This window comes from Haladaptatus marinus, from assembly GCF_051194195.1.
Genome location: NZ_JBLZNK010000007.1, coordinates 1 through 55,434, shown reverse-complemented (window position 1 = coordinate 55,434; position 55,434 = coordinate 1). Strand labels below are relative to the sequence as shown.

Sequence of the window (55,434 nt, the reverse complement as noted above, 5' to 3'; positions counted from 1 at the left end):
TTGCGTATCAGCTGGAATCTGATATCCATCGACGTTCACATCCCGCGTTGTTTGGCGAGGGATTGTGTGTACCGGCGGGTACATACGAAGTGTCTCGGTCACAATCCGCTGTGTGAGTTCCAAGTCGGTGATGTCCGCATGGGTCGGTGGGTCGCCGCCTAGTACCGCATCGAGTTCCTCGTGAAATGCCTGTTGAATCTCTGGATTTTGGGCCAATGCGTACCAGGCGAACCCAAGAGCGGCCGCAGTCGTTTCATAGCCTGCAAAGAGCATTGTGAGCAGTTGTCCTTCGACTTCCTCGGTACTCAGATGATCTTGACCGCTCGCTTCACGTGCCTCTGCAAGTTTTGACAAGAGTGTTTCTTGGTGGAGGCTGTCTGGCTGTGACCCCTCGCCGTGTTCAGTAAGCAGTCCGCGAATTTCCGATCGAAGACGCTCCTTTGACTCGGAAAAGTGGCGGCGTGATGGCGTCGGGATCCAATTCGGTAGCAACCAGGACGTTGGCGCGAACCAGCTATTGAGACCATCCGATGCGGCTCGAAGTTCACTACCCTCTCCTGGTGCTAGCTCGCGGCCGAAGAGTGTCGCAAAGAGAATTTCGAGGGTGAGATTTTGCATCTCTGACTCGATATCCCGAGTTTCGCCTGTCGACCACGTCTTGAGACGACGTTGTGTTGCCTCAACCATGTAGTCCCCATAGCCGGCAACCTCCTTTCGGTGAAACAGTGGTTGGAGGATATTCCGCTGTCGGCGCCATTGGTCGCCCTCAGTAGCGAGCACTCCTTGGCCGAATGCCATCTGGAAATCCTCTGTTTTGCCGAATGCCTCGACGTCGTCCACCAGTACTTGTCTGAAATAATCGGGATGAGCTAGAACATAGATCTCCTCGGTTGGGAGCACCAATCGATAGATATCTCCGCATTCGTCGATTGCATCATACGTAAACTCAAACGGATCTTGCGCAAATGCGAGAGTGTGACCGAGCACCGGGAGGCCCGACGGGGCCGGTGGTTGCCGCGGTTCTGAATCCATAGTCGCACAACACTCCAGCAGTTAGATAAACCCATTGTACCACAGACCTGGCTATGGGTATGGAGGAAACACTGAATTGCTCTAATAGGGACTATTCTAATATATTACTTTTCGTTTATTATAAATACAAATTTCCAACTAGATTACGAACGATATTCCAAAGCAAATAATATATTAGACTGAACGGCCGAATAGGCATTATCGATACCAAACCGTGACTGCTACTACTCGCGATGTACAGCATCCACTCATAGACGAAGCACTAACCATTCGCAGCGTTATCAACGAGATCGTAGATTCTGCGCGTCTTGCAGTGCTTCGTGCCCTTCGGGATTTAGCAACTCCGACTACTCAGACGGACATCGCGAACCATATTGATCTCTCTCGGCAGGCGGTTTCTCCATATCTCGCCGGCCTACAGAGTCATGGGTTTGTCCGTTGTTCTGAGTCAGGGGCCGAACTAACCGCTGGAGGAAAACTCCTTCTGGAAGGAATGGAGAAATGTCTATACTCAATCTCGACCGAACAGCTTTCCTCTTTAACGCGATCTGCCCATCCACTCATACTCTTGCAACAACTTACAAAGAGTCCCTATCGACTAAGGGACGTTCAGACGACAGCGAACAACTTGCCGTCGAAAGCAACCATCAGACGTACTCTCACCGAATTTGTGCAGTATGAATGGCTCGAGGACGACGCCGGACAATATCGAATTACAGCCGTTGGGTCAGATGTGTTGTAGGAATACAGTAAACTAGCTACTGTTGTTGAGCAGCTCATCGAGAAGATACCATGGCTACAGCGTCTACCGCTGGATGCTGCTACGGTTCCAGTAGAACCACTTGCTGAAGCCGATTTGTCCGTCTCGTATCCTCGCAGTCCTGCATCAGCTCTCTCGACTTGTCTTGATCTCTATGATCCTCACATCAGTCGGTTTCGATGTTTGTGTTCTGTGTATAATCCTGTCCTCTTCCACGCCTACCATGGATTGCTAAAACTGGGTATTGAATCGGAAGCTATCCTCGATTGGCCAACGTACGAGAAAGCCGCAAATAATTCAAGAACTCACTATGCAGTAGAATCCGACCGGTACGATCACTACTGGCCACTGGTCTTAGAAGAATCTCAGACAGTAGGGATTGGAATATATGACGATCGAAAAGTTGCTATTGCGGCGTACAACGAAGCTGGGGACGGTAACCATATTGCCATGATCCAGAGTTCGGACGATCGACTTGTCGACTGGGGTATTGAGTTATATGAATCATTTCGAACAAAAGCACGACCGACATCTGAGATCTGTTTTGAATGAGTACACACCCGTGAACCACTATTGAAGCGCACTACTCGATCAAAAAACACCGCTCAGAGATGTTAGCATAATTTTCAGTGTTTCATAAGTGTTTACACCGTAAAGGGCGGTGCAAATAATACACCTCGGTGAGAAGCGATAGCCACGCCGGAGGTCGTTTCCTGACCCGCTGGCCTAGACATCTCGTCACTTGATGCTATCCGGGCGACGAAAGCGAATCGCATGGCTCTCGGGTCGATATCACCAGTGCGCAAATCAGCGAACGTACGTGGGCTCTAATCACTCGTTCGCAGGCGCACCGGCCACCTCTGGCACAGAACACACCCAAGCATCACGCTTAGATTATGTCCCAGAGTACCCAAAGCTTCGAAACCACGTCTTGTAAAGGTTCCCCGCTACCGGACACGCAGTGCCGATTAGATCAGTGGATAGACACGATAGATGAGTGTACCTCGAGTTCGTCATCCGAACAACCATCCTCGATCTCTTTCAGCACTCATAAACCACGGTCCCAGCTGACGACTATCGAGGAACTCGACCGACACCCATATCGCGATCCAAATCAGCTTCGCGCTGCCTACGAGGATACCGGAACAATCGCGGGCACAGCCGCCCACTTCGACGTCTCAGAAACAACCGCCCGGATGTGGTTGATTCGCTACGAGATTTACGATCCCGACATCCAGGGGCTTTCAGCCCTTGCTGACCGACTGGAAGACCTGTTGCCCGAGGATCTTGGACTTTCCCCACTGGATGAGTACCGATGAAGACTCCTAATTTCGGGGGTGAGCACTGATGTCGATCGGACTGTCACCCGACGAAGTTGACGAGAACGCGGTATCAGACGACGACTTTGCCGCTGCGATGGGGATGGATGTGCCAGAGCCGGACACATCGAACGCGGTCACGGCAGAGCAGGAGCCCCCAAGCCGGGAAACGATGTGGGCACTGATCCAGCGGCAGACCGAGCAGATCGAATCACTCCAGCAGCGCATAGAGACGCTGGAACACGAACGTGAGAACACCGAGAAAGAACTGGCCGACGCACGGGATCGTGCCAACCGCTCCGAGGCTGTGGCCGACGCCGCGATTGCCCACATCCGGCAATTATGGATGTTCTCAGATACGCACGAAACGCGGGTAAACAACGTGACGACGCGCGTGTTCGAGAATCATGAACAACGACTCGTAGACATTGAACACGACCGAGTAGATGTGAGCGACCTGATCAACTCGGATGTGACCCACGATCTCGAAATTCAACGGAAGACGGCCGCACGACTGGCTGCTGAGCGGGAGGACGCCGATTCCCCTCTGTCGGGGAACAAGCATCGAATGACGTTCCTCTGGCGCGAGTTCATCGAATCAGCGCAGAAGACGAAAGGCGGAAAGCTGGAACTTGATTCGTCGGCGTGCCATCGTCGGTTGGAAAACCGCGCCGGGATTCACGATCCGAATACGAACACGGTGCAGCGGTCGATGAAAATGCTGGCGCGTCACACTCGGCGAGACGGTAGCGTGAGTGAGTCAGGCGGGTGGGACGACGATGACAACCTCGTTCGCTTCGAACCCGGCGAGCGGGGTGGACAGGCTGCCCGCTTGGTCGCTGATGCAGACGAGTTTGGTGAGTTTGCTGCCGAACAGTCACGGGCTGTACTCGAACAGGGAGGTGACGAGTAGCGCGAAGATTACACTGTCGTAATTATCCCCAGAACGCGGGGCGTAATCTTGCCCCGAAGCGGTTCCGGAGTACTCCTCCACAGATGACAAGGGGGGGGGCGCAATTTGCGCCCCCCCCTTTGATGCGGAACGAACGGTCGATTACTGTGGGGTGTAATTACTCTCACTTTTCTCACCGCGCTTGCGAGGCGGAAAACGATGGGAGAACAGATCTGGCGTGATTACGGTTCACTTTCGGGCGTTAATTACGACAGTGTAATCTTGGTTGGCGGTGTGCATCGGTGAGAACAACAATTGGGCCAGGGTGGTTTTGCCGTGTTCTTCGATGAGCATCGTCCAATTTGAATGGAATCACTGTGGGGTTATCGTCCAAGGAGATGTGCCAGCAGACCCCCCAAACCGGCCAATATGGTGTATCTGGATCAGCCGCTGTTCATGCTCGGTCACGGCGTCGAGGATCCAGCTGATGGTATTCACGGCGAACTCGTACCAGTCAGTGACGACGAGCGCACCGACTGTGCCATCGAGCACCTTGGATGCGACACGCGGGTTGCCCGGACAAGAGTCGAATCAGTCCGGTATCCATACCCTTTTCGTGAGGACTAGTCATAGCGCTACCCATGCGAGTCACCGTCATCGGAGCTACCGGACACATTGGCACCTACTTGGTGCCGCGACTGGTGCGGGCAGGCCATGAGGTCGTCGCAGTCAGCCGGGGAGAGCGCGATCCCTACCGAGACGATAGCGCGTGGACCAACGTCGAGTCAGTCGAGCTCGACCGCGAAACCGCTGAGGAACGCGGCGAGTTCGGTGAGGAGATTGCGGCTACCGACCCGGATGCCGTTGTCGACCTGATCTGCTTTGAGCCGGAGAGTGCCGAAGCGCTCGTCGCGTCGCTACGCGGGGAGGTCCAACACCTACTGCACTGTGGGACGATCTGGGTCCACGGTCCCAGCGCCGTCGTCCCCACGACCGAGGACACCCCGCGCACGCGTCGGCCGCTCGGCGAGTACGGACGAAAAAAAGCCGAGATTGAGGCGTACTTGCTTGATGAGACGCGCCGGAACGACTTCCCGGCGACCGTCCTCCACCCCGGACACATCGTGGGTCCCGGCTGGGAGCCTGTCAATCCGGCGGGCAACTTCGACACCGACGTGTTCTCGCGACTCGCGCGGGGTGAAGAAGTTGCGCTCCCCAACTTCGGGCTCGAAACCGTCCATCACGTCCATGCCGACGACGTAGCACAGGGCTTCCAGCGTGCGCTAGAGAACTGGTCAGCGGCCGTTGGCGAAAGCTTCCACGTCGTCTCGCCGCGAGCGCTCACCCTTCGCGGCTACGCCGAGGCCGTCGCCGGGTGGTTCGGACGAGACGCCAATCTCACGTACCTGCCGTTCGACAAGTGGGCCGATCGACCCGAATACGACGAAGAGGACGCCGAGATGACCGAGGAACACATCCGCTACAGCCCCAACGTGAGTATCGAGAAGGCGCGTGAGAAACTTGGATACGAACCGCGATACACCTCGCTCGAAGCGACTCGTGAGGCGGTCGAGGCCCTGAATGAGGTCGGCGAAGTCGACTCGAGCGAGTAGCGCACCCGCGCCTGAAAACCCCAGACTAGAGAGCGGTCACGACTGCTCAGACCACTCGCCGTCATCGGACTCACCGACAAATAGTGTATGAGCGCGGAAGTATGGTCGTCATTACCAACCCGTTCGAAGAGATGCCGCGACGTTCACTGGATTAGTAGCTGGCGTATCTCTCATCGATCGCTCTGATGAGGTCTTCAGCTCTCTGTGACCCTATGAGGATGGTTCGACCGTTCTTGCACTGGATCCACACGCCACGATTGCCACTCACGTTGTAGGCTATCTTCCCCGGCGCCCACCGGATGCCCCACCCGCCAAACTCGCGAATCGGATTGTATGTTTTCGCCTCGTATCGCTCGATCTCCGACCAGGAGATCCGACGGAATGTCTGATGAAGGGGCCACATTTTGACGTAGATTCCGTCGTTTCTGACTTCGGTTGTGAGACGAATGCTGTAGACAAACGCCGCGATAGCTCCAACGAGAGCGAGTCCGATTACTGAGACTGGCCCCAGAACAAGCATGAGCAGCGCAATACTCGTGAGGAGTGTCCAGATCCACCACTGGCGAAATCGTTGCACTTCGCGATATACTGGATCTGTGTCCATGAAATCGTCACTTCGTGTTACTCGGTATTACGATCATCGAATACCGGCAATGAGTCTCTTCTGTCGGTGTTCAATGTAGTAGCCCACATCTATTGGACTTTCAACTTGCAAGAAGGCTGCAAAGTATAGAGAGATGGCGTAGGAGGCACCCCTCATCTGTTCGCTTTGAGCAAAAGTTGAGACTGGGATTCTCAATGCATACGGTCCTCGAATCTCTTCGTGGTTGAGCATGATCTCCTCGTTGACTCACTCAGCAACATCGAATGCCCAAGATGGCGACTGAACGGAGTGAGTTACTGCTCTAATTCCGACCACACGTGCCGGAACTTCCCACTTCGTTCCTCTCGTTGTGGAGGCTCGGATGCCGCTTCGACAGTTATGCGGCTAATCCCGTGAGTACGAAGGAACGACTGGAGCTCCCGCTCGATATGCTTCCAGACCTCCTCCTTGGTCGCATCAGGAGTGACATCAAAGCGGACCTGAAGTGTTGTGGGAGCTGTGCGGATAATCTGGGTTCGATGGACACCCGGAACTTCTTCGACGACGCTTGAGAGTCCGAGTGGGAAAATCGGCACCTCCTCTCCCTCGTCGGTTTCGAACTGGAGGACGTCTCCTTGCCGTCCGCCGACCTCCATGATGGGGAATGCGCTCCCGCATGGACACCGTTCTTCGTACATCGTGATGCTATCCCCGAGATCGTACCGAACGAGCGGTTGCACTCGATTCGAGAGGCTCGTGATGAGGACGGTGTCCGACGGCGTCCCTGATTCGACCGGCTGATAGTCCTCGTCGACCGGTTCGAGTACGACCCAGTCGGTGTTGGCGTGGAGATTTCCGTGTTCGCACTCGACGGCAATCGGGACGAATTCCGTCGCCCCATAGAGTTCTCGGACCACACAATCGAAGGTGTCCCGGAGCATTCGCTTTTGGGTCTCAGAGATGGGTTCTGCCGTGGGGAGAACGAGTGCCGGGCTGATGTCGAGACGTCCGTCTTGCTGGGCTCGCGCCAGCTCGACGAAGACGGTCGAGTAGCCTTCGAGGATGGCGGGTTGGTACTGGTTCAGATCGGAGATCAGGTCGTCGATCGGGCTCTTCGGGGAAAAGAGTCGAAGGCGACGCTCTCCATAGACGGATTCTCGACGCATCATCTCGAGACCGGCCGCACCGGCGAAGTGACCGCCCGAAACCGCGACGAGTCCGATGCGGAGATTCTGTGTGAAAAGTCGGGACAGTGACGAAATTCCGGCCATTGCGGGCACGATCCACCGATCACCCAGCACGTCTGAAATGGTCCATGCGGTCTCATCCTGGACGAATACCCCCGGTTCCCCTGTCGTCCCAGATGTCGTCCAAACCGGATACGTGCCGAGGAAGCGCTCGCCGATCTTCGTCTCGTCGGCGACGAACGCGTCGATCTCGGCTTTGGTAATCGCCGTGTCTGTGACGAGGTCGTCGAAGTGTTCCATGAGCATCGACTTCGACACCGGCGGGTACTGTGTGAGGTCGGTACTGCCCTCGGGCACGTCGGCGTAGTGTCGCTTGTAGAACCGTGACTGTCGCCGGGCAAAGGAGAGCATCTCAGTGAGCCGTCGTCGCTGCCGAGCCTCTATCTCTGCACGGGTCGCTCTTCTGGCCCGCCATACGTCGAGCGTGATCTTTCCTCTCTCGATTGGATTCATCGGACTGGTGTTGGAACGCGGGGGAATTCTTCCGAGCCCCCTCTCGTGTTCCCATTAGACTTCGCGGCGAACGGACTTTGTTATTGTCCCGCCGAGCCAGCTGTTACCCGATGTTCCTCATGTGGCCCTCCCAGGGCTCACCATGTCCGGACAACAGTACGACCTCGCCACAGGAATCCAATTTCCGTATCGACGACCGCGCCTTCTCGGCGTCGTAGTGTATCGGTGGCAACAGCGCTGGTTCGGTGTGCCGGCCAGTTCGCACGTTGTACATCATCAGGGCGTCACCGCAGAAGAGCACATCTCGATCGGGGAGATAGAACGCGGAGGATCCGGCCGTATGCCCGGGGACATGGATTACCGTTGGATGCCCAGGGACGTCGAGTTCGTCGCCGTCCTCGAAGATTTCGAACGCCGTGAGTTGCGGCACCGATCCGACCCCTGAACGGACGACTTCGACGAAATACGAAAACACCGGGGGCTTCCAGAGTACCTTAACGAAGTCGAGCGGTGGGAGCGACCGGGACACCGTGTTTGCCCGCTGCACATCGGCCGGGTGGATCCACACCGGCGCGTCAGCGGCTACTCGAAGCCACTCGGCGAAGCCGAGATGGTCGAGGTCGCCATGGGTGATGAGAATCGCCGCAACGTCGGATATCGTGTATCCGAGTACCTCGACACCTTCGACGAGGAGGTTCCAGTGTCCGGGGAGGCCAGCGTCGACGACAGTGAGAGCATCGTCCTCCTCGACGATGTACCAGTTGATTCGGCGCGTCCCGAATCGATACACTCTGTCGGCGACCTCGACGCCACGAACGAATTCCATAGCGGACGTACGCACTCGACTGGGATATCCCTGCTAGCTGGTTTGAGCGGGTAAGCGCCTGCTTCCTGGATGCCGTGCCTTCTCCGACCACCCGCGTCGAAACCCGCCGTCAGCCAACGAGCGTCACCCCAATTACGCTCCCGACGCCGTAGGTGAGGACCGCAGCAGCGAGTCCAATTCCGACCTGACGCAGTCCAGAATAGAGAACAGACCGTCCCGTGAGAAGCGTGATGCCGGCGCCGATGACGAACAGCGCGACTGCACTCAGCACGAGACTCACGCCGACGGCGACCAGTCCGCTCAACACGAAGTACGGGAGGACGGGGACGATGGCTCCGAGCGCGAAGAGCACGAACGACGTCGCGGCCGCTTCCCATGCTGAGCCACCCAGTTCTTCAGGGTTGATGCCTAGTTCCTCGCGGGCGAGCGTGTCCAGTGCCATTTCCTCGTCGGCAATCAACTGCTCGGCAACCTCTCTGGCGCGTTCTTTCGAGAGCCCTTTCGCCTCGTAGATGAGGGCCAGTTCTTCTGCTTCTTCTTCGGGAACCTCGGCGAGTTCTTCGGCCTCAATGCCGATCTGGCGTTGATACAGTTCCCGAGAGCTTTGGACGGAGAGCCACTCGCCCATCGCCATCGACCCCGATCCAGCGAGGAGCCCGGCGAGACCCGTAATCAGAATCGCTGTCGAATCCAGTGCCGCACCGGCGACGCCCATCACAAGACTGAGATTGGACACGAGACCATCGTTTGCACCGAGAACTGCGGCCCGGAGTGCGTTGCCGCTGGTCGCCCGGTGGCGGCCTTCGAGCTGGGCGAGGACTTCTCCCCGTGCCCCCTGCCCGGGTGTTTCCGCGATCACCGTCAGGAGACGATCGTGCGAGCGTTCGTCGGCGGCCATCCCGGTTCCTGTGACCTCCGGTTGGGTCGCGTAGTCACTCCCACCGATGGCCTCCCCGGCTTGCATGGAGGAGATTACTAGTCCCGGCCCGAATCGACGAGCAAGCCACGCCAGCACCCTCGCTCTCCGAGACGGCTTGGCGTCTCCTGGGTCAGAACCGGCTTCTCGAATTTTCTCAGTCCAGAAGTCTGCATGGGTTCCCTCCGTCTCGGCCAGCCGACGGTACACGTCTGCGACCTGTGGTTGCGATTCCGCGTCAGCCATCGCCGTATAGACCGTCGCACTGTCGATTTCGTCTTGCCGATTGCGACGGTAGCGTTCGATATCTTCCGGAGTAGTCATATCTAGTGTAATTGCGACGCGAGGACTTAGTGGTGGATTCAGCGCATCACACGGTCGGCTTGACTGCTGCCTGCCCCCTCATCCAATACACGGTCAGTGGGAGTTGAGACCGTCGCTCTCAATGCATACGGTCTCAACTTCCCCGGGCTCACAGAAGTTGAGACCGGTACGTTCAATGCATACGCCCCGACTGCCGCTCACGCTGTAGGCTATTTCCCTCGGCGCTCGACGAATCTCAGCCGTCGAACTCGCGAAGTGGGTTACACCATCACAGTCAAATCATCGGGCAAACGATGAAGAGAGTTGCCATCAATATCTCACCAGAGATGTATGACCGTATCGTGATTGCTGTCGATGGGAGTGACGAAGCGAGGCGAGCAGCACGACGTGGTCTTCAACTCGCTCGAGCCTTCGACGCGACCGTTACCGTTCTTTCCGTCGTCGAACGGAAAGCACTTCGACTCACAGAAACACCCGACGAGAAAACACGGTTGCAAGAGAGTAGGGAAGAGGCTCTCACAGATATCGAGGAGCTTGCTTCAGAACTCGGCTATCCTGTTACCACGACACTGACCGAGGGTAAGCCCGCTACCCAAATCAGCGAGTATGCGGATGAGCAGGACGCAGACCTAATCGTTATCGGGAGACAGGGGATGACCGGACTCGGTCGGCGTCTCTTGGGTGGTGTGACCGAACACATCCTCCATCAAGGTGATATCCCCGTGCTCGTCGTCTCGGGCGAAAATCACAACGGTGAAACGGAGGACGACTATTCACGAATCCTTATCACGACGGACGGGAGCGAAAACGCCGAAATGGCGACTCCCCATGGAATAACGATCGCTCAACGCTTTGGCTCGGACGTTCACGTTTTGAACGTCGTGGATCTTCAGTCTGCAGGAGGCATGTTTGACGCGGGGGGTCTCGAAAAGGAGTTCATCGAACGGCTCGACACGGAAGGGCAGGAAGCCGTCGACAGCGTTGCAAACCAAATCGAGGAATCCGTCTCAGATCCGACTGTGAAGACTGCCGTCGAACGAACAACGTCGCTCGAAGGGGCCGCCGCCGGTGTCCGTGAGTATATCGAAGAAAACGAGATCGATCTCGTCGTGATGGGTTCTCTTGGACGGTCAAATCTCAAGCGTCAACTTCTCGGTAGTGTTGCTTCCTCCGTGCTTCGGACAGTTGACGTCCCTGTACTGATCGTAAAGTGATCCTCGTAATCCACTCGACTCGCACCTCGAAGAACTTCGTGCTGCGGTTCTTCTACTTCGCGTTTGCGTGTCTGTTGTCCTCGATCTAGCGAGCGGTCGATCTGCTCGTGTAAGTCGGGTTCCCCAGGGAGTACGAGCGATCACCGATTGTGACAGCAAACACAGTGCTCACGCTACTGAAACGGACTGGCATCGGCTAGGAAACCTGCTTTAGGGCCATGAACGCCGGGTGAGCAGCGGCAGCTCTGGTTCGAATTGTCGTTAAGTTGTCCAACGGTTAGAAGAGTGATTAGAGACGGCATCTGTGGGTCAGTTTGAGTCGCTTGCAGAGGGGTGAATTCCCCCCAAATCGTGCATTCTGGGACCTCTGTACCTACTGTAGTCTCATCTTCACGGGCTCAGCTTTGATGTAGCGACATATGATTTATGTGATTCTAAATAGCGGAATTTGCTGGTTAGAGGGCTTGTAACTTGCAATTGTGCTATAGGTGGTGTTGATTCGATCACTGCCGCATATATCTCTAAGCGGAAGTGCAACCACCCCGGGACCCCCAAATCAATCTGTGCATAGTTCGTAGTGTGGTTCGATCATCGACTAGACTCTCAACTGAGTCACCATTCCAACAGTAGTACGAACAAAACCCCTAGAAGACCTAACATAACGATATACATCGTTGCAAAAACAATACCACGTGAGAACGCCCAGTAGCTCCAAAATCCAACGACAGCGAATAAAGCGAGAGTAAAATTCTTATGTTGTCTACTTGGAAAGTAGCCATTATACTGCCGTTGTCCATATAGTGACATTGCACTATGTTTGTGCGTCTATCCCCTTATTTCCAACTTTCACAGATGATTATCCGTGATAAAACCCGACACCGAGTGTCTCCACACCCGCTTAGTGCACCATGGAGTAGTAAGACAACTGAACCATAGCCAATTCACTCTTCATGGGTGAGCAGGACAAATTTACTGTCCCCTCAAATCAGAAGTGGAAATGAAATGGGGCGGATCGCCACCCTCGGGGAAGCAAATTTCGTCGACCGTACAAATGGGAGATTTGCGGCCCAATCTCAGTTTCCGAAACTGAATGATTTGCATCTACTTCCCTCCTCGCCACCCATCACTTCTCTTTGACTACTATCCGTGATTCTGCTCCCTGTTGCTGTTCGTTGACGTAGTCGACAGGTACGTCTCAACCCGCATCAGATCACTTTTATCGAGGCCGAATGCCTTGATATCGTTGTGATCTGTAGTGTTCGTCATTTCCAGTGCCCGCGCCTGGTCGATACCAAACGGAATTGTCTGCAGCGGTTCGGCAGCAGACAGAGCTAACTCTACTAACTGCATCGGCACTGGGATAATGCGGACTGATTCCCCTGCAGCATGATAGAGCATGCGTGTGACCTCCCCAAACGTAAGTACCTCGGGACCTCCGAGATCGTACACCTGCCTCACGTGACGGTCTTGCTCGATTGCATCTGCGACGATTTGCGCGACATCCTCCACCCATATCGGCTGAAAACTCGGTTGATCTCCACCATCCGGGAGAAACGTGACGTACGGCGTTGTGTACTGTTTGATGAAGGCGAACGTTTCACTCCCTTTCCCGAAAATGAACGAGGGACGGAGAATCACCCAGTCCAGATCTGAATACTGAGCTACCAAATCACCGAGACCCTGCGTTCGCCAATAAGCAATCGGACTGTACGGATCTGCACCGAGTGAACTCATCTCGACATATCGTGATACATCGTGTTCCTGAGCGGCATGTACCGCATTCATCACGCCGCCGATGCAGACGGTGTCGTGGAATGTTCCCGGTCGTGGTTGATGAAGCGGTGGGAGTGCTGTGAGGTTTACTGCAGCGTCTTTTTCTTCGAATGCCGCTTCGATGGAGTCGTAGTCCGTGATATCGCCCGATACTAGTTCGACAGTATCCGGCAGAACCTCGGCATCCGGCGACCGAGAGAGCGACGTGACTGTGTGACCTCGGGTGACGAGTTCGGCACAGACGTTTCGGCCGACAAACCCGTCTCCCCCCGCGATGAGAACGTTCATACGCAGACTGGCACCGTTTTCGACTGTAAATATTCGTCTCAGTTTTCATTTTTATGGCGAATAAATGAATCCTCGCTCAAATCTGCACTATCTTATATATCGATTCCAGCTGCCGTACTGGTCACGAATACTTCCGCGAGGAACGCTGAAAACAACGATGAGGATACCGACAGCAACACTACTCCACATCGCGACTATTGAGGATCCTGTGAGAACCCACGGGGCTACGATGACCCATATCCCGAGAGGAATGTTCAGGAATCGGACGGTACGAACCGGTTCTCCCATCGCAATGACCGAAAACGTGACGACGAGTGCGCCAACGAGATGGCTACTGTCTGCGGCGGCACCAACCGTTCCGAGGAGGGCAGGCGACGACATTAACCAGAGACCTAACCCTGTTGTACCGAGAAGAGGCCAAGACACGGACATTCCCCAAAACATCGACCACCACGAGTCTGCATCCGAGCGTGTCTTTCCATCCACACCAGCATCCGAAGTTGAGAAGGAACCACCCATCCAAAAGACATGCCACAGTGAGACATCACCTCGCGTCTGTTGGTAGAGGAACTGTCCCATTGCGACGACCTCATCAACCGTCAGTGCAATCATGAACAGCATCGCGAGCGCGGAAAGCAAACAGAGCGTACACCACGTCCCGACGGCTAACGGCTGGAGGATAATGAGAACGATGCTAACGAAGCCGAGGGGGATGACCACGATACCAAATAGCGTCACCATCCACGGCATCGTTCGCCACCGGCGCTTATCACCCATGAACCCCATAAGAACCTCGACCGCGTATGCGACGGCACCGAGACCCGCATCAGAGGTCGGGAACATCCTCGAGACATCGGACGTGAGCACGTTCTCCGTTCCACGGCCGAAAAACGGGTCGAAGACGAAGTCGGTGTAGCCGAGCTGGAACGTGGCCATGTGGGTCGAGAAAAAGAAGCCGATAAGTCCGGCAATAATGATCGGTGCCCGTTGTGCTGCCGTCGATGGGTTGTACGTCCAACCTCTCGGGGTATCTGGCCCCGACATCTCCATTCGCATGACGACGAGCACAGCGAAGGTGATGACGAAAACACCGACGAGCGTGTCGTTCACGTAGGCATCGCTCGTCGGAGCCCAGAAGAATAACGGAGCAAGCAGCAACCAGACACCGACGAACCCGTTTACGTAATTCGCGATGCCGCTCCCGAGTAAAATCACAGCACCACTGAATACAATGAGGAGCACTCCGCTGACCGTGTCGCTGATGGTCATCGCGAGACTCTCGTACCCGAAGGTGAACGGACTCGCTATGAGCCAGAGTCCGAGGATAACGATAGGATACTGCGGCCAGATCTCCATCGTGGGATGTTTGAGCATCATCGTTCCCGGTGCTCGTGACTCCTGGTGTTGGTGGTCAGCCGTTCCATCGGATACCCTGTCCTGGTTCCCACTCACTGTTTCCCACCCGATGGTTCTCTTCGGCGGCATCGGCCAAAGAATCACTGGCAACACCTGTGGTGGAAGATTTTTGACTGCACTTTTCGGAAATACCGAGTCTGTTGAGTAGTTGTCTACCGCACCGATTGAGTGTTCTCAGCTTTTCGCATCTTTAGCGTACAGTCGTCAATACGCGGCAAACGCTCCAATACGAGTCTCTATATCTGGAAACTGACTACAACGCAACTGGGTCATTATAGATTGAACAGGCGCAATACCACGGTCTTTAGGCCGTGGATACGCGCCGTAAGCTTGGTTACACACCCGCCATCGATGGCTGGGCCGGATATTCTACGCCGAATCGGTAATATTATGTTTTCAGGGTTCATAACTGGTTATGAAGGCAAAATCCAATGCGAACCGTCCGAACATTCGAGGGCACAATCACAAACCAAAAACAAGTAAGTGACGACCTCGACCAACTCGGATGGGCCGCGTCCAAACTCTGGAACGTCGGTCGCTACTACGCACAAGAACGATGGGACATGACGGGCGAGATTCCCGATGACGGGGAACTCAAAGCCGAACTCAAAGGTCACGAACGCTATACGGACCTTCATTCTCAATCCAGTCAGCGCGTTCTCGAAGAACTCGCTGAAGCGTTCACCGGCTGGTTCGGTAAGCGTCGCAACGGCGATAGTCGTTGCCGACCGCCCGGATTCCGCAAAAACGGAGATTCACACCCACGTTCTACGGTGTCGTTCAAAGCGGCTGGCTTCAAGCATGATGCACAGTTTCAACGCGTCCGCCTCTCGAAAGGTCGCAACCTCAAAGAGCATCGCTCGGATTTCATCCTGTGCGAGTACCAGACTCGCCCAGATGTTGACCTGACCGAGTGGGACATCCAACAGGTTCGTGCCGTCTACAAGCGTGAGGAGTGGCGGCTTCAATTCGTCTGTCGAACCACCATCGACCCGGAACCACCGGGCGACGAAACAGCCGGGATTGACCTCGGTATCTGCAATTTCGTCGCTCTTTCATTTGGTGGCGAGTCGATTCTGTTCCCCGGCAACGTCTTGAAAGAGGACGAATACTACTTCGGGAAAGAGAAAGCGAAATGTGACGATTCCCGTTCTCGAAAGCGAATGCGGATTGACCGCAAACGCACTGACCGACGATCCCATTTCCTCCACACACTCACGAAACACATCGTTTCCGAATGTGTTGAGAGACGTGTCGGAACGATTGTTGTGGGTGACCTCGGTGGAATCCGTGACGGTGAGAACGGCGATTCACGAAATTGGGGAACACACGGCAATCTCGACTTGCACGGATGGGCGTTCGACCGATTCACCACGCTTCTTGACTACAAGGCCGAAGCCGAAGGTATCGAGGTTACACTGGTGTCGGAACGCGATACGTCGAAGTCGTGTTCGGTTTGTGCAACTGTAGATGGCGACCAGCGGGTTGAACGTGGGTTGTACGTCTGCGACGAATGCGAGATGGCGATGAACGCTGACGTGAACGGTGCTGAGAACATTAGACGAAAAGTAACTCCGAGTCTCGTCTGCGACGGAGGAGATAGGAGTACCGGCTGGTTGGCACAGCCAGCGGTTCACTTGTTCGACCGCAGTGCGGGCTGTTTCGCCCCACGAGAACAGGTTGTAAACCGCGAATCGTAATATCTCAACTGCGGTCGGGATTCCCGCGTCTTCAGGCGCGGGAGGATGTCAATATGATAACCAACGAAAAAATGGATCACATACCGATGAGTTTAGTAGTGCAGATTGTCCGGTGTATCTCAGGCGTGCGCGGTATATCCTGCATTCTCGACGGCTTGAACCAGAACCGTGACATCGGCATCTCCTTTGATACTCGCTTGTTCGGCTTCGTGGTTTGCAGTAGCATCAGTGATGCCGTCGATACTACGGAGGGCGTCTTCGACAGTCTGTTCGCAGTGTCCACACGACATTCCTTCGACAGTGATGGTCGTCGTCATACATCTCAGTGTATGGGTGCTTTCTTTTGTGGACTTCTCTTTAGATTGGTCGGTAGAAGCCGTCTAGAAACATTGGAAACGAAAGTCAAAAACACGCACGGCTTTTGGCTCTCGGTGACGTAGTGCTGTTATGCGCGATCTGGACGAAACCGACCTCGAAATCCTGGAGCTACTGATGTCGAACGCTCGTCGGCCCTACAGCGATGTGGCGGACGCTGTTGATTTGTCACCACCTGCCGTCTCGGATCGGGTCGCTCGACTACAGGAGCGGGGAATCATCCGTGGATTTACGCTCGATATCGACTCCTCACAACTTCGTAAAGGAATTCCTATTCTGGTAACACTTGACGTCGCGGCTGACAGTCGAGACATTCCGTCAGTCAAGGAGACACTCCTCGATACCGGCGAAGTCGAATACGTGTTTACTACTGCAGAAGCTGACCTCATTGCATACGTGCGGGTACCCGACAATGATGTCGCTGCGTGGCTTGACACTATCTTCGACCAAGGAACGATCGACGACTTCGAAGTGACACTGTTGTCAGGTGCGGATTGGTCTCCTGACCTTGGTGGGATGGAGTTCGCGTTGACCTGCGCGGAGTGTGGAAACACGGTCGATAGCGAAGGAACATCGACTCGCATTGATGGCGATCTCTATCAGTTCTGTTGTCCGTCGTGTGAAGCCCGTTTCGAGGAGAAATATGAACAACTCCAGCAAGGAGCGGACTGAGCAACGGTCAACGCGCCAGCGCTTTTGAATCGAAGCTTTTCGAGCTCCTTTTCCGAATAGATGAAAGGACAAATCGATTGAATAGCCAAGCCCTATGATAAAGTAATGAGCCAGCATCGAGTTCACATCGATATTCAGGGAATGAGCTGTGCGAACTGTTCCCAGACCATCGCCGATTCCGTCGATTCCCTTGATGGGGTGTCGGAAGCAAACATCAATTTTGCGACCGACGAAGGAACCATCGAGTACGACTCGGACGAGGTTTCGCCAAAGCAGATCTACGAAGCCATCGAGAGCGTCGGCTATACTCCTGTCACGGAGACGAAGACGATCGGCATCACGGATATGTCGTGTGCGAACTGCTCGGAGACGGTACAGAACGCGCTCGAGCGGACATCAGGCGTTATTGAAGCGGACGTCAACTTCGCTACTGACGAGGCACAGGTCAGATACAACCCTGCTGAAGCGACGCTCACGAACCTCTACGATGCTATCGAAGATGCCGGCTACGCACCCGTTCGCGCGGACGGCGAGTCCGGTGAATCTGCCACAGATCGCCGCGATGCCGCTCGGCAGGCCGAAATCAGTAAACAATTACGGCTCACTCTGTTCGGTGCCGTACTCTCTGCACCGCTCATTTTCTTCCTTGCTGAGAAATTCATTCTTGGCGGAGGGATTCTTCCGGAGACGGTATTTGGAATTGAGTTCGGCTGGGTCGAGTTCTTGCTCGCGACGCCGGTTCAAATCGTTCTTGGGTGGGAGTTCTACAAGAATTCCTACAAGGCCCTCGTGAAGAACAAGAGCGCCAACATGGATGTGCTCATCGCGTTGGGCTCGTCTACGGCGTATCTCTACAGTGTCGTCGTGCTGCTCGGACTGATCGCCGGAAGTCTCTACTTCGACACGGCCGCGCTCATCCTCGTGTTCATCACGCTCGGCAACTATCTCGAAGCGCGCTCGAAGGGGCAAGCGAGTGACGCGCTACGCAAGTTGTTGGAGATGGAAGCCGACACTGCAACCGTCGTTGATGAAGACGGTACCGAGCGCGAGGTACCCATCGAAGACGTGACGGTAGGCGACCGGATGAAGATCCGTCCCGGTGAGAAAATTCCCACTGACGGTGTCGTCGTGGATGGACAGAGTGCGGTTGACGAATCGATGGTTACCGGAGAATCGGTACCCGTAGAGAAAGAGGAGGGGGACGAGGTCGTCGGATCGACCATCAACGAAAATGGTGTCCTCGTCGTCGAAGCGACGAAGGTCGGGGAGGACACTGCACTCCAGCAGATCGTTCAGACAGTCAAAGAAGCACAGTCCCGTCAACCCGATATTCAGAATCTCGCCGACCGAATTTCAGCGTACTTCGTTCCCGTTGTCATCGTGAATGCCCTGTTTTGGGGGGCGATTTGGTATCTTTTCCCCGGAGCACTCGCTGGCTTCGTGGACGCACTCCCACTGTGGGGATTAGTTGGTGGTGGGCCGACTGCTCTCTCCACGTTCGAGTTCGCGGTCATCGTCTTTGCCAGCGCGGTACTCATCGCGTGCCCATGTGCGCTCGGGTTAGCAACGCCAGCAGCAACGATGGTTGGCACCACACTGGGTGCGCAGAACGGCGTCCTCTTCAAAGGTGGCGATGTTCTGGAACGGGCGAAAGACGTGGATACCGTCGTCTTCGACAAAACAGGTACGCTGACGAAAGGCGAAATGGAACTCACGGACGTCGTTGTCTTCGATGCCGATGGTCAGCCTCGTACGGATGGCGGAGACACAATTGCCAATGGTGGCCAACTGGCCACTCACGAACGTCTCACCGAGGCCGACGTGCTGCGCTTTGCCGCCAGTGCGGAGAGCGGGAGTGAACATCCACTCGCGCAAGCTATCGTCGAGGGAGCCAAAGAACGTGATATCGAGGTCATGGAACCTGACTCGTTCGAGAACGTTCCGGGGCACGGTATCCAGGCAACGCTCGGTGGAAGTGAGATTCTTGTGGGCAACCGCAAACTCCTGTCCGATAATGACGTCGCTCCGGATCCGGTCGAAGACACGATGCAGCGGCTCGAAAACGAAGGGAAAACGGCGATGCTCGTCGCGTACGAGGGCGAACTCATTGGGGTGGTCGCTGATGCCGATACGGTCAAAGAGAGCGCAAGAGATGCGGTAAGTGCGCTTCAGCGGCGTGGCATCGATGTGATGATGATTACCGGTGACAACGAGCGTACTGCCCGTGCTGTTGCCAAACAGGTGGGTATTGACTCCCAGAACGTCCGGGCTGGAGTCCTTCCCGAAGACAAATCCGATGCAGTCGAGACAATTCAGGACGAGGGACGGAAGGCGATGATGGTTGGTGACGGCGTTAACGACGCGCCGGCGCTCGCCGTCGCATATGTCGGAACTGCTATCGGGAGCGGAACCGACGTCGCCATTGAGGCAGCGGATGTAACGCTCATGCGAAATGATCCGCTCGACGTGGTGAAGGCGATCCGTATCTCGGATGCCACGCTCGCAAAGATCAAACAGAACCTCGTGTGGGCGCTGGGCTACAACACGGCGATGATCCCACTGGCGTCGCTCGGCCTACTTCAGCCGGTGCTGGCTGCGGGTGCAATGGCGTTCTCCAGCGTGTCGGTGCTCACGAACAGCTTGCTGTTCCGTCAATATACCCCGGATCACGATTACAAACTCTTCGGCAGACTGCGCTAACTATCCGTTTCACGCTTCACTAGTGGTGATTCAATTACTCCGAACGTGACTGCAGCTAACGTGTGCAGGACTACGGTTCACCGTCATCCGCCTGTTCCTCCAGATTCGTACCGAAGTGCGTGAGGGAGTTTTCAATCTTCAATTCGGATATCAAAATGGGTCGTGATCAGATTTCCATCCGGTTTGATCTGAAGGTACAGCCGATATCGACCTGGTGTCGGGAATGTTGTACCGAACTCGACGCGACCTGTTTGTGGCGTTGTGTTCTTCGGATGTATATGGAGATACGCGAGATCTCCCTCCCGAAGTGCCACGAGATGACCGCGTGCTCCGAGATAGTCCTGTAAGTCCGAAACACGCTCGTCGTCACGATGGATCTCGAATGATAGTTGCGTCTCTTCATTTGCATCTATATCGTCGGTGCGTCGTTCAACCGTATATTCGTCCGTCATCGCGTGTCGCGCTATCTCTGGGTTCGATTCAAACGTGGCTGAGCCGGGTACGAAGAGGTCAAATCCGAGTGTCATTGACCGACCTGCAATTGCGATGTCCACGAAAGCGCGATACACCCCCGGCTCGGGAAGTGTGAAGTCTTCGACGCGGCACGTACCTTTTGAGTCGATATCGGGATGTAAGTGCTGAAAGTGAGCCAAATCCCGGCGCACTACGATCAAGTGAAGGAGATCTCCGTGTGAATCTTCAAATTCAGTTACTGTATCTCCCTCATGAGTCACGACTTGAAACGACCAATCAGTCGGGACGCCGGGTTCAAATCGAGTTTCCGACGGCACCAGTCGAAATTCGTCACTGGCAACCGACAGTCCATCTACTGTCGTATGTCCACCCGAACTGGAACCAGATGTTTCGTCTTGAAACTCCGTTTTGTGACTCTCATGATCAGACTGCTCCCCCATAGAACAGAGTACCATTGCTACCCTCTTACTGGTTTCTGCGGTCGTTGAAAACTGGGTGATGCGTGGGGTATAAATACAAATTTCGGCTTAGTGTTTTGTTATCAGTTGTCCGTCCGGCCAACTGATCAATCCGAATGCATCGTGGATCGGCATCTCCGCAGATCGCCTTCTGTTCGATGAATTTTGATAGTCGATAACTCTCCAAAACCTTCCACACGCTAGTTTCATTTCCATCGATTCTCGAATCTCCTGACGAGTTTTAATATCACTTGGATTGGTACGCTATTCGATGCTCTCATCGACTCTAGTATCGAAATTGGACTCAAACGTAGTCAGATTGTGTGGCGTACCTTCGTCATGACTTTGGGTATCGGAACAGCTGAGGAAGTGAGGTTAACGAACAAATCTATCGACGCCTCCTCGCCGGTGGTCTGTTAGTCAAAACGCCATTAGTCGTAACTCCCTTATCGGTATATATGGAGAGAAAAGAGTACGCAATCCTCGCGATTATCGCTCTCTCGACGGTCGCCATCGGTGTATTCACGACCACAAAGCCGTTGGAAACGTTCTTCGTCGAAAGTGCGAAGCACGCCGCAACGACAACGGTTGCTATGGCATGGATCACGTGGTGGGCGCTGGTGATCGGATTTGCAATAGCCGGCGGCGTCGAAGCCTGGACGTCCAGTGAGGAAGTCGCGGATCTTCTGGAGGGACACGGAATCCGTGAAATCGGCTACGGATCACTGTTCGGGTTCGTTTCGTCGTCGTGTTCCTACAGCGCCATCGCGACGGCGAAGAATCTCTTCAAGAAGGGTGGCTCCGCGGCCGCAACCATCGGTGCGTTCATGTTCGCCTCGACCAACCTCGTCATCGAAATCGGCGCCGTCATCTGGATTCTACTCGGATGGCAGTTCCTCTTGGCGGACATCATCGGCGGATTCATCCTCATCGGGATGATGGCGCTCGGTTTCGTCTACGTTGTACCGGACGACGTCATCGAGCAAGCTCGGAAGAACGTTCGCGACGAGGGTGCACCGACGGTACAAGACCCTGTCTGCGGAATGGAGGTCAATCCTGAGGAGACAGAGTACTCGACTGAAAGCGATGGGGAAACCTACTACTTCTGTTCGCAATCCTGTAAGGAGAGTTTTGACCCTGAGGAAGCGAATACGACTATCCGAGAGCAAGCAACGTCGCTATCTGGCTGGAAGGCTCTGGCGGACAAGCAGTGGAAAGAATGGGGGATGCTCTGGGACGAAATCGCCATTGGCTTCATCTTCGCGGGTCTCATTGCCGGTTTCATCCCCAAACAGGTTTGGACGTCGGTGTTCTCTGGGCCTGTGTTCGGCGTGCCGGTGTACATCTTCTGGACAGCTGTAGTTGGTGCCGTTATCGGCGTCGTCACGTTTGTCTGTTCTGTCGGAAACGTTCCCTTCGGGACCGTTCTCTGGACGAACGGACTACCGTTCGGAAGCGTCCTTAGCTACATTTACGCGGATCTCATCGTTCCGCCCATCATGGACGCCTATCGAGAGTACTACGGTACGAAATTCGCTGCCATTCTCTCGGGAATGATCTTCCTTACCGCGGTCATCACCGGCTTCATCATCCATTTCCTCTTCCTCGGCGTTGGTTTCATCCCAGACCCTTCGACTGCGAAAATTGCGGAGGTAAAAATCGAGATGAATTATAAAATGGTGTTGAACGTGCTGGCAACGGGGTTCTTCCTATTCCTCTATTGGCTCCATCGGTCGGACTCGGTGGAGGAACAAAGCAAGCATCCCCATTCTGCTGACTAACTTCTGGAAATTCATTCCTCTGTGACGAACATCTCTTTAGTAAATCAAATCCCCGTCAGACGCTGCTAGTTGTTATATTTCCTATTTTATTTTCTAAATCAGGAAGCAACGAAGTACGTCGTTCGAATCAGCCACTTCTCTCCTTTGAACGTTTGCCGCCGCTGCATAGATTTGAACGGACTTTCTCGAATCCGAGATGTACTAATTAACCTTCTTATCCCGTTATCGATAATGGCCTTTATTTTGTTACTGCGACGAAAGATCGGAATATATCTCACTAAAACTCCTTTTACATCCTATTAGACTTAATTTCTAAGGAAATAGGATGTTTTTTGTAATTATCTTGTGCGAAAGTGCCTAATAAGATTCCTTCGTTGGTATTGGTGAATGACAACAACGCTCATTGTTGAAGGAATGACCTGCGGAGGTTGTGAACAGAACGTCATCGACGCGCTCGAAGCGGTGGACGGCGTTTCGGAGGCGAACGCGGACAGAGAAGCAAACACAGCGTCCGTCGAGGGTTCCGCGAAGACGGACGACCTTGTCGGTGCTGTCGAGGATATCGGGTACGACGCGAGTGCCTGACCGACCCGATACGGGACGAAACAATGACAAACAAAAACATCTCCCGGCGAAGCGCAGTACAAACGATCGGTGCGGGCAGTTTAATCGGCCTTGCTGGCTGTTCGAGTTCATCGGACTCCCCCAATCAATCGGATCCATACGGTTCGTCCACTTCGACCACGGGCGGAGACGATGGTGCCACAAGTGGTTCGAAGAGCGCGACGGTTGCCCTTGCGACAGACCTCACTGCGGGAACGTGGGGCGTGTACGGTGGCGTGATGCCGTACTATACGAACATCCTCGAACCACTCATCTGGGTTTCGAAGGATATGAAACTCGAACCGTGGCTCGCTACGGAGTGGAAAGCGACCGGTGAAACGACGTGGGAGTTCACGCTCCGCAAGGACGTCACGTTCCACAACGGCAAGCCGCTCACCGCCGAAGCGGTCGTTTTCTCGTTCCACCAACTCCTCGATGAGTGGTCGTGGGCACCTGGGTGGCTCCATGTCGAAAAAGATGGCGTGAAGGCACTCGATGAGACGACGGTTGAGTTTACGACGACCGACCCCTTCCCGACGTTTCCGGGAACCATCGCCCACAACATGGTTGCAATCCAGCACCCAGACCGTGATCGCAAGGCAGGCGAGGCTATCGGAACAGGACCGTTCAAGGTCGAGAACGTGAAGAAAGAACAGTTCGTCCAAACGACGGCGTTCAAAGACTACTGGAACGAACCGCCGAAACTGTCTGGTCTCAAGTTCCGCGTCATTACGGATGCAAATACGCGTGCACTGTCGCTGTCGGCTCATGAAACGGACGTTGCGTATCAGCCGCCTCGCAACAAGATCAACTCGATTCAGAAGGCTTCGAAGACGAACGTCGAGACACAAGGCTCGCCATCTGCGGGCTATCTCGGTATCAATCTCCATAAATCGCCGACCGACGACGTGAAATTTCGGAAAGCGCTGAACTACGCGGTCAACCAGAACGCTATCGTCGAATCCATCCTCAGCGGCGTTGGCAAACCGGCACGCGGTTCGATCGCCCCGAGCATCTACTGGTCGGCCCACGACCAACTTCCCGAGTATGGACCGAACAAGTCCAAAGCGAAGTCACTCGTAAAGTCCTCGAATTATGACGGTGAGGCGCTCAAACTCCTCGTCAGCACCGACATGACCGATGGGAAGCTTCTCGCACAGGCCGTTGCCCAACAAATGGAAGCGGTCGGTGTCACCATCAACATCCAGGTATTGGAGGATGCCGCGTTCAACGACGCCGAGCGCAATGGACAGGGCCACCTCGCACTGAGCGAGAAGGGCACGAACAGCGGCGCGGCGGACTATGTCATCTACGAGAGTTTCCACTCGGAAGGGGACATGAACGAGCGACTGTACGGCGACGAAGGAACTGGTCTCTACAACCTCGGTTCGAAGGTAGACTCACTTCTGGAGACCGGATTCCAAACGGGGAGCAAGGAGAAGAAGAAGGAGGTCTATCGAGAGGTTCAACGGATGATCGCTGAGAAGGCAGTCATCGTTCCGCTGTACTACAGCGAGTACGTCGTCGTGTCGTTCCGTGACGTAAACAATCTCGACCTTCGACCCATCCCCGAGATGGTTCGGTGGAATAGTCTGACGCATACGAACTGAGGGACAACAGAATGTGGAAATTCATCGTTCGCCGGACCGCAACCGCTCTGCTCGTCCTCGTCGGCGTTTCGATACTCACGTACGCTTTGATGTTCTTCACACCCGGCGATCCCGCGACGACGATACTTCGCAAGCAGATGGGAGGCCGAACACCATCAAGTATGGCCGTCCAACAGTTTCGCGTCCAGCACGGTCTCAACGACCCGATTCCGATTCAGTACGTGAACTGGGTCTGGGACATTCTCCACGGAAACCTTCGCCAATCGTATTACGAGAACACACCAGTGTCCGCGATGATTATGAACCGAGTGTGGCCCACGCTTGAACTCGCCGTCGCAGCGATGGCCGTGTCGTTGGCGATTTCGCTCCCTGCCGGCGTCTTCAGCGCGGTCCACAAAGGAAAGATGCCCGACTACCTCAGTCAGTTCGCTGCACTGCTCGGCGTATCGATGCCCAACTTCTGGCTGGGCTATCTACTCATCATCGTCTTCTCTCTCGAACTCGGCGTCCTTCCGGTGTCCGGCGTCGGGAGTTTCGAACGATTGATTCTCCCTGCCGTGACGCTTGGAACTGGGATGGCCGCTATCGTGACCCGACTTGTCCGGTCATCGATGCTCGAGGTGCTGGACGACGAATACATTCGGACGGCCCGCGCGAAGGGGCTAAGAGAACGCATCGTCGTCTACAAACACGCGCTTCGGAACGCACTCATCCCGGTCGTAACCATCGTTGGCCTTCAGTTCGGCTACCTGCTCAACGGGGCCGTCGTTGTGGAAATCGTCTTCCAACGACCCGGTCTCGGAAGCTTGCTCATCAACGCAATCTTCGCTCGAGACTACCCAGTTGTACAGGGATTGGTGTTGCTTATCGCGGCCATCTTCGTTCTGACGAATTTCGCGGTGGATATCGTCTATCGCTATATCGACCCACGAATCTCGTTCGAGGGGGCCAGCGCATGAGCGACTCGGAATCCGATGCGATGACGGACGGGGGCGTTGTTGACGAGACGCGGTTCCCTCGGTATCGATCTGCCGTCGAATCACGAGCGTTCCGCCAGTTCACCGCAAACAAGCTGAACATCATCGGACTCGTCATCGTCGTGACCGTGCTTTTCGGTGCAGTGTTCGCCCCAGTTCTCACAACGTATAATCCCGAGAAGGGAGACTTATTCGAGCGGTTGGAGCCTCCGTCGGAGGAACACCTCCTTGGAACCGACCAACTCGGTCGCGACGTTTTCTCCCGACTCCTCTATGGCGCGCGCATTTCGCTGGGAATCGCCATTACGGTGGTGGGAATTACGTTAGTCATCGGGACTGCTATCGGGGTGACTGCGGGATATGTGGGCGGATACGTGGACGAGGCGCTCATGCGCTTCGTGGATATCCTGCTCGCGTTTCCAGGAATCCTCCTTGCGCTCGTCATCGCGGGAATTCTCGGACCGAGTCTCACGAATATCATGATTGCTCTTGCCGTCGTCGGCTGGACGCAGTACGCGAGGGTTGTTCGCGGAAGCGTCCTCTCCGTGAAGGAAATGGAGTACGTTCGAGCGGCGCAGCTGATGGGCGTCTCACGACCTCGTATCGTTCTCAAGCATATCATTCCGAACGTCATCGCTCCGGTCGTCGTGCTCGGAACGATGGATATGGCCTACGTCATCCTCGGGACAGCGGGGCTGTCGTTCCTCGGTCTTGGCGCACAACCGCCGACGCCCGAATGGGGGACGATGTTGGCCTCTGGACGAAACTACCTGCAGGACGCATGGTGGGTCGTGAACTTCCCCGGACTGGCGATTATGCTCGTCGTCCTCGGGTTCAATCTCCTCGGAGATGGGCTTCGTGATATCCTCGACCCCAAGGATATGGGCAATATGGAGGACAAAGGATTATGAGCCAGCCGATACTGGAAGTCGACGACTTACACACGCGATTCAGCACGCACGAAGGGACAGTTCACGCGGTCAACGGCGTCTCGTTCACCATCGACCAAGGCGAAATCGTTGGTATCGTCGGGGAAAGCGGAAGCGGGAAATCCGTGACCGCACTCTCGCTCATGCGGCTCGAAAATCCAGGTCGTATCGTCGATGGCTCAATACGATTTCAGGGAACCGAGTTGACGACGGCGTCATCCCGAGAGATTCGACGTCTTCGCGGCGGCGGGATGTCGATGGTCTTCCAAGACCCGATGACGACGTTGAACCCCGTATTCACGGTGCGCGACCAAATCATCGAATCGCTCAAGATACATGAGAAACCGAACTCGCAGAGCCTCCTCGACTTTCTCAATGCACCGCTGTTCAGCAGTCGGTCGGAACAGAAGCGAAAAGGGGAACGTGCAGTCGAGTTGATGGAACAGGTTGGTATCCCTCACCCTGCGGAGCGCGCCGATGCGTATCCTCACGAATTTAGCGGTGGAATGCGCCAGCGTGCAATGCTCGCCATCGCACTCGCAAGCGAACCCGACCTTCTCATCGCCGACGAACCAACGACTGCGTTAGACGTGACCATTCAGGCACAGATTCTCCGAGAATTGAAAACACTCAACGAAACGCACGGAATGAGCATTCTGATGGTAACCCACGACCTCGGCGTCGTCTCCGAGGTGTGCGACCGCGTTATCGTCATGTACGGCGGTGAGGTGATGGAAACTGGTACGACAGACGAAGTACTCTCCGATCCGAAGCATCCCTATACGAAGGCACTTCTCGACTGTATGCCACAGAATACGAAGCGCAAGGAACCACTCAACGTCATCGAGGGGCAGGTACCGGACATGGTCGGCGGGACGACCGGGTGTCCGTTCGCAGACCGTTGTTCCCACACAACAAATGCCTGTACGAATGGCCCAATTGCGGAACACGACGTCGGTTCCGATCGCGTGGTGAAATGTGATGAAATCGAGTTCGTTGCCAATGCTGGTGTGGCGAGCAGTGGTGATGCCGAATGAGCCTTCAGCAACCCACGACGGGTTCGACGCCGGTCTTCGAAATTGAATCCGTCACGAAACGCTTCGCGCTCTCCGATTCGTTGCTCGACCGAGCCATCGGGACACGGGAGTTCGTCACCGCCGTCGACGATGTCTCCTTGACTATCCACGAGGGTGAAACGCTCGGTCTCGTCGGAGAGAGCGGGAGCGGTAAATCGACGCTTGCGAACCTAATTACCGGGCTGTACGAGCCAACCGAGGGCACGATTTCCTTTGACGGTGAGCCACTCGGTCACGTTTCCGCTCGACCGACCGACGTTCGCTCAGAAATTGGGATGGTCTTCCAGAATCCGAAGGCGAGTATCGACCCCCGAATGGCCATTCGGGACGCTATCGAGGAGCCGATGAAAGCACAGGGCTGGTCGCGCACTCGTCGCGAGGAGCGAATGGAAGAACTGCTCTCGCTGGTCAACTTGTCGGAGCATCACGCTGACCGCTACGCTCACGAACTCTCGGGCGGACAGGCACAACGAGTTGCTATAGCACGTGCGGTCGCACTCGAACCACGTGTGCTGGTGCTCGACGAACCCACATCGGCACTCGACGTGAGTGTTCAAGCGAAAATCACCAATCTACTGGTCGAACTGCAGGAGACACTCGGCCTCACGATGCTGTTCATCGCACACGACCTCAGTGTCGTCGAACACATCGCCGACCGTGTCGCCGTCATGTATCTTGGGCAGGTCATGGAAGTTGCCCCGACCGAACAACTGTTCGAACGACCAACGCACCCCTATACGAGTGCACTCCTTTCCGCGATTCCGGAGGTCGGGCCGGATGATGGCGAAACGGTGATTCTGGACGGAGATATTCCAAGCCCAGTGAATCCTCCGAGTGGCTGTGTTTTCCACACCCGGTGTCCGATTGCGCGACCGGAGTGTGCCGAAATCAACCCTCAGTACGAGGGTATTAGTCATGGACGGACAAAGTGTCTGTATCCTATAGATGATGAAATCGAATCGGAGGCAGAACAATGACTAACGACAATTCCAACACCTCCGTGCCGTCCGATACTGGGTCGGCGGAGACCAGCAAATCAACGGACTCTACTTCAATTGACCCGAGTGAAAACGCACTACCCGCAGAGGATCTTCAGTATCCGGAGTTTACGTTCGAGGACGGCTCCATTTCTCCGGATGGATCGTTCGACCTCGAACGAACGCTGAAGCGTGACGAGATGGGAAACTGGCTCTCCGACCTTGCCGGAGGGCTCACCAGCCACGACATCGCCGTTGAATCGTCCGACCGCCACGTCACGTTCGGTATCCGGCCCGATGCAGTATCGATGGCGTTTGAACCGGACGACGATCATCGTGGAAAACTCAAGGTGTCGTTCGAGTTGGACGCGAAAGTCATGCTCGCGCAGGATGCTGACAGTCCAAAGATCGGTGCCCGTGCCGGTCGTGGGTTCGTTCCCGTCGAGATGCTCACGACGGATCGGAAGCCGGAACATTTCCGGTGTTACAATTGGATCGAAAATCCCGTTGAAGAGGAGTAATCGCTGCTATTTTTCGAAGGGTTTGCTTTCGGTTTACACAATGGAAGCTTTTTCACCGGGCGAAAAAACCCACAATGCTTACTTATAGACGCACTCATCATCGACCGTGTGTGAGGATTGCCGTCCGCGCGAACTCCTCGCTCTCTTGGGAGATGAACACGTGCAAACCGTACTTTCCGCGACGAGTGATGGGCCACTGTCTGCGAACGAATTGAGCGATATTTGTGGGACATCATTGCCGACAGTGTATCGGCGCATCGAAGAGATGGTCGCCTGTCACCTCCTTGCTGAACGAAACGAGATCGACGCTAACGGCAATCATTACAAGACGTATGAGGCACTGCTTGAGCAAGCAACCGTTCAGTTGGACGACGGCGAATTTGTCGTTGATCTTGACACCGTTGAACGAGAAGATGCACCGGATCGGTTCATGCGAATGTGGAACAACATTCGGGAGGATGAGTCATAATGCATATCGGACTCGTCGTCGCCAAAATCGTCGTAGCGATACTCGGCCTACTCATTGCATTCCAGAGTTATCGCGCCTACGCTCGGTACGACAGCAGTCCAATGTTGTATCTTGCACTCGGTTTCTCCCTCATCAGTATTGGCTCAGTCATCGAAGGGGTTCTCTACGAAGTCGTGAAATTGTCTCTCTTCTACGCCGGAATGGTTCAGTCAATCGTCGTCGCACTCGGCATGGTCGCTGTTCTGTACTCTCTGTACGGTCGGGAGCGCTAACGCTTTCGAACTGCCCTTGCTGGCTGAATCTCCTCTTGCCGCGGTAGGAATTAGTCTCGTCCTATTTAAATGGTTCTGCCGATTAAATCCAGTGAAAATACGCCATTCGCTTTTGAGCCCTCTGTATGTAGAACCGTTCACCAATGTCCAGGGAAAATTCCAATCACCGACGAAAATTACTACGACTTGCAGTCGTCGTAGCGCTCTTGACTGCTGCTGTCGCTGGCGTTGCTGCAGACACAACGACGACGGAGGGCCACGGTCATGGCGATGACGACCACGGAGAAGCCGAAACTACTAGCGCCCACCAGGAAGAGACCAAAACTACGAGTGACCACCATGGGGGTGCCGAAACTACGAGTGGTCATCATTCGGATGGGGACAGTCACGATGAAGGAACCGAAACCACTGGTGGTCACCATTCCGATGGAAATAGCGATGACCATCATGCAGGCGAGAGCAGCGGTGACCAGCATAACCAAAGTTCGATGGCGTGGCTGGCCAGTATCGCTGGCTTGCTCGCGCTCTCTGCGGTTTCCGTTGGACCCGTCTACTGGTTTGGAAAACAACGAAATCGCATCTCGAATGTCGATGCTGCCCATGTTGCCGCAGTCGGACTTATTCTAGTGAGTGCAGCCGTTCACCTCTATCTATTCCTCCAGCACAGCGAACTCGAGATGCTCCTCGCTGGACTCGGATTTATCGGCGCAGTCGTCCTGTTTTTCCTCGGAATCAGCCGACGACTTCTCTACGCAGTCGGCATTCCGTACGTCGCAGCACAATTCGTTCTCTGGTGGATGAGTGACATGCCACACCTCCAGAGTTACGGCCTGCTCGACAAGGCCTCCCAAGCGTTGCTTGTCGTCGTCCTGACGTACCTCCTCATCGTGGAATAGCCCTCGCGACCGTGAAATACGAGACTATCTACCGATGCGCAGACAACCTCCATGGAGTGCAGGCCTTTCAAATCGAGATTCTCGTTGGTTGCTCGTTACCGGCAACCGGCTAGTCGTTGCTGCTGTGCTCCTCTCCAGCATACTGTTTCTGCTTGTTCTGTTCATGTCCGTCGGCGTTCTCTCCGGTCGGCCGTCGAGTCCAATGTACCTACTCTTCAGTGCGTTACTCGGCGGGAATTCCACGCTGATTTCTGTCGTGCTTTCGATCAACCAACTCGTTCTCTCGCGCGAGTTGGGCGCAACCGGTGAGTTCCATAGTTGGCTGTCCATCTTGCCTGATGAACCTTCGCACCCAAACTGCATCCTGACGGCGTTAGTTCGGGTTCCGGTGGTCATTTTGAAATAGTGGTGCAGAAACGAAACTCCGTATCGGGATGGTCTGTCGCTGTTGAATTTTGAAAGTAAAGGGTTGACCACCTAGTTGACGTGGTTGCGCGGGTGTTTCACTCATATCCTGTGATTTATAATGGATAATTGGGTTAAATCTCCATCGCTTTCTAGATACTATGGCAACTAAAACCACGGAAGACGAACTACTCCGAACCGCTCTTATCGTTCTGGGTGTCATCGTCCTGATTCCAGTGCTGTTGATGACCTTTGCGGTGCCGATGATGGGGATGATGGGTTGGTGGGGTGGTGGCATGTTCGGACGAGGAGTCTCGCCAGTATGGGGATTCGGCATGATGTTCGTGTGGCTCCTCGTTCTATTGGGCATCAGCTATGCCTTGTATCGTGGACTCGTCGGGCGCAGTGATAGCGCTCGTACTAATGACCCAGCGCTTGACGAACTCCGAACCGCATTTGCTCGCGGGGAAATTTCCGAAGAAGAGTTCGAGATGCGCCGGGAGAAACTTCGAACAGATAGGTAGAGTAACGACATTCCCGAAATCGGGTTACGATTGATCGGGGAAGCTCCCGGAGAAGTCGCCCGACTACGAGACTGTCATTGCGATCAACAGAAAAAGTCCTACTCTGTTAAATTGTATCACTGGGGTCGTGTTTGTCCGCCATTCGCTCGACTTCGGCCTCGTATCGGTTTTGGAGGCTCGAATCATCAACGGCTTCGAGATCGGCAGGTGGGACGTCTTTCGCAGCGGTCACCGAATCCATGTCGACCGCCTGTGCAGCGAGCTCTCGGCGATAGAGTCGCTTACCGTCTGGCGTTGCGTACTTAAGGATGATGAGATCACGATTGTTGTACCCACGCTCGACAAGCCACACACGGATATCCCCAGTTTCAGTAGCCATAGTGATAGTGACGGGAATCACGATGTTAGGCAGTTCGGTCTTCCTTCGCATTCGAAATCGGTGTCAGGAACGACTCGCATGTATAACTATCTGAGATATCACTCAGTTCGCAGATATCGAGAATGCCTGAATTCGAGAGAATAGCGATACTCGCAGTTGAGTCTGTAATGAGTCTCGGGATTCGATGCCGTCCAGTGAACTAGGTCGGTGACGTACATTGAACTGCGGCACTGTACAGTTCTACCGAGCGAGTGCATTATACAGCCACGCGAAGGCGTAGATGAAGATGAAACTGATGATCGCTGCTTCGATCATGCCTGCTACGGTTCCGACAATGGTCGGTTCGAAGAACAGGTGCCACTGTTCCATCATCTCGACTGCGCCTTCGTAGACGCCGACTGCTCCAAAGATTCCCAGAAGGAGCATGACGACGGCAGAAACGATTGCCGCGGCACTAGCGAATGCTAGTGCGTCGAGTTTCATCGTTTCGTGGGCAGTCTCCGATTCGTACTCTCTATGGCTAGTGGTCGTAGTACTCATACGTAGAGATACGTCGCGCTCGTTTAATCGGATTGCAGCTTATATTCGAAAGCACTCGTCGTTGCCCGATCCTTCGTGGCTTCATTTCGAACCAAAACGAAAGACTGGAGGAAGACATTGGGAAGAGTTCACAATGGGTGCTTCCGTATAAACGTCGTCGCGCTAAATGCAATAACAGTTTTAATCACCGTTTAGGAAATGTTCTGGTCGCTGACTCGCGGTATCCGATTTCCGTGCCAGACACTATCTTAGAAAGTGATTGTATGGATTGCCTATTTCTTCACATTTTTAAGGACAATTGGCAAGAGCGATGCGGGCCAAGTTTCATGTATGGAAACCACTGTCGTCAGCGGAATCCTCGAATCGCTACGAATCGGGGTCGGTTTCCTTTGGACCGCTGCATGGGCAATCACTATGGGGTTGATGATTACGAGTCTCGTGCAGGTCTACGTCTCGAAAGAACGGATGGCACGCCTGCTTGGAGACGACGATCTCAGTGAACTCGCGAAAGCAACCGTCTTCGGTGCTGCCAGTAGTGGTTGTAGCTTCGGTGCCGTCGCTATCGCAAAGGGGTTGTTCAAGAAGGGGGCCCACGTGGTCAACGTTCTTGCGTTCATGTTCGCCTCAACGAATCTCATCATCGAACTCGGCTTAATGATCTTGATACTCCTCGGCTGGGAGTTTCTCGTCGCCGAACTTCTCGGCGGACTCATTCTCATCGCGGTGATGGCTCTTATCGTCCACGTAACACTCCCGGAAAATCTCTTTGAAGACGTTCGGAAGGAACTGAATCAGCGAGATCACGACCACGGCGTCACCGAGGATCCGACGTGTGGAATGGAGGGAAAAGACGAGTATTCGCTCGTAACCGACGGCGGTGAAACGCTGGAGTTCTGTTCCGCTGGGTGTCTGGAAACTTACCAGCAGGAGGTTGCCAGCAGTGGCGACTGGCGGGACGAACTATTGACGTGGGGCGGCTGGTACAAACTCGGGAATCAGTACCGGAAAGAGTGGTCGATGATTTGGAAAGACGTTATCGCTGGTTTTCTTATCTCTGGCTTCGTCATCGTTTTCGTCCCGCAGTGGGTCTGGAACAGTCTCTTCCTTCAGGGAGATGGCCTGCTCGTAAGTGCCGAAAATGCGATCATGGGTGTGACGATTGCCGTCATCAGCTTCGTCGGAAGCATCGGCAATGTCCCGTTTGCGGTCGCACTCTGGGGAGGCGGCATCAGCTTCGCAGGGGTTATTGCATTCGTCTACGCCGACCTGATCACGATTCCGGTACTCAACGTTTACAGAAAATACTACGGCTGGACGGTGATGCTGTACATCTTCGGCGTGTTCTTCGTGACGATGGCGTTCACGGGGTTTCTCATGGAGGAGTTGTTCACCGCCCTGGGTATCGTGCCGAACCTCGCTGGCGGGGAGACGGCGACCGAACAGACGTATTTCGAACTCAACTACACGTTCTACCTCAACATCATCGCGTTCGCGCTCTCGGGGTTCCTCCTCTACGTCTACCGACGAGGACTCGGTGCGCCCGGTCAGTACCGCGATCCTGTATGTGGAATGCGAATCGACGACAGTGGCCCGAGCAGTACCCACGACGGAGAAACGTACTACTTCTGTTCGAATCGGTGCAAGCAGTCGTTCGAGAACAACCCAACCGAATTTTCACAGATACAGCCACAGATTTCTGGGACGGGAACTTCCCAAAGTCACGAGCATCATTGAATGACACATCCCGGTTGTCTCTACAGGCGGAGCAGGCCGAGTGCCTTGGCTGTGACCCCAAGGTGGTTCACACTGTGCGACGGTAGGGATACACCCCTTGCGAGACTACTGTACTCTGGAGAGGTTGCCAATGGTTGACACACAACCCCGATACAACGAGTTCCGATCCACGATTGGCGGCATTACCGTTGAAGGACGAGCCCACTCGCTGAGCGCGTGGTTCGTCCTCGCGCTCAGACTCGTCATCGGGTTCGCGTTCCTCTATACGGGCGTCGAGAAGATTATCAGCGGGTTCGACGCACGGGGCTACCTCGTGAACGTGGCCGCGACGAACGGGAACCCCCTCGAAGGGCTGTTCCTCTGGATGGGGCAGACGCCGTGGTTCGTCGAGTTCGTGAACGTCGCCGTTCCGTGGGGCGAAGCGGCCATCGGCCTCGGCTTGATGGTCGGGTTCATGACCCGTCTCGCGGCGTTCTTCGGTGCGTTCCTGATGCTCATGTTCTACTTCGGCAACTGGGACCTCGAACACGGGTTCATCAATGCTGATTTCATGTACCTGCTGGTGTTCCTCTCGGTCGCCGCGTTCGGTGCCGGTCGTATTCGCGGCCTTGACGCCATCGTCGAACAGTACGAAATCGACGGTCGGTCCCTCCTCGACCGATACCCTCCGTTGGAATACGTTCTCGGCTAAAACTCGTGCTCGACGCGAGAAAAACGGTGTTTGGGTTCGGGAGTTCGTCGTTCGGCTGGCTCCATGATTAGTGCATGCTGCGGCAGCTCTCGGCGCACTCGCTGAGAACGTCTGCACAGAGCTGGCAGTGGTCGTTGTCGTGTTGCTCGCATTCGTCGGCACACGCCTCACAGACGTCCGCACAGAGCTCGCCGAGCTGGTCGCTGTAGTCCGAGTCGCGGGCCATGAACCGCGCGTGCAGCGACGCGACGTCCGCGACGTCGCGGCAGAGACGGATGCACTCGGCCATGTCTTCGCCGTGGTCGGCGCACGCGTCGGCACACCACTCGCAGGCTTCGGCGGCCTCGGTACAGATTTCGATGCAGTCGCGCTGTTCCTCGCTCAGATGGTCGATCTCGGAGACGGTGTCTGAAAGCGACATTGCATCCAGTACTATGGGGTGCTGCTTTTCCCCGATTGTGGCTTCGATTGTAAAGGAGCAGCTACTGTCTTCCAGACCGGGAGCAGGTTCGTGGAGATGCTGTATACGCAACCGATGAGCGCCGAATCTCGAGATGGATCGTGAACCGTGGAACGAAACTCGCCTCGGTGGAGGACCTTCGTTCTTCGTGAAGTAAGTAGTCCGGCTGAAGGTTTACAAACCGAAATCCGCGAATAGATATTCGGCGGTTTGTTAACGGCGACGTTGATTCCATCGTTTCTATCGCGGTGGCTTACTTCGAAGTATGCATTGGCCATCTTCGGCGTCCTCGCGTTCCCGTTCGGAATTCCTGTCCTCTACGAAGCGTATCGCAGACAGACGTGCTGACGAGAAGGCGAACAGCATGAAGCTGTTACTCGTTGGCTGCCTCCTGCAGTGACTCGTACTGTTCGACGATTTCCTCGGCACAGGACGAGCAACAGACGTGATACGTGTCGCCGGAACCGACTTCGACCGTCTCGCCGTCGCCGTCGATGTGATTCCCGCATATCGTACACTGGATGCCGATATTGCCGCTTCGGAGTTGCGGTTGCCACGACGAGTGTAGCACCGATTCGACCTCGTAGTCTTCGATCGCCGCTTCGTCGAGGGTGTCCGTGATCAACTCGTGCACGTCCGACGCGTTGAGGAGCGCCTTGACCACGACACGGGATTCGACTGTCTGGAACACGTGTTCGACGCCGTCGACGGACGCCAATTGCGTTCTGATAGTTTCGGCGTTGCTGGGTTGAACGTCGAGAACGAGGAGTGTCTCGTCGGCCCTCGCGAGTTGCGTCTGGTCCAACTCGACGGTGAACCGACGCACGATGCCGAGGTCTTGGAGTCGCTCGACTCGGTTGGACACCGACGGTGGTGAGAGCCCGACAGCGTCGGCGATTTCGCGATAGGGACGTCGAGCGTCTTCGAGCAACAGTTGGAGAATCTCGATGTCGGTAGCGTCTAGCTCGGCCATCTGTGGAATTGATAGCAGAGTAGCGTACTACTGTCTGTCGTTTCTCTCGGAGATGGCGACGGTGCGAAAATCACGCCGAGCGTCGATAGAACGAGATGACTGGGGGCGTAGAGGCGGGTGCGTCTTCGTTTCGGGCACCGCTCCTTCGTACACGAACGAACGTTTGACTATGAGCGACTCCCCACGAGTGCTAGCGGCGTCACCGGCCGCTGGAACAATACCCTCGGTCGAAACAACAGGATGAGCTACGAGAGCTTCGCTCGCAGCCGGTCGAACTCTTCGTCGTCAATCTCACCGCGAGTGTACCGCTCGCGAAGCGCCGCCACGGCAGGGTTAGTCCCGCGCTCGGTATCGCGGCGCCTTGCGAACAAGTACACGAGAGCGAGGGGAACCGCAACGAGGAGGACCATCCAGAGAAGGCCCCAGAGACCCATCCATCCCGGACCGGTCATCCAGCCGTCACTCCACATGTGACCGCCCCCCGCGTGCGCACCGTCGGTGTGAGCGACCACCGTTCCGGTCGTCGTTGCGAGCAGCGTTGCCACGATAGCAACCGACGTCGCGATTCTCGTTTCGAGTCGGCGTGCGAGAGTCATGTGTAGTTCACCCTTACATTTACTACTACGATTTCTGGTGAATTATACAGCGTTGCTGGTTCTCATTGGCTGGGAACGCCACTTCGGTACGATATGGTGATTCAAACGACAGTAGCACCGACGCGTTAGAGCCGTGATTATTGCGCCTTAAACACTATACTGTTGGCGGTAGAACCGAGATGGTGGCTATGAGTTACACTATGACCCGCCGCGTCGATGGGCCGTTCCAGGACGTCGTCGATACCACGGTCGAGGCACTGGAAGCCGAAGAGTTCGGCGTGCTGAGCGACATCAACCTGCAGGCGAAACTAGAGGAGAAACTCGACCTCGAGGGGTATCCGGAGTATCGCATCCTCGGGGCGTGCAACCCACCGCTGGCCGAGCAGGGACTGGACGCCGAACGCGATCTCGGCACGCTGCTGCCGTGCAACGTCGTCGTCTACGAGGACGACGGCGACGTGGTGGTCAGCGCCGTCGACCCCGAAATGTTGCTGGGCATCGTCGATAATTCGGAGTTGGACAGTATCGGTGAGGATGTCCGTGAGCGGTTCGACCGCGTCCTCGATGATGTCGCCGCCGAGTACTGACGACTCGGTTACGCCAGTGAGAGTCTAAAAAAACATGGAATCGGCTATCGTGCGCCAGATAGCGCAGCTACGTACCGGAGTCACTGCGTCGGCCGTTCGAGAAGGTTCGATAGTATAAGAAGAAGACGGGAGCGACAGTACCAAGACATTGATGAATGCACCAAAGACGGCCACACTCCCGTATTACGGCGTCGTCTGAACGAACCATCGTCGACTCTTCATCTTTTGTAATATCCACAATACTGTACCTTATTACTCCACAGTGTGTATGGCCACTAATGGCGGATTTCAACTCGTCCCTCTCTCGACGTGCCCTCCTCCGTGGACTCGGTACTGCAGGAATCGGTGGTCTCGCTGGCTGTACCTCCAGCTTTATGTCGGATCTGGACGACGAGCAGACGGTCGCGCCGCGGACAACGGTGTCTGGCGACCCGGACGTACAGACGACGCTAACCGCTGCCCCTGGAGCGGTGTCACCGTCCGACACGTCGGCGCAGAACTGGCTGTACGACGGGTCGTTTCCCGGCAGCGAACTCCGCGCCATCGAAGGCGACGTCGTTCGCGTCAATCTGCGGAACCGACTCCCAACGGACACGACGATACATTGGCACGGTCTCCCCGTCACCAACGAGATGGACGGTGTGCCGGGGGTGACCCAACAGCCGGTTGGACCAGACGAGACGTTCACGTACAAGTTCCGAGCCAAACCGGCGGGAACGTACTTCTTCCACAGCCACGTCGGCCTCCAACTCGACCGCGGACTGTACACACCTCTCGTCATCGAAGAAAAATCGCCGCACGTCGAGTACGACCGAGAGTACACCGTCGTGTTCGACGACTACCTGACCCGCCCACCTGAACCGCTCGGGGAGTCGTCAGGGGGTGGCGGCGGAATGGGCGGTGGAGGAATGGGTGGTATGGGAGGTGGCGGACGCGACGGGATGATGGGCGACCTACGCCCACCGTACGCTGGTTTACTCGTAAACGGACACCTTCCGGCGGATCCAGCCACTTTCGACGTCAAACAAGGTGAACGAGCCCGCTTCCGGTTCATCAACGCGAGCAGCGCGACGGCGTTCCGCGTCGGCGTCGCCGGACACGAACTGCGGGTTTCACACGCCGACGGACAACCGGTCGAACCGGTGACGGTCGATTCGTTCGTCTTTGGGTCCGGGGAACGGTACGACGCTATCGTCGAGGCGACGAACCCCGGCGCGTGGGAGATTCGAGGACAGGCGGTCGACGGCGACGAACAGCCGGCCCGCGCGGTTCTCCGGTACGGGAACTCGTCGGGGTCACTAACTCCTCTCAACTCCTGGGGGCAAACGCTCCAGTACAGCGACCTACGAGGGAAGCAGATCCCACAGAAACTCCGTGGAAGCCCCGACCGAACGTTCGACTTGACGCTGTCGCCCGAGATGGGCGGGTCGTACGGCTGGCTCATCGACGGTCAGTCGTATCCGGACGCCGATCCGCTGCAGATTCGAGAAGGCGAGCACGTGCGCGTGAAGATGACGAATCGAAGTCCGGTGCTTCATCCGATGCACCTGCACGGACACTTCTTCCGGGTCGGCGACGCGATGAAGGACACGGTCATCGTGCCGGGTCACATGGGGTCGGTGACGTTCGACTTCCTCGCAGACAATCCCGGTGACTGGCTGTTCCACTGTCACAACCTCTATCACCTGGAGGCTGGGATGGCTCGCGTCGTCGAATATCTGTGACCATTCGGGAGGTGAATCGGGAATTACCGGTACGAACTAGTTGTCCTGATTACGGCTGCTGTGGGCGGATTCCGGAGTAGTCACGAATCATTCAGCCGTCACATGAAATCTATTATATATTGGACTAATAGGCACTGTCTAGATAAGGGAAACCAAGCGACAGCGGTACGGTTGTCGAGTTTTACGCACTATTCATAAGTGATAGATACTTGTGAGTGAGATCGACTGCGCCGTGAGAAGACAGAATTCGACTGCTTCACCGAAAACCCAGTCATGATGAGACGAAGAAATACGTTATCTACGTCCGGTAGAGTCCCTGAAACGCTACTCTACAACGGAATCTCTTAACTAGACAGTGCCGACTAATAGTAATCTAAACTATTCTGTCAATTAAATCCGGTGAATACTCATTCCCCCAACGCCACTGTCTGTGACGAGAGCAACGGGGTATCTTACCACGTGCGTGGGAAGTGTCCGTCACCCGTGTGCGTGGCTTCCCGTATTGTCACTCTCACCTTCGTCCCCGTGATTGCCATTATCACCATGTTGTCCACCGGAATTTCCTTGGTCGGGTCTCACAGTCACGTCACCAACCATCGTCGATGGATGCACGGTACAGATATACCGAGCAACGTCACGCGTCGCGACGAATGCGAGCATTTGTACTGCTCCTTTTTCGGCGACCTGCGGCGTAACTCGAATCGCGTCCTCGGGCGGTTCCCCTTCTCCTTGATGTTCGCCCATCATGGTACCATTCTGGCCGCCCATCATCGGGTCGCCTTGTCCCTCCAGCATCGTTCCGTTCTGCCCGCCCATCATGGTGCCATTCTCTCCCCCCATCATCGTTCCGTTCTGCATGGTCCGTACAGTCGGCAAGATTACGGGGATATTCTCGCCATTCGAGTCTCTCAGTGCGAACGTGTGCGGCTGCCCGTCGAGATTTTGCCACATGACTCTATACGTTCGTCCCGGTTCAAGCTGGAGTGTCGGGTTTTGTTGTCCAACAATCGACCGTGGCCCCTGCCCTTGCCAGCCGGAGACGCGGCCGCCGAAGCGGAAACAACACATGCCTCGCTGATGGTTACGAGATGTCGTTTCTTGTGCGCTCACACCGGACGCTAACCCAATTACAGTCCCTCCCATGGTCGCGATGAACCGTCTTCGTGTCTGTTCTGTTTGTCGCGGTTTCTCGGACATAGTATTCCCCCTCACGACCACGGCAGACGTGGCGATAAATCAAACGGCTCTGGTGAATCGCCATACAGCGGTTGATTTGGCTATGTTGCGGCACGCTTGATGTTATGAACGACACATTTCACGACGAGTTCACGAAATTCTCGGTACCAAGTTCGCGCACGCACGGCGACGCCGTGCGTGCGCTTAATCGCCGAGAAGACGGTCTCACACATTGATCGCTGGCGGTAGCGAGGCCCATCGACCCGCGCGTTATGCGCGTGGTCGATGGGCCGGAAGATGCGATGTTTAATCAGCGGTCTCACGTCCTCTTCACGGAGTTTCTCGCGTAACTCCATCCAATCGTAGCCTTTGTCAGCGGCGAGGCTGCGCAGGTCGCCTGCGTTGCGGCAGGCGACCTGCCAGCCGAGCTGTGTGTCATGCGGTTTCTCAGTCGTGCAATGAACGTCAAGGACAGCCTGCGTCTCTGTGTCGACGAGAGCGGTCGCTTTCAGTGTTTGAACGCGATAATTCGTCCGTCTACAGTAGTGCTTGCTGGCGTTTTCACGGTCGAAAAACGTGGCATCGATGGCGGTGTGACCCGGAAGGTCGTGCAGCTCCGACGAGAGTCGGAGCAGCACTCGCTAGACTTTCATCTCGAATCTATCAAACGCCTTCACTAACGTCGAGTGGTCAGGGAGATCGCCCTCTTCGAGGCCGATCTCCCCAAGAATATGCGGCATTTCGCTCAGCAAATCGAGTTCGTTACGGTACGATTCATCGAGGTAAACCCGCAGACAGTGCAGCGAGACGAGAGCGTAGTCGGCGAAGTCGCCGCCCTCACCAACAACATTTTTAGCCAACCGAACCACTTTGCTCGTGAAGCGGGAGATTTTCGACATAGAGCATCGGCGATTTCCCGCTTCAACTCCTTCGAAGTAACGGACGAATCCGACGCCGTCTAGTGATTCACCAGAGCCAATCAAACTAATATCGGACGTTAGTATCTAATTATAACATTCCACCCATATTTTTCACGAACGTTTCTACGAGAACGTCGAGTCGCGAACTTAGTTCGATGGCGATTCGGCGTGGATTACCTCGACGAGACTGTCGAGTTGTGCCGAGACGTGCGTGCATTCTCCCACCAGATGGAGAATGAGGTCATCGAACGCGATTATCTCGACGGCCTGGACGTCGTCAACGATTGGAATCCGACATGTGTGGGCGTCGTTCATCGTCCGCAAGACCCGCTGGATTTTTGCGTCTGCGTTGACAGACTGTGGGTTCACCGTCATCACGTCCCGTACGGTGAGCGTGTCGAGGTCGATGTCTCGGTTGGTGATGATGCCGACTAACTCATCGTTTTCGGTGACGAGGACGCTTCCGACCGAACGGTCGCGCATCGTCTGGACGGGTTCGGTGATGGGCGTATCCAGTGCAACGCCGACTACGCCCACTTGAGCACGTTTTCGGGCGGTCATCCCGAGGTCGCTTCGTTCGGGAACCACCTGTGGAAGTACGAGTGACCGCTTTATGCCGATTATCGCTACCGACTCAAATCCGCCTATACGTGAACAGCGAGGGCACCGTCTGTCGCTTTGAGGCAGAATTCTGTAGAGTGGTTCCGTTGCGGGATGGTTTGTCACCATCTTGTTTTGAAAATAAGAGAACCCCCAGACACACGTCGTTCAAATTTAGGTATTTCCCCTTATCGGCGAGGTTCATAATGGATAATTGGATTAAATCTGGAGCACTATCTAGATGCTATGACGATTGAAACTACGGAAGACAAACTACTCCGAACCGTCCTTATCGTTCTCGGTGTCATCGTTCTGTTTCCGCTGCTGCTGATGGCCTTCGCGATGCCCATGATGGGAATGATGGGCTGGTGGGGTACTGGCATGTTTGGACGTGGAATCTCACCACTGTGGGGATTCGGCATGATGCTCGTCTGGTTGCTCGTTCTGGTAGCTACCGGTTATTTCTTCTACCGTGGTCTTGTCGGCCGTGGTGATACCGCACGTACGGTCGACCCAGCGCTCGAAGAACTCCGGACGGCGTTCGCTCGCGGGGAAATCTCGGAGGAAGAATTCGAGGTGCGCCGTGAGAAACTCCGAAGTAGAGAGTAGAACGTCAAAAGACGTGGTACTCGTATTTTTGCGAAAGTTATAACTATACTTTGCGTACACCGGTCTGTGTTGATTCGACGCTTCGCGTTGAGTTAGGCGCTCATCATGTTGCGGCAGCTCTCCGCACACTCTCTGACGACGTCGGCACAGACCTGGCAGTGCTCGGCGTCGTGGCGCTCACACTCTTCGGCACACTCCTCGCACGCCCCTGCACAGAGTTCGGCGAGCTTGCTACTGTAGTTCGAATCCCGCACCATGAAGCGAGCGTGTAGCGACGCGACATCGGCCACGTCACGGCAGAGCCGCAGGCACTCGGCCATCTCCTCGCTACCAGCACACTCATCGGCACACCACTCACAGACTTCGCTTGCTTTGGTGCAGATCTCGATACACTCTCGTTGTTCCTCGCTCAGGTGGTCGATCTTGGACGTCGTTTCTGCAAGTGACATTGCACTCCGTACTACAGCAGATACGTTTTCCCCGTTTCTGGCTTCAGTTGTAAGGGACTATTCGGTAAGCGACGTTCTAAAAGAGACGTGTGAGACGGTCTAGTATCGAGGGAAAATATACCACGTAACGGTACTGTGCATCGTAAACTGAACGATATCTCTCTTCCCAATGATTTGGAAACAAAAATCGATTCTTCCACATTTTTATATATATATAGAATATATTTGATATAATCAATGAACGCGCTTCGTCGATCTAGAAACTAGACTCTCGACGGCAACGGGTTTAACGAACCAAAACATAGGACCTCTCTCGATTACACTCCGTTAGCCGAAACCCCGTAAGGCGTCTCTCCCATAAACCATAGACATGGATCGAAGAGAGTACGCAATCCTCGCACTCATCGCGCTCGCGACAGTTGGAATCGGCGTTTTCACCACGTCAAAGCCATTAGCGACGTTCTTCGTCGAGAGCACCCGCCAGTTCCTGTCCACGACGGCGGCGATGGCGTGGATTACGTGGTGGGCATTCGTCATCGGGTTTGCCATCGCGGGCGGCGTCGAAGCATGGACATCCAACGAGGAAGTTGCAGACCTCCTCGACGGCCACGGTGCACGTGAGATCGGGTACGGATCGTTGTTCGGATTCATCTCCTCGTCGTGTTCGTACAGCGCCATCGCCACCGCGAAGAACCTCTTCAAAAAGAGTGGGTCGGCAGCGGCGACCATCGGCGCGTTCATGTTCGCCTCAACCAACCTTGTCATCGAAATCGGCGCAGTTATCTGGATTCTACTCGGCTGGCAGTTCCTACTCGCGGACATCATCGGTGGGTTCATGCTCATCGGCATGATGGCGTTCGGCTTCGTCTACCTCGTCCCCGACGACGTCGTCGAACAGGCTCGCCAGAACGTCCTCGACGAAGGCACTCCAACAGTCCAGGACCCGGTTTGCGGGATGGAAGTGAACCCCGAGGAAGCTGATTATTCCACCGAACACGACGGCCAGACGTACTACTTCTGCTCGCAGTCCTGTAAGGAAAGCTTCGACCCTGAAGAAGCCATACGACGATCCGAGAACAAGCGACGTCGCTCTCGGGATGGAAGAAACTCGCCGACAAGCAGTGGAAAGAGTGGGGGATGCTCTGGGACGAGATCGCCACCGGATTCATTTTCGCTGGCCTCATCGCTGGCTTCATCCCCGAACAGGTGTGGACATCGGTGTTCTCGGGCGCGACGTTCGGTCTCCCAGTGTACGTCTTCTGGATCGCCGTCCTCGGTGCGGTCATCGGTGTGGCGACGTTCGTCTGCTCGGTCGGGAACGTTCCATTCGGCGCTGTTCTCTTCTCGAACGGTCTGCCGTTCGGGTCAGTGTTGAGCTACATTTACGCCGACCTCATCGTCCCGCCGATCATGGAGGCCTATCGGGAGTACTACGGGACGAAATTCGCGGCTATCCTCTCGGGGATGATCTTTGTCTCTGCAGTCCTTACGGGGTTCGTCATCCACTTCATCTTCGTCGGTGCCGGGGTCATTCCCCCCGCCTCGAGCGTGCAGATCGCGGAGGTGAAAATCGAGATGAACTACAAGATGGTGTTGAACGTGCTGGCGACTGTGTTTTTCCTGTTCCTTTACTGGCTGCACCGCTCGGAATCGGTTGCCGACGAAAGCGGTCACGACGAACATCCACAGACGGCGGACTGACCCCACAGATTCCTATTGAGAACGGTCGAAACTTCAGTCGATAGCCCACTTTCTATATCGTAATTGACTGTAATTTGGTAGACCATGGAAAGAGTATACTACTGGCTACGGTAGGAAACGGCAGTGTCTACTAAAATTATAAGCGGAAGTAAATACACCCCGGGAGCCCCGAATCAATCTATGCGCAGCACTTATTCAACCGTTAGCAGACGACTGCGGTTTGTGACCATATCCTACCAACGGTCGAATATTAGTATAATATACTAACTCAGGGGATTTGTGTGGGGAGTGTATTTCCACAACAAGAAAAAGAATCTCCTGAATTCTTTCTTGTTTATATTAGATGGGAACATTTTTACTGCCTTCTATCCATGAATATTCATGGACATCAAAGGAATTCTAATCATCTTTTTAAGTATACCATTGGTTTTTTCGGCACGAGAAATATTGCAGAGGATGAATACTCTATTCACCGATGAAAATACTACGTCGCCTCCATCGTTATTTATCACCTCTATTCGAATATTTGGAATTATATTACTATTATATGGGGGATACATATTCATATTCGGTTAGCTACGGTAGGACTCCTATGTCGAAATCCTTGATGCTGGCTTGAACGAGAGTACCAATGGCCGCTTCACCTGTCACCGAGATGAATGTTTGGTCGATTCTCGATGGGGCTTGTTCTTCAGCTTGCAACTGATTTAGCTCAAAAGCGGAAGTAGACTTCCTGAGCACCCTTGAGGTGATTACTGTGCATTTCGTAGTTCACATTTAACGTGCTAACTGTCGTTGATTTTGAGGTTCGAATTCGGCTGCTCCGAACAATCGGGGAGAAGTAGTCTGCGTTCTGGGATTTCGGCGCATTTTAAGATGCATGATTGGTTCTATAACCGAAGTAGAACGTGCGACGGCGGTAAGGTCGATCTCTCGAATTTGGCCGATTGACTTCCTGTGGGCAGTATAAGCAGAAGTGGATTTCAGTTAGTAGACAAAATTAGTATTACATACTAACTTCAAATGATTCTAATTGTCGTTCTCGGATGTCACCATCAGTGACCGCTTGCGGTGTACAGCGGTCATTGCGAGATTTCCCTGATCTCAATTCTATGTTCCAACACAGTTGCACAAGACACGAGGGTTTTGACGACACGATTCCTACCAGTTGCTAATGACAGGTGAGTCTCCAGACGATACGTTGGGACGCTCTGCAGCGAATGACGACTTTCCACCTAGAGAACCTCGCCTCAGACTCGAATTTTATTCTGATGATCTTGCAAAGCCATTTCGAGAAGCGTTCGATGAACCGGTGACAATCACAGTGAATTCGATCGTCCAACTAAACGATGGGACCCATCTCCAGTACTGGACAGTCACTCACACATCCCCCGATCGGCTTTGCACAACAGTCGTGAACTTCCCGACAACCCTCGATGCTCGACTCTTGAGTACAGTTGGCGATACCCACCGAATCGAGGTTCTCGGTGATACCTCGTCGTTATTTTCGACTTTCGATGCATTCGATGGTATCACTAGATCTGCCGTGTATGATGAGGATGGACTCCGTGTCGTCGCAGAATTCCCGTCGAGTGTCAAAACGGACTTGATTGTCGATGCTGTTCACGACATCTATCCGGATCTCGATCTCGTTTCCTCGCACACGATCCAAACAGTCCCCGTCTTTCAACACATCATCGAAATGATTTCCGCTGTGATATTGATACACACACCACGTACACCTACATAATGATCATTCGTATATTTTCATCAACCGCCAGAGCATGTTTATAACTACCGTCCGTAGCACAGATGAAGTTCTCACGAGGGGGTTCGAATGTGGGGCTTCAAAACGAGAGTGAGACACAATGGGAGAGAGCAATGCCAATACACCAGGCGGCAACCAAAGTAGAGCAACAAGGCCATCCATCACTGTCCGCATTCAGGAAGCGATTGCGGCACGAGAACAGTCTGAATGGAGTGACTGCCCGCCGCTGTACGACGTGGTTGACCCAGATGCACTCGAGAGATTGTTTGCACCCACACAAGCAGGTACCGAACGCCATGGAACTGTGACCTTTCAGTACTGTGGTTATCAGGTAACGATCAACAGCAACAGAACGGTTGATCTCAATCCAATCGACGCGAGTGACGGTTGATCTCGGAAAGCTATTTCTTAGTCTAAGGGTGGTTCTTTGCCCACTCTGAATTTTGTAGGTTTTAGTGCACCAGTTACAAGGACGCATTCTTCAAGACGCCCCGGCGATACCACAGTCGGATCAAACTCCATTCGACTCACGAGTTCGGCGACGCGGATCACGGCGCAACGTTCACCCGCTGGACGGACCGCCTCGACACCTCGCAGCACTGCGAACGCTTCACTACGCCCAAGTGGTGGCCTGTCTGTGAGGACTGTGACGGTCGGAGTGCCCGGCATCGACGCTCGAAGACAGTTCGCAACCCCGAACAGTACTGTTGTAGTAAGTGCGGTGGGTCGATTCACGTCGAAGATGGCCACTGACCGATTCTCGTTTAAGTAGTTCTCGCGATAAGGAATAGATACGAGGAAGATTTTCACGCGGTACCATTGGCTTGCAGAGTAACGCGCCGCTTTCTGAGGTTTACGTTTGATTGGTTAGTGTTAGTATCATATACTAACGTCTGCTTCTCGTACCGAGCTTTCTTTTCTTGTCTGTCGCGTGATTACGAACGGTCGTGACAGGCGTGGTTAGGATACCTTGTTTCGGAACACGGCCAGTTGATTCTTCAGACAGGTGGTCGTTAGCACTTCCCAGATGTCCCTGGTGTATCGACTCATACTCCCTGCCGAGGAGATCGATCTCGTCTATCCTCGCCTTCGTGAGGTAGATGCATTTCTCGAATTCGCCTCCCTTGGGACACCCGACACTGCTTTGCTCCCGCAATTCTGGGCGTATGGATCCGACCGAGAGGTACTCGCTGACCAACTCATCACCACGCCAGCACTCACTGCGATCTCTAAACGAGCTGTGTGTCCCGACCGCGTGCGTTATCGCTTAGACTGGAACACCACTACCACGGAAGTCACCAACCTTGAGCGTCTCAGAACCCTCCTTCGTGACCTCGAGGTCACTGTGTTGTTTGGCCGCGTAACACCCGCCAAATGGGTCCTCGTCTGCCAGTTTCCGACCCAGGAAACAGTGCTCCGCTGCTATACCGACTGTGAGTATCCCGAATGCCGACTGGCCCAACAGACCGATCTCGACCTCGAAAAGCACCATCCTGAAAACGAGTGACAAGAGACGCTGTTTTCTCTCATCCACTGAAAGTGCTCGTCAGTGTTCATTTCTACCGTGGTAGCGCCACATATCGATACTCTCATTGAGGGACACCATGATTGCTAGCATATGGCAGAGTTTGTGGTTCATTTGGACGAGCAGCCGGAACTTTAGCTTGACAATCTTGACGTCGGTGTCGAACAAGAAGTGATTGCCTTCGACATGACAGGCACGATTCGAGAGCTCGACGACAACCTCCTCGCTGAGCTAGCGAACAAAACACTCCGTCCAACCGAGATTCACTTCACGACAGACGAATAACGTCAGAATCGATTTCTACTTGTCGTCACTCAGCGAGCGCTCGCTGTCTGTCTCCGTCTCGGTACGGTGCAAACTAATCGTGCCACTGCTGTCGATCCTGACGTGATACGCGTCATACTCGAACACAACACGGCCGTCAGTGTCACGCGGTGTCTCATTGGGCCGCGGCCCAAACAGTGCATCAAGGGCTTCCGGGTCAATGAACTCCGAGAGAAGTGCTAATTCAGCAGGATCGGCATCATTGAGTGTTGCGACAGCTTTGATGAGTTCTTCGCTGACGTTGTCCGTGAGTGGATCAAACTCCGTTTGGTAGGCCTCATCGTCCGACTCATCACGATTCTCGTCGTTGGGGGGTGTATGATTCGTCATGGTGAGAGAGAAGTAGAAACTCTATGATGCGCCCCACACGTGTCATGTGAAACAGCCAGTGTAGACCTGAAAGGTTTGCTTCCGCCGCAAATGGAAACAGACACACAATGTCTTTGCTTCTTCGTCGGAGGGGACTACGTGCCAGTCACATAAACCTCTGGCTAAAAACTGGCTATTGATCCCTCTGAAATGCTGCGATTCTTTGCCTGCCTGGTTTTGGGTAGTCGACGGTCTTCGACTTCCACTTGATTTGGACAGAGTAGATTCCATTAGTCGGGAACCCCACCAGCCCGAAGCACATCTTGGTTCTCACTCAAAACGGTGAGCAGTGGCTCGATCTCATCAAATTTCGGGCCCTTCGTCACACGCTGAGTTTCTCGATCCCAGTCAATGAACCCATGATCTGCTAACTTCGGGAGATGGATGTGCCACATTGCAATTGTCTGGAGGTGATCTCCTCCGTCTGTCTCCACAGTAGCCGTGGAGTCGGTGGGTGTGGTTTGCCGCGCAGTGTCAACTAAGGCAAGCAGAACTTGCCGCCGGTGGTGATTCGAGAGTATCGAGAGTTGCTTGTCGAATGTCATAGTTCCTAAATTTGGTATCATCCCACATACGGTTAAACAACCCTCCTTTTACAGATTCACCCTCGTTTGAGGAACTGAGTGACCTATTTGTGACCGATTCGACGAAGAGGCATTCACTCACTTTCTCATACATTATTTACCTCACTACGTCGATTCTCACCTATGGGCCGAGGACTTGACAACGTGGATCGTGGCATCCTCTATCACCTCCAGAGAGATGCACGCAACACCACCACCCAAGAGATTGCTGAAACAGTGGGCGTTTCAGCGAGTACCGTCCGGAATCGGATCGAAGCCCTCGAAGACAATGGCATCATCAAGGGCTACCATCCCGAAATCGACTACGAAGCAGCAAATCTCCCGCTTCGTGTCTTGTTCGTCTGTACCGCGCCCGCAACCGAGCGCGCCGAGTACGTCCAGCAACTGCTCGAGATACAGGGTGTGGTCGATGTGCGTGAGATGCTGGTTGGCAAACGGAATCTCTACGTGGAAGTCGTGGGGACGAGTACGAAAGATATCACGCGCATTACGGACACATTGCACGAGGCAGGCGTCACGGTTGAGAGTTCCGAGATCATGCGCGAGCGACATATACAGCCATTCGACCATTTCCATTTTAGTGAAGAGACGGCAGAGGAGCGGCGTGAGAGCTGATTTTTTCAACCTCCAGATTGCGTATTTCACACTTTTGAAAACTCACAGTGCTGGAATCACACAATGACTCTGTTACAGAACGATAATTCGCGTCTCTCCGTGCGCATTCCACAATCAACCAATATAATTATAAATAATAGTTATATGTGTGGCCAATCGAGGGTCACGTATGGACGAGGATAGACACGCGATTGGCGATCGTCGCACCACAAAGGGGCAGCTTACCCTCTTATACAAGCTGCTTGCTGATCACCGGCGTCGGGTTCTCCTCCAGTGTCTTCGCGACACAGAGGCACCCATGCCGATCTCTGCGTTAGTGACGGAGCTTACACCTAGTGATGACCGGGAATCGTCGGAGAGGGATGTGGAGGCAGAGATTGCGGTGCATCATATCCACCTCCCAAAACTCGCTGATGCAGGGGTAATTGAGTATGACCAATCCGCTCAGCAAGCTGCTTATACTGCCCCACCGCAGGTCGACGCGCTGCTCGAAGATATGTTGGTGACGGTTTCGACTGTCGAACAAGAACCCTCACTCCAGGAATAATGCGGTTCGACGACTAGTTGATCAGCCCTCTCCACGCCGTCACCCTGCTGTTGAGTATACTGCACTGTCTGCGTGAAGAGCATCGACTTCGAGAATTCGGCACCTCTCGATCGGCTAGTAGAAGTAACGTCCTATGAATTCAGTTCAGACACAGTGACAGTTTGATCGGAGTGAATGGTAATGTGGTGGCCAGCATACTCAAAGCTCACTTCGGGCGAGGTGTGCTGATAGAGAGCTTCGAGTGCATCAGGATCGATAAATTGCAATCAGCTCAACTTTCGCAGCTCACTGCAGCCAGATCCCATATCCGTGATCTATTACAGGATAATAGGTATTAGGATGCCTCTATTTGCGAAATAGATATTCCTATAGGTTAAACCATAGCAGATGCTATAGAGATGAAAATAGATTTGGCTATATGTTTAGCCATATGTCTGACGCAGTTTTATGCCTATAGGATATGCAATAGGCATATAGTATGCCGAATACAATGCGTATTGCGTCGTTCCTTGACAAAGGGGGAGTCGGAAAGACGACCACTGTTGCTCATTTTGGTGTTGCTCTCGAAGAGGACGGGTTTGACGTCCTCCTTATCGATCTCGCCGGGAAACAGGGCGACCTTGCGAAGCACTTTGGCCTATGGGACGAGGTACAAGCGAACGAAGAGAATTGGCCGAACATCACAACAGTATTCCAGGATGAATGGAATATCATCGCCAAACAAATTGACGATGCTGTTGATCAGCTAGTTCTCGAAACTGGAGAGGGCCCTGATCTGATCCCGGCACACGAAGGACTTGATGGCCTAGATAGTATGCTCGGAAACATCGATGATACGCAAGAACGATACTCTCGCCTCAACACGTTCCTTACCGAGTTCATTGACGGCCAGTATGATATCGTGCTTCTCGATTTACCAGGAAGCACATCTAACATCACCTACAATGGACTGTGGGCCGCAAAGAACGTACTCGCACCTGTGAAAGCAGGACCGTTCGAAGAGGGCCAAGCGGCACAATTACGCGACGATCTAGACGAAATCCGAGAAGAGCAAGATACAGACATTCAGCTGACAATGCTCATTCTCAACGAACTTGATGAGCGTACGAACGCTGGCAAGCATTTCAAGCAGACGTTCACCGAGAACTATCCGGATGCGATTGCTCCTCGGCAGGTCAATTATTCGCAAGATATCGTGAATGCACAGATAGACGGCCAAACAGCGTTTGCACTCGAAGAACCATCAAAGACGGCCACTCGTGCGTTAGAAGCGTATCGAGAAAATGCAACTGAACTCGTCACTCGACTGGAGGAACAATGAGCGAAGACGTCGACCTTGAGGAGCTCAAACAAAAGACGCAGGTCGGGAATCGGAACCAAGAATCAGCGAAACAATCAGAATCAAAATCGTTCCGTGAAGATATTCTCGCAGTGCTCTCTGAGATTGAGAATGGAGATCGACAGAAGACAGTCTCGTTTTGGGATGGCGATACAGCAGCCCTTATTTCTGCACTCGAATCAAATCCAGAGATTCAACAGGCCGTCGGGTCACGATTGCAAGAAGAACTTGGACGGGAGGTCAATGAGGAAGCGGTTGATCGAAGTGAAGTGCTCCGACTAGCGATTCGAGCGGGGCTTCAACGAGCGGCGCCGGATGTTGTTGAAACGTGGTTAGATGCCAAAGCAGAGTCTGCACGTCGCCTATAGGAAGGACCATAGGAATTGCCATAGCCAATTCTATTGAATGAGGTTTAGCGATAGTAGTAGGTACAACTATAGAAAATGCTGTAGTTGGCCAACATTCGGGCGATGAAAAATAGAGGTTGTTACTGAGAAAACGATAGTAATCCGATATTGACTATAGGATATCCTATAGCCACATGAGGGGAAGAATGTTGCCTAAGACTCAACATTAGGATGACCAATAGAATCAACCATAGGTACGCATACTCGTTTGGTTATAGAATATGCTATAGTAATAGAGATAGAGAAGGCTATGGCTAAAGCAATAGGAACTCCTATAGGCAATCAGCGACCACTCAGCTAGCAAAAAGCCGGTCAAAAGTCAACGAGAGATCCAGAGGTTATAATATAATACTAACGATAATCTGGTCTATTCACGATAAACGATTTTCGTGATTGTGCGAAAAAGGCAGATTTCTGTTAACTAGATGAATTCTTTCCAGCGGAGTGATTCTCACTAGCCTATGGAGAATCCTATAGTTTAGCCATAGCCATTCCTATCGTCATTTCTATTGTGTATTTCTCGCGGGAATTCCACTACTATCCCTGCGACTGCGATCCGAAGAACAGATGGATACTATTGACCTCAAGCAGTCAGATTGAGGCTACTAATCGCCCATCGTCAGACACCACTATTGCAAGTGAAGATCATCCCTACGCGACGTCATTTTGCTGTGCACACGTTTCTAACTTCGTCAGCATTTCTTCTAAAGATAGCACATCAGAGAGCGCTGACAGCGCACTAGAGAAGGGAACATCTAGTGCATAGCTATAGTAATTTCCACGGGAGCCACTCCGATTCTCCTCGGCAGTCAGAATACCAAGCATTCGAAGATCGGATAGATGATTATGTACGGACCGCTGAGCGAGCGGATCGACGCCTGCAAACTGACAAAGGTCGGTATACTCCTCATAGATGCGTCGAGTACGACATGGTGTATCACCCCTTGCAGCCATTGAGACGACTGCTAAGAGAGCGAAATGACCGGATTCGCATATGCAAGCTCATCCGCGAATGTGGCCCAACCACGATCCAGTGCTAGATCGATCGGCTCATCTGCTGTTGTGTATCCATCTGGTCCACCACCTAACTCCTCGTATACTCGTTGTGGGATTGTGAACACGATGTTGTGTTCTTGGGCAATACGCTCTAGAAGCGCGAACCGGCCAGACTCAGGACGACCGAAGGCGATGAAGAGATTTGTATCGTCGATATGAGCCTCTGTGTCCGGAATAATTGAGAGAGGCATTTATTCGGAGTGCTCTGGGAGATCTTCGTCGTCGAGATTCACCTCTGCATCGATTGCATCGAGATCCAGATCGTCTTGGGCGTCCGGCTCTACATCGACAATGATCTCGCGGAGTTCTTGGAGGATGGTTTCAGCCTCGAGTACAGAGAGATCCAACTCACGAGCCATGATTCGTGACGTCATCTTGCCTTTGACGTACGCACGTGCATACTCAGTCGCAATTGCGAGACCTGCTGTGCCATGCCGATCACGGTAGAGTTCGAGATTTTGATTGTCCGTGCTGCGGGCAAGAGCGGCGATCAGTGTTGGTGTGATTTCGTACGAGCCCTCATCAGCCGCAACAGTGATCGAGAGATGCGGCGCTCGATAGCGATGGGGTTGTGTTTCAGTCACGCGTTCGAGCAAACCCATATCGGTGAGCCGATCCACATCCTCATAAATCGTTGTCGACGAACTGTCGAGGCCCGTTGCAAGTTCATCGACCGTTGCGGTATCACGTTCTCGGACACGTGTGTAGAGTTGGGCAAGCCGCGGGTGGGTAAGCACATCCGAAATCGCGAGCATCGTGTCGATCGGATGGATATTGCGTTTGGTTGCCGCCATACTTTCCACTTTCCGCGGAAAACGTATAGTTCTGTCGCAGCACCAAACGCGAGTACCTTGGGAGTCAAAGTAGATTGGAAGATCTTGATGATGATTCTCTCCTTGGGGTGTATGGCTTCGAAGATTCTACTCTATCATTGCTGATTCGATTATTGCCTCGACAACGTCTGCTCCTTGTTCGTCGTAGTAGTACTTGACCAGGTCGGATGTATTGAAAACGTAGGACGGCAGTACTTAGAATCGTTCGTCGCGGCCTTCAGAAACGAGATCAGAGACGGGTTTTCCTGCTGCCACTCGCTCTCGCACTTCCTTTAGATCATCGGGTGCCTGATGCTCGGCGAGAAATGCTTTCATCCGGGCTTCGAGCGGCGTGTGCTGCGACTGCTTGAGCAGTTCTCGGCCCATATTTTCCAGATTCTTTTTCGCAGCGTCACTCATACTCACTAGTCGTTTCTCAATCGGTATACCCGTTTACGTCTATTGCTCGGGAGGAGCACGGGAGCTCTCTCCGAGTTACTCCTGTGAACTTTATCTTTGGTGTGCTCTCGAGGATTGTTGTCTGTCGTACTCGAAGGGACGTGGTTACCATAATATACTCGCTACTACCCGTTCGCTCTCAGACCTGCTCACGCCGAATCGTCACGATATCTGCCGCCACACGTTCCGATCCTTTGGCTGCAATCACGAGCAAATTTGGCGCTGGTGTACAGGGTGCTTGATCGCCGACGTGAAATCCTGCATCTGCAGCACCCGGCAATTGCACTTGATAGCCATTCCCTGCGATTTGGAGTGAGGCGTTTGTAACACGGTGAATCGAGACGGTGTCGAGCGCGGCTGACGTTGCGAGTTCGACGATGTTCTCATCGGTGATGCGGTCGATGTCGACGACGAG

At 54.2% G+C, this 55,434-nt stretch carries 59 protein-coding genes and 4 pseudogenes (1 of these 63 only partly in view); 36 read left to right on the top strand and 27 right to left on the bottom strand.

Features of this window, described 5'->3' with window-relative positions:
* On the bottom strand, positions 1–1,032 hold the 5' portion of the coding sequence (locus ACN2TU_RS22195) for a cytochrome P450 (protein WP_435158517.1). The gene continues 306 nt to the left of window position 1, outside the view; the window shows 1,032 of its 1,338 coding nt (coding positions 1–1,032); the start codon lies at positions 1,030–1,032; its stop codon lies off the left edge, out of view.
* Between the two features lie 214 nt (positions 1,033–1,246).
* Between ACN2TU_RS22195 and ACN2TU_RS22190 the strand changes: the two genes are divergently transcribed.
* From ACN2TU_RS22190 to ACN2TU_RS22175, 5 genes are all read left to right on the top strand, one after another.
* A complete protein-coding gene (locus tag ACN2TU_RS22190; RefSeq protein WP_435158516.1) occupies positions 1,247–1,774 on the top strand; it encodes a helix-turn-helix domain-containing protein in 528 nt (175 codons plus the stop codon).
* Between the two features lie 114 nt (positions 1,775–1,888).
* On the top strand, positions 1,889–2,344 hold the full coding sequence (locus tag ACN2TU_RS27015) for a transcriptional regulator FilR1 domain-containing protein (protein ID WP_472850220.1): 456 nt from the start codon (positions 1,889–1,891) through the stop codon (positions 2,342–2,344).
* A 795-nt stretch (positions 2,345–3,139) separates the two neighbouring features.
* Positions 3,140–4,024 carry a hypothetical protein gene (locus ACN2TU_RS22185; protein WP_435158515.1) on the top strand — a complete coding sequence of 295 codons (885 nt, stop codon included), beginning with the start codon at positions 3,140–3,142 and terminating at the stop codon, positions 4,022–4,024.
* A gap of 408 nt (positions 4,025–4,432) precedes the next feature.
* Complete coding sequence (locus ACN2TU_RS22180) at positions 4,433–4,630, top strand: hypothetical protein (protein WP_435158980.1); 198 nt, start codon at positions 4,433–4,435, stop codon at positions 4,628–4,630.
* A 14-nt stretch (positions 4,631–4,644) separates the two neighbouring features.
* Entirely contained in the window at positions 4,645–5,616 is a 972-nt protein-coding gene (locus ACN2TU_RS22175) for an NAD-dependent epimerase/dehydratase family protein (protein ID WP_435158514.1), read from the top strand.
* 151 nt (positions 5,617–5,767) lie between these two features.
* Here the strand turns inward: ACN2TU_RS22175 and ACN2TU_RS22170 are convergent, their stop codons facing one another.
* From ACN2TU_RS22170 to ACN2TU_RS22150, 5 genes are all read right to left on the bottom strand, one after another.
* Positions 5,768–6,220 (bottom strand): DUF6141 family protein, encoded by a 453-nt coding sequence (locus ACN2TU_RS22170; protein ID WP_435158513.1) that lies wholly within the window; start codon positions 6,218–6,220, stop codon positions 5,768–5,770.
* A gap of 33 nt (positions 6,221–6,253) precedes the next feature.
* Positions 6,254–6,451 (bottom strand): hypothetical protein, encoded by a 198-nt coding sequence (locus ACN2TU_RS22165; RefSeq protein ID WP_435158512.1) that lies wholly within the window; start codon positions 6,449–6,451, stop codon positions 6,254–6,256.
* Positions 6,452–6,513: 62 nt separating this feature from the next.
* Positions 6,514–7,899 carry a phenylacetate--CoA ligase family protein gene (locus ACN2TU_RS22160; RefSeq protein WP_435158511.1) on the bottom strand — a complete coding sequence of 462 codons (1,386 nt, stop codon included), beginning with the start codon at positions 7,897–7,899 and terminating at the stop codon, positions 6,514–6,516.
* A 103-nt stretch (positions 7,900–8,002) separates the two neighbouring features.
* Positions 8,003–8,725 (bottom strand): MBL fold metallo-hydrolase, encoded by a 723-nt coding sequence (locus ACN2TU_RS22155; protein ID WP_435158510.1) that lies wholly within the window; start codon positions 8,723–8,725, stop codon positions 8,003–8,005.
* Between the two features lie 109 nt (positions 8,726–8,834).
* Positions 8,835–9,965 carry a VIT1/CCC1 transporter family protein gene (locus tag ACN2TU_RS22150; protein WP_435158509.1) on the bottom strand — a complete coding sequence of 377 codons (1,131 nt, stop codon included), beginning with the start codon at positions 9,963–9,965 and terminating at the stop codon, positions 8,835–8,837.
* Positions 9,966–10,291: 326 nt separating this feature from the next.
* Here ACN2TU_RS22150 and ACN2TU_RS22145 point away from each other — a divergent pair, with 326 nt between their 5' ends.
* Together ACN2TU_RS22145 and ACN2TU_RS22140 are read left to right on the top strand one after the other, a co-directional pair.
* Positions 10,292–11,179: a universal stress protein gene (locus ACN2TU_RS22145; protein WP_435158507.1), complete on the top strand. Its 888-nt coding sequence runs from the start codon at positions 10,292–10,294 to the stop codon at positions 11,177–11,179.
* 23 nt (positions 11,180–11,202) lie between these two features.
* Positions 11,203–11,379, top strand: a pseudogene (locus tag ACN2TU_RS22140) (transposase); the annotation flags it as partial.
* Positions 11,380–12,319: 940 nt separating this feature from the next.
* On the opposite strand, the gene ACN2TU_RS22135 reads toward ACN2TU_RS22140, so the two are convergent.
* Positions 12,320–13,240, bottom strand: a complete 921-nt coding sequence (locus ACN2TU_RS22135) for an NAD(P)H-binding protein (RefSeq protein ID WP_435158506.1) — start codon at positions 13,238–13,240, stop codon at positions 12,320–12,322.
* A gap of 87 nt (positions 13,241–13,327) precedes the next feature.
* A complete protein-coding gene (locus ACN2TU_RS22130) occupies positions 13,328–14,692 on the bottom strand; it encodes a vitamin K epoxide reductase family protein (protein ID WP_435158504.1) in 1,365 nt (454 codons plus the stop codon).
* Between the two features lie 395 nt (positions 14,693–15,087).
* Here ACN2TU_RS22130 and ACN2TU_RS22125 point away from each other — a divergent pair, with 395 nt between their 5' ends.
* On the top strand, positions 15,088–16,356 hold the full coding sequence (locus ACN2TU_RS22125; protein ID WP_435158503.1) for an RNA-guided endonuclease InsQ/TnpB family protein: 1,269 nt from the start codon (positions 15,088–15,090) through the stop codon (positions 16,354–16,356).
* A 119-nt stretch (positions 16,357–16,475) separates the two neighbouring features.
* Here the strand turns inward: ACN2TU_RS22125 and ACN2TU_RS22120 are convergent, their stop codons facing one another.
* The gene (locus ACN2TU_RS22120) at positions 16,476–16,673 is read right to left on the bottom strand and encodes a heavy-metal-associated domain-containing protein (protein ID WP_435158502.1); all 198 of its coding nucleotides are present in this window, start codon (positions 16,671–16,673) and stop codon (positions 16,476–16,478) included.
* Between the two features lie 130 nt (positions 16,674–16,803).
* On the opposite strand from ACN2TU_RS22120, the gene ACN2TU_RS22115 reads away from it, so the two are divergent.
* Both ACN2TU_RS22115 and ACN2TU_RS22110 read left to right on the top strand, forming a co-directional pair.
* Positions 16,804–17,403, top strand: coding sequence for a winged helix-turn-helix transcriptional regulator (locus tag ACN2TU_RS22115; RefSeq protein WP_435158501.1), 600 nt, complete (start codon positions 16,804–16,806; stop codon positions 17,401–17,403).
* 105 nt (positions 17,404–17,508) lie between these two features.
* Complete coding sequence (locus ACN2TU_RS22110) at positions 17,509–20,103, top strand: heavy metal translocating P-type ATPase (protein ID WP_435158499.1); 2,595 nt, start codon at positions 17,509–17,511, stop codon at positions 20,101–20,103.
* A 131-nt stretch (positions 20,104–20,234) separates the two neighbouring features.
* Here the strand turns inward: ACN2TU_RS22110 and ACN2TU_RS22105 are convergent, their stop codons facing one another.
* Positions 20,235–20,630, bottom strand: a complete 396-nt coding sequence (locus tag ACN2TU_RS22105; RefSeq protein WP_435158498.1) for a hypothetical protein — start codon at positions 20,628–20,630, stop codon at positions 20,235–20,237.
* 863 nt (positions 20,631–21,493) lie between these two features.
* Between ACN2TU_RS22105 and ACN2TU_RS22100 the strand changes: the two genes are divergently transcribed.
* The 13 genes from ACN2TU_RS22100 to ACN2TU_RS22045 all read left to right on the top strand — a co-directional run bounded on the left by ACN2TU_RS22100 (position 21,494) and on the right by ACN2TU_RS22045 (position 32,075).
* Positions 21,494–22,816 carry a permease gene (locus ACN2TU_RS22100; protein WP_435158497.1) on the top strand — a complete coding sequence of 441 codons (1,323 nt, stop codon included), beginning with the start codon at positions 21,494–21,496 and terminating at the stop codon, positions 22,814–22,816.
* A gap of 387 nt (positions 22,817–23,203) precedes the next feature.
* Complete coding sequence (locus ACN2TU_RS22095; protein WP_435158496.1) at positions 23,204–23,401, top strand: heavy-metal-associated domain-containing protein; 198 nt, start codon at positions 23,204–23,206, stop codon at positions 23,399–23,401.
* A gap of 23 nt (positions 23,402–23,424) precedes the next feature.
* Complete coding sequence (locus ACN2TU_RS22090) at positions 23,425–25,029, top strand: ABC transporter substrate-binding protein (protein ID WP_435158495.1); 1,605 nt, start codon at positions 23,425–23,427, stop codon at positions 25,027–25,029.
* 11 nt (positions 25,030–25,040) lie between these two features.
* A complete protein-coding gene (gene nikB / locus ACN2TU_RS22085) occupies positions 25,041–25,988 on the top strand; it encodes a nickel ABC transporter permease (protein WP_435158494.1) in 948 nt (315 codons plus the stop codon).
* A 20-nt stretch (positions 25,989–26,008) separates the two neighbouring features.
* Positions 26,009–26,917, top strand: coding sequence for a nickel transporter permease (gene nikC / locus ACN2TU_RS22080; protein WP_435158964.1), 909 nt, complete (start codon positions 26,009–26,011; stop codon positions 26,915–26,917).
* A complete protein-coding gene (locus tag ACN2TU_RS22075) occupies positions 26,914–27,972 on the top strand; it encodes an ABC transporter ATP-binding protein (protein ID WP_435158492.1) in 1,059 nt (352 codons plus the stop codon). Before nikC ends, ACN2TU_RS22075 begins: the two co-directional genes overlap by 4 nt.
* Complete coding sequence (locus ACN2TU_RS22070) at positions 27,969–28,988, top strand: ABC transporter ATP-binding protein (RefSeq protein ID WP_435158491.1); 1,020 nt, start codon at positions 27,969–27,971, stop codon at positions 28,986–28,988. Before ACN2TU_RS22075 ends, ACN2TU_RS22070 begins: the two co-directional genes overlap by 4 nt.
* Positions 28,985–29,509, top strand: coding sequence for a hypothetical protein (locus tag ACN2TU_RS22065; protein WP_435158489.1), 525 nt, complete (start codon positions 28,985–28,987; stop codon positions 29,507–29,509). Before ACN2TU_RS22070 ends, ACN2TU_RS22065 begins: the two co-directional genes overlap by 4 nt.
* A gap of 160 nt (positions 29,510–29,669) precedes the next feature.
* Positions 29,670–29,978: a helix-turn-helix domain-containing protein gene (locus tag ACN2TU_RS22060; RefSeq protein WP_435158488.1), complete on the top strand. Its 309-nt coding sequence runs from the start codon at positions 29,670–29,672 to the stop codon at positions 29,976–29,978.
* A complete protein-coding gene (locus ACN2TU_RS22055; RefSeq protein WP_049972725.1) occupies positions 29,978–30,250 on the top strand; it encodes a DUF7521 family protein in 273 nt (90 codons plus the stop codon). The genes ACN2TU_RS22060 and ACN2TU_RS22055 overlap by 1 nt, the downstream gene beginning before the upstream one ends.
* 143 nt (positions 30,251–30,393) lie before the next feature.
* The gene (locus ACN2TU_RS22050) at positions 30,394–31,146 is read left to right on the top strand and encodes a hypothetical protein (protein ID WP_435158487.1); all 753 of its coding nucleotides are present in this window, start codon (positions 30,394–30,396) and stop codon (positions 31,144–31,146) included.
* Positions 31,147–31,180: 34 nt separating this feature from the next.
* A complete protein-coding gene (locus tag ACN2TU_RS27010) occupies positions 31,181–31,552 on the top strand; it encodes a DUF7972 family membrane protein (protein ID WP_472850219.1) in 372 nt (123 codons plus the stop codon).
* 160 nt (positions 31,553–31,712) lie between these two features.
* Entirely contained in the window at positions 31,713–32,075 is a 363-nt protein-coding gene (locus ACN2TU_RS22045; protein ID WP_435158485.1) for an SHOCT domain-containing protein, read from the top strand.
* A 106-nt stretch (positions 32,076–32,181) separates the two neighbouring features.
* Here the strand turns inward: ACN2TU_RS22045 and ACN2TU_RS22040 are convergent, their stop codons facing one another.
* Positions 32,182–32,454, bottom strand: coding sequence for a DUF7967 family protein (locus tag ACN2TU_RS22040; protein ID WP_435158483.1), 273 nt, complete (start codon positions 32,452–32,454; stop codon positions 32,182–32,184).
* Between the two features lie 240 nt (positions 32,455–32,694).
* Positions 32,695–32,994 (bottom strand): hypothetical protein, encoded by a 300-nt coding sequence (locus ACN2TU_RS22035; protein ID WP_435158481.1) that lies wholly within the window; start codon positions 32,992–32,994, stop codon positions 32,695–32,697.
* 330 nt (positions 32,995–33,324) lie between these two features.
* Here ACN2TU_RS22035 and ACN2TU_RS22030 point away from each other — a divergent pair, with 330 nt between their 5' ends.
* Complete coding sequence (locus ACN2TU_RS22030) at positions 33,325–34,728, top strand: permease (RefSeq protein WP_435158479.1); 1,404 nt, start codon at positions 33,325–33,327, stop codon at positions 34,726–34,728.
* A gap of 130 nt (positions 34,729–34,858) precedes the next feature.
* Positions 34,859–35,419, top strand: coding sequence for a DoxX family protein (locus ACN2TU_RS22025; protein WP_435158477.1), 561 nt, complete (start codon positions 34,859–34,861; stop codon positions 35,417–35,419).
* Positions 35,420–35,486: 67 nt separating this feature from the next.
* On the opposite strand, the gene ACN2TU_RS22020 is transcribed toward ACN2TU_RS22025, so the two are convergent.
* From ACN2TU_RS22020 to ACN2TU_RS22010, 3 genes are all read right to left on the bottom strand, one after another.
* Complete coding sequence (locus ACN2TU_RS22020) at positions 35,487–35,840, bottom strand: four-helix bundle copper-binding protein (protein ID WP_435158475.1); 354 nt, start codon at positions 35,838–35,840, stop codon at positions 35,487–35,489.
* 412 nt (positions 35,841–36,252) lie between these two features.
* Positions 36,253–36,852: an AsnC family transcriptional regulator gene (locus ACN2TU_RS22015; RefSeq protein WP_435158473.1), complete on the bottom strand. Its 600-nt coding sequence runs from the start codon at positions 36,850–36,852 to the stop codon at positions 36,253–36,255.
* Between the two features lie 245 nt (positions 36,853–37,097).
* Positions 37,098–37,448 carry an SHOCT domain-containing protein gene (locus ACN2TU_RS22010; RefSeq protein ID WP_435158471.1) on the bottom strand — a complete coding sequence of 117 codons (351 nt, stop codon included), beginning with the start codon at positions 37,446–37,448 and terminating at the stop codon, positions 37,098–37,100.
* Positions 37,449–37,636: 188 nt separating this feature from the next.
* Between ACN2TU_RS22010 and ACN2TU_RS22005 the strand changes: the two genes are divergently transcribed.
* The gene (locus ACN2TU_RS22005) at positions 37,637–38,035 is read left to right on the top strand and encodes a DUF302 domain-containing protein (protein ID WP_435158470.1); all 399 of its coding nucleotides are present in this window, start codon (positions 37,637–37,639) and stop codon (positions 38,033–38,035) included.
* Between the two features lie 278 nt (positions 38,036–38,313).
* The gene (locus ACN2TU_RS22000) at positions 38,314–39,759 is read left to right on the top strand and encodes a multicopper oxidase family protein (RefSeq protein WP_435158469.1); all 1,446 of its coding nucleotides are present in this window, start codon (positions 38,314–38,316) and stop codon (positions 39,757–39,759) included.
* 477 nt (positions 39,760–40,236) lie between these two features.
* Here the strand turns inward: ACN2TU_RS22000 and ACN2TU_RS21995 are convergent, their stop codons facing one another.
* The 3 genes and pseudogenes from ACN2TU_RS21995 to ACN2TU_RS21985 form a co-directional block, all read right to left on the bottom strand.
* On the bottom strand, positions 40,237–40,617 hold the full coding sequence (locus ACN2TU_RS21995) for a hypothetical protein (RefSeq protein ID WP_435158467.1): 381 nt from the start codon (positions 40,615–40,617) through the stop codon (positions 40,237–40,239).
* Positions 40,618–41,036: 419 nt separating this feature from the next.
* Positions 41,037–41,834 (bottom strand): annotated as a pseudogene (locus ACN2TU_RS21990) (IS5 family transposase).
* Positions 41,835–42,002: 168 nt separating this feature from the next.
* A complete protein-coding gene (locus ACN2TU_RS21985) occupies positions 42,003–42,443 on the bottom strand; it encodes a CBS domain-containing protein (RefSeq protein WP_435158465.1) in 441 nt (146 codons plus the stop codon).
* Between the two features lie 258 nt (positions 42,444–42,701).
* On the opposite strand from ACN2TU_RS21985, the gene ACN2TU_RS21980 reads away from it, so the two are divergent.
* On the top strand, positions 42,702–43,064 hold the full coding sequence (locus ACN2TU_RS21980) for an SHOCT domain-containing protein (protein WP_435158463.1): 363 nt from the start codon (positions 42,702–42,704) through the stop codon (positions 43,062–43,064).
* A gap of 92 nt (positions 43,065–43,156) precedes the next feature.
* On the opposite strand, the gene ACN2TU_RS21975 is transcribed toward ACN2TU_RS21980, so the two are convergent.
* Positions 43,157–43,513, bottom strand: a complete 357-nt coding sequence (locus ACN2TU_RS21975) for a four-helix bundle copper-binding protein (RefSeq protein WP_435158462.1) — start codon at positions 43,511–43,513, stop codon at positions 43,157–43,159.
* A gap of 370 nt (positions 43,514–43,883) precedes the next feature.
* Here ACN2TU_RS21975 and ACN2TU_RS21970 point away from each other — a divergent pair.
* The 4 genes and pseudogenes from ACN2TU_RS21970 to ACN2TU_RS21955 all read left to right on the top strand — a co-directional run bounded on the left by ACN2TU_RS21970 (position 43,884) and on the right by ACN2TU_RS21955 (position 48,489).
* Positions 43,884–45,214: pseudogene (locus ACN2TU_RS21970) on the top strand (permease).
* A gap of 1,174 nt (positions 45,215–46,388) precedes the next feature.
* Positions 46,389–46,964 carry a bacterio-opsin activator domain-containing protein gene (locus tag ACN2TU_RS21965; protein ID WP_435158461.1) on the top strand — a complete coding sequence of 192 codons (576 nt, stop codon included), beginning with the start codon at positions 46,389–46,391 and terminating at the stop codon, positions 46,962–46,964.
* Between the two features lie 118 nt (positions 46,965–47,082).
* Positions 47,083–47,373, top strand: coding sequence for a HalOD1 output domain-containing protein (locus ACN2TU_RS21960; protein ID WP_435158459.1), 291 nt, complete (start codon positions 47,083–47,085; stop codon positions 47,371–47,373).
* A gap of 645 nt (positions 47,374–48,018) precedes the next feature.
* Positions 48,019–48,489, top strand: coding sequence for a hypothetical protein (locus tag ACN2TU_RS21955; protein ID WP_435158457.1), 471 nt, complete (start codon positions 48,019–48,021; stop codon positions 48,487–48,489).
* Between the two features lie 318 nt (positions 48,490–48,807).
* On the opposite strand, the gene ACN2TU_RS21950 is transcribed toward ACN2TU_RS21955, so the two are convergent.
* Together ACN2TU_RS21950 and ACN2TU_RS21945 are read right to left on the bottom strand one after the other, a co-directional pair.
* Positions 48,808–49,161, bottom strand: coding sequence for a HalOD1 output domain-containing protein (locus tag ACN2TU_RS21950; protein WP_435158456.1), 354 nt, complete (start codon positions 49,159–49,161; stop codon positions 48,808–48,810).
* A gap of 269 nt (positions 49,162–49,430) precedes the next feature.
* The gene (locus ACN2TU_RS21945; RefSeq protein ID WP_435158454.1) at positions 49,431–49,745 is read right to left on the bottom strand and encodes a DUF7344 domain-containing protein; all 315 of its coding nucleotides are present in this window, start codon (positions 49,743–49,745) and stop codon (positions 49,431–49,433) included.
* A 162-nt stretch (positions 49,746–49,907) separates the two neighbouring features.
* Between ACN2TU_RS21945 and ACN2TU_RS21940 the strand changes: the two genes are divergently transcribed.
* Both ACN2TU_RS21940 and ACN2TU_RS21935 read left to right on the top strand, forming a co-directional pair.
* Positions 49,908–50,399 (top strand): Lrp/AsnC family transcriptional regulator, encoded by a 492-nt coding sequence (locus ACN2TU_RS21940; protein WP_435158453.1) that lies wholly within the window; start codon positions 49,908–49,910, stop codon positions 50,397–50,399.
* 169 nt (positions 50,400–50,568) lie between these two features.
* Positions 50,569–50,946 carry a DUF7344 domain-containing protein gene (locus tag ACN2TU_RS21935; protein WP_435158452.1) on the top strand — a complete coding sequence of 126 codons (378 nt, stop codon included), beginning with the start codon at positions 50,569–50,571 and terminating at the stop codon, positions 50,944–50,946.
* A gap of 131 nt (positions 50,947–51,077) precedes the next feature.
* Here the strand turns inward: ACN2TU_RS21935 and ACN2TU_RS21930 are convergent, their stop codons facing one another.
* On the bottom strand, positions 51,078–51,212 hold the full coding sequence (locus tag ACN2TU_RS21930) for a HalOD1 output domain-containing protein (protein WP_435158451.1): 135 nt from the start codon (positions 51,210–51,212) through the stop codon (positions 51,078–51,080).
* Positions 51,213–51,424: 212 nt separating this feature from the next.
* Between ACN2TU_RS21930 and ACN2TU_RS21925 the strand changes: the two genes are divergently transcribed.
* Together ACN2TU_RS21925 and ACN2TU_RS21920 are read left to right on the top strand one after the other, a co-directional pair.
* A complete protein-coding gene (locus ACN2TU_RS21925; RefSeq protein ID WP_435158450.1) occupies positions 51,425–52,267 on the top strand; it encodes a ParA family protein in 843 nt (280 codons plus the stop codon).
* Complete coding sequence (locus ACN2TU_RS21920; protein ID WP_435158449.1) at positions 52,264–52,653, top strand: DUF8115 family protein; 390 nt, start codon at positions 52,264–52,266, stop codon at positions 52,651–52,653. The genes ACN2TU_RS21925 and ACN2TU_RS21920 overlap by 4 nt, the downstream gene beginning before the upstream one ends.
* A 690-nt stretch (positions 52,654–53,343) precedes the next feature.
* Here ACN2TU_RS21920 and ACN2TU_RS21915 read toward each other — a convergent pair.
* The 5 genes and pseudogenes from ACN2TU_RS21915 to ACN2TU_RS21900 form a co-directional block, all read right to left on the bottom strand.
* A pseudogene (locus tag ACN2TU_RS21915) lies at positions 53,344–53,688 on the bottom strand (cell division control protein Cdc6); the annotation flags it as partial.
* Positions 53,658–53,939 carry a PIN domain-containing protein gene (locus tag ACN2TU_RS27005; protein WP_472850218.1) on the bottom strand — a complete coding sequence of 94 codons (282 nt, stop codon included), beginning with the start codon at positions 53,937–53,939 and terminating at the stop codon, positions 53,658–53,660. The gene ACN2TU_RS27005 and the pseudogene ACN2TU_RS21915, both read right to left, overlap by 31 nt.
* Positions 53,940–54,542, bottom strand: coding sequence for a DUF7437 domain-containing protein (locus tag ACN2TU_RS21910; RefSeq protein WP_435158447.1), 603 nt, complete (start codon positions 54,540–54,542; stop codon positions 53,940–53,942). It lies immediately after the preceding gene.
* A gap of 234 nt (positions 54,543–54,776) precedes the next feature.
* Positions 54,777–54,980 carry a hypothetical protein gene (locus ACN2TU_RS21905; RefSeq protein ID WP_435158445.1) on the bottom strand — a complete coding sequence of 68 codons (204 nt, stop codon included), beginning with the start codon at positions 54,978–54,980 and terminating at the stop codon, positions 54,777–54,779.
* Between the two features lie 178 nt (positions 54,981–55,158).
* Positions 55,159–55,434 (bottom strand): hypothetical protein (locus tag ACN2TU_RS21900; protein WP_435158443.1); only part of this gene is annotated, 276 nt, incomplete at its 5' end.

Bases quoted from the DNA above. Each gene is read 5' to 3' on its own strand.
- ACN2TU_RS22100 (WP_435158497.1), top strand. From the start codon at position 21,494: ATGGAGAGAAAAGAGTACGCAATCCTCGCGATTATCGCTCTCTCGACG.
- ACN2TU_RS22175 (WP_435158514.1), top strand. From the start codon at position 4,645: ATGCGAGTCACCGTCATCGGAGCTACCGGACACATTGGCACCTACTTG.
- ACN2TU_RS21940 (WP_435158453.1), top strand. From the start codon at position 49,908: ATGGGCCGAGGACTTGACAACGTGGATCGTGGCATCCTCTATCACCTC.
- ACN2TU_RS22180 (WP_435158980.1), top strand. From the start codon at position 4,433: ATGGTGTATCTGGATCAGCCGCTGTTCATGCTCGGTCACGGCGTCGAG.
- ACN2TU_RS22070 (WP_435158491.1), top strand. From the start codon at position 27,969: ATGAGCCTTCAGCAACCCACGACGGGTTCGACGCCGGTCTTCGAAATT.
- ACN2TU_RS21975 (WP_435158462.1), bottom strand. From the start codon at position 43,513: ATGTCACTTGCAGAAACGACGTCCAAGATCGACCACCTGAGCGAGGAA.
- ACN2TU_RS22030 (WP_435158479.1), top strand. From the start codon at position 33,325: ATGGAAACCACTGTCGTCAGCGGAATCCTCGAATCGCTACGAATCGGG.
- ACN2TU_RS22110 (WP_435158499.1), top strand. From the start codon at position 17,509: ATGAGCCAGCATCGAGTTCACATCGATATTCAGGGAATGAGCTGTGCG.
- ACN2TU_RS22135 (WP_435158506.1), bottom strand. From the start codon at position 13,240: ATGAACGTTCTCATCGCGGGGGGAGACGGGTTTGTCGGCCGAAACGTC.
- ACN2TU_RS22145 (WP_435158507.1), top strand. From the start codon at position 10,292: ATGTATGACCGTATCGTGATTGCTGTCGATGGGAGTGACGAAGCGAGG.
- ACN2TU_RS21935 (WP_435158452.1), top strand. From the start codon at position 50,569: ATGGACGAGGATAGACACGCGATTGGCGATCGTCGCACCACAAAGGGG.
- ACN2TU_RS22160 (WP_435158511.1), bottom strand. From the start codon at position 7,899: ATGAATCCAATCGAGAGAGGAAAGATCACGCTCGACGTATGGCGGGCC.
- ACN2TU_RS22000 (WP_435158469.1), top strand. From the start codon at position 38,314: ATGGCGGATTTCAACTCGTCCCTCTCTCGACGTGCCCTCCTCCGTGGA.
- nikB (WP_435158494.1), top strand. From the start codon at position 25,041: ATGTGGAAATTCATCGTTCGCCGGACCGCAACCGCTCTGCTCGTCCTC.
- ACN2TU_RS21950 (WP_435158456.1), bottom strand. From the start codon at position 49,161: ATGACGAATCATACACCCCCCAACGACGAGAATCGTGATGAGTCGGAC.
- ACN2TU_RS22170 (WP_435158513.1), bottom strand. From the start codon at position 6,220: ATGGACACAGATCCAGTATATCGCGAAGTGCAACGATTTCGCCAGTGG.
- ACN2TU_RS21925 (WP_435158450.1), top strand. From the start codon at position 51,425: ATGCCGAATACAATGCGTATTGCGTCGTTCCTTGACAAAGGGGGAGTC.
- ACN2TU_RS21910 (WP_435158447.1), bottom strand. From the start codon at position 54,542: ATGGCGGCAACCAAACGCAATATCCATCCGATCGACACGATGCTCGCG.
- ACN2TU_RS22150 (WP_435158509.1), bottom strand. From the start codon at position 9,965: ATGACTACTCCGGAAGATATCGAACGCTACCGTCGCAATCGGCAAGAC.
- ACN2TU_RS22185 (WP_435158515.1), top strand. From the start codon at position 3,140: ATGTCGATCGGACTGTCACCCGACGAAGTTGACGAGAACGCGGTATCA.
- ACN2TU_RS22115 (WP_435158501.1), top strand. From the start codon at position 16,804: ATGCGCGATCTGGACGAAACCGACCTCGAAATCCTGGAGCTACTGATG.
- ACN2TU_RS21965 (WP_435158461.1), top strand. From the start codon at position 46,389: ATGACAGGTGAGTCTCCAGACGATACGTTGGGACGCTCTGCAGCGAAT.
- ACN2TU_RS21920 (WP_435158449.1), top strand. From the start codon at position 52,264: ATGAGCGAAGACGTCGACCTTGAGGAGCTCAAACAAAAGACGCAGGTC.
- ACN2TU_RS22050 (WP_435158487.1), top strand. From the start codon at position 30,394: ATGTCCAGGGAAAATTCCAATCACCGACGAAAATTACTACGACTTGCA.
- ACN2TU_RS21945 (WP_435158454.1), bottom strand. From the start codon at position 49,745: ATGACATTCGACAAGCAACTCTCGATACTCTCGAATCACCACCGGCGG.
- ACN2TU_RS21960 (WP_435158459.1), top strand. From the start codon at position 47,083: ATGGGAGAGAGCAATGCCAATACACCAGGCGGCAACCAAAGTAGAGCA.
- ACN2TU_RS22055 (WP_049972725.1), top strand. From the start codon at position 29,978: ATGCATATCGGACTCGTCGTCGCCAAAATCGTCGTAGCGATACTCGGC.
- nikC (WP_435158964.1), top strand. From the start codon at position 26,009: ATGACGGACGGGGGCGTTGTTGACGAGACGCGGTTCCCTCGGTATCGA.
- ACN2TU_RS22005 (WP_435158470.1), top strand. From the start codon at position 37,637: ATGAGTTACACTATGACCCGCCGCGTCGATGGGCCGTTCCAGGACGTC.
- ACN2TU_RS22165 (WP_435158512.1), bottom strand. From the start codon at position 6,451: ATGCTCAACCACGAAGAGATTCGAGGACCGTATGCATTGAGAATCCCA.
- ACN2TU_RS22105 (WP_435158498.1), bottom strand. From the start codon at position 20,630: ATGACACTCGGATTTGACCTCTTCGTACCCGGCTCAGCCACGTTTGAA.
- ACN2TU_RS22035 (WP_435158481.1), bottom strand. From the start codon at position 32,994: ATGAGTACTACGACCACTAGCCATAGAGAGTACGAATCGGAGACTGCC.
- ACN2TU_RS27005 (WP_472850218.1), bottom strand. From the start codon at position 53,939: ATGCCTCTCTCAATTATTCCGGACACAGAGGCTCATATCGACGATACA.
- ACN2TU_RS21905 (WP_435158445.1), bottom strand. From the start codon at position 54,980: ATGAGTGACGCTGCGAAAAAGAATCTGGAAAATATGGGCCGAGAACTG.
- ACN2TU_RS22090 (WP_435158495.1), top strand. From the start codon at position 23,425: ATGACAAACAAAAACATCTCCCGGCGAAGCGCAGTACAAACGATCGGT.
- ACN2TU_RS22020 (WP_435158475.1), bottom strand. From the start codon at position 35,840: ATGTCGCTTTCAGACACCGTCTCCGAGATCGACCATCTGAGCGAGGAA.
- ACN2TU_RS22025 (WP_435158477.1), top strand. From the start codon at position 34,859: ATGGTTGACACACAACCCCGATACAACGAGTTCCGATCCACGATTGGC.
- ACN2TU_RS22015 (WP_435158473.1), bottom strand. From the start codon at position 36,852: ATGGCCGAGCTAGACGCTACCGACATCGAGATTCTCCAACTGTTGCTC.
- ACN2TU_RS27010 (WP_472850219.1), top strand. From the start codon at position 31,181: ATGCGCAGACAACCTCCATGGAGTGCAGGCCTTTCAAATCGAGATTCT.
- ACN2TU_RS21980 (WP_435158463.1), top strand. From the start codon at position 42,702: ATGACGATTGAAACTACGGAAGACAAACTACTCCGAACCGTCCTTATC.
- ACN2TU_RS22010 (WP_435158471.1), bottom strand. From the start codon at position 37,448: ATGACTCTCGCACGCCGACTCGAAACGAGAATCGCGACGTCGGTTGCT.
- ACN2TU_RS22155 (WP_435158510.1), bottom strand. From the start codon at position 8,725: ATGGAATTCGTTCGTGGCGTCGAGGTCGCCGACAGAGTGTATCGATTC.
- ACN2TU_RS22095 (WP_435158496.1), top strand. From the start codon at position 23,204: ATGACAACAACGCTCATTGTTGAAGGAATGACCTGCGGAGGTTGTGAA.
- ACN2TU_RS22125 (WP_435158503.1), top strand. From the start codon at position 15,088: ATGCGAACCGTCCGAACATTCGAGGGCACAATCACAAACCAAAAACAA.
- ACN2TU_RS21995 (WP_435158467.1), bottom strand. From the start codon at position 40,617: ATGCAGAACGGAACGATGATGGGGGGAGAGAATGGCACCATGATGGGC.
- ACN2TU_RS22040 (WP_435158483.1), bottom strand. From the start codon at position 32,454: ATGGCTACTGAAACTGGGGATATCCGTGTGTGGCTTGTCGAGCGTGGG.
- ACN2TU_RS22075 (WP_435158492.1), top strand. From the start codon at position 26,914: ATGAGCCAGCCGATACTGGAAGTCGACGACTTACACACGCGATTCAGC.
- ACN2TU_RS22045 (WP_435158485.1), top strand. From the start codon at position 31,713: ATGGCAACTAAAACCACGGAAGACGAACTACTCCGAACCGCTCTTATC.
- ACN2TU_RS22120 (WP_435158502.1), bottom strand. From the start codon at position 16,673: ATGACGACGACCATCACTGTCGAAGGAATGTCGTGTGGACACTGCGAA.
- ACN2TU_RS22065 (WP_435158489.1), top strand. From the start codon at position 28,985: ATGACTAACGACAATTCCAACACCTCCGTGCCGTCCGATACTGGGTCG.